Source organism: Streptomyces sp. UG1 (genome assembly GCF_049974585.1).
GTDB lineage: Bacteria > Actinomycetota > Actinomycetes > Streptomycetales > Streptomycetaceae > Streptomyces.
Window position 1 is genome coordinate 55,752 of sequence record NZ_JBNGGG010000039.1, and the last position, 57,671, is coordinate 113,422.

41 protein-coding genes and 6 pseudogenes (2 of these 47 cut by a window edge) are annotated in these 57,671 nt (G+C 70.0%); 19 read left to right on the forward strand and 28 right to left on the reverse strand.

Going from position 1 to position 57,671, the window contains the following annotated elements:
* Nucleotides 1-1,267, forward strand: the 3' portion of a protein-coding gene (locus tag ACP4J3_RS36530; protein WP_426540619.1) for a GNAT family N-acetyltransferase. It extends 146 nt beyond the left edge of the window; 1,267 of the gene's 1,413 nt are visible here — the last part of the coding sequence; its start codon lies beyond the left edge, outside the window; it ends in the stop codon at nucleotides 1,265-1,267.
* 12 nt (nucleotides 1,268-1,279) lie between these two features.
* Here the strand turns inward: ACP4J3_RS36530 and ACP4J3_RS36535 are convergent, their stop codons facing one another.
* On the reverse strand, nucleotides 1,280-2,533 hold the full coding sequence (locus ACP4J3_RS36535; RefSeq protein ID WP_426540620.1) for a trans-sulfuration enzyme family protein: 1,254 nt from the start codon (nucleotides 2,531-2,533) through the stop codon (nucleotides 1,280-1,282).
* Between the two features lie 59 nt (nucleotides 2,534-2,592).
* On the opposite strand from ACP4J3_RS36535, the gene ACP4J3_RS36540 reads away from it, so the two are divergent.
* Together ACP4J3_RS36540 and ACP4J3_RS36545 are read left to right on the forward strand one after the other, a co-directional pair.
* Nucleotides 2,593-3,084 (forward strand): Lrp/AsnC family transcriptional regulator, encoded by a 492-nt coding sequence (locus ACP4J3_RS36540; protein ID WP_426540621.1) that lies wholly within the window; start codon nucleotides 2,593-2,595, stop codon nucleotides 3,082-3,084.
* Nucleotides 3,085-3,117: 33 nt separating this feature from the next.
* A complete protein-coding gene (locus tag ACP4J3_RS36545; protein ID WP_426540622.1) occupies nucleotides 3,118-4,806 on the forward strand; it encodes a DUF885 domain-containing protein in 1,689 nt (562 codons plus the stop codon).
* Here the strand turns inward: ACP4J3_RS36545 and ACP4J3_RS36550 are convergent.
* From ACP4J3_RS36550 to ACP4J3_RS36560, 3 genes and pseudogenes are all read right to left on the reverse strand, one after another.
* Nucleotides 4,807-5,641: pseudogene (locus ACP4J3_RS36550) on the reverse strand (SDR family oxidoreductase).
* Nucleotides 5,642-5,722: 81 nt separating this feature from the next.
* Entirely contained in the window at nucleotides 5,723-6,238 is a 516-nt protein-coding gene (locus ACP4J3_RS36555; RefSeq protein ID WP_426540623.1) for an immunity 21 family protein, read from the reverse strand.
* Nucleotides 6,239-6,279: 41 nt separating this feature from the next.
* Nucleotides 6,280-6,345, reverse strand: a pseudogene (locus ACP4J3_RS36560) (rhodanese-like domain-containing protein); the annotation flags it as partial.
* 265 nt (nucleotides 6,346-6,610) lie between these two features.
* On the opposite strand from ACP4J3_RS36560, the gene ACP4J3_RS36565 reads away from it, so the two are divergent.
* On the forward strand, nucleotides 6,611-7,066 hold the full coding sequence (locus tag ACP4J3_RS36565; RefSeq protein WP_426540624.1) for a hypothetical protein: 456 nt from the start codon (nucleotides 6,611-6,613) through the stop codon (nucleotides 7,064-7,066).
* Here ACP4J3_RS36565 and ACP4J3_RS36570 read toward each other — a convergent pair.
* The 8 genes from ACP4J3_RS36570 to ACP4J3_RS36605 all read right to left on the reverse strand — a co-directional run bounded on the left by ACP4J3_RS36570 (nucleotide 7,006) and on the right by ACP4J3_RS36605 (nucleotide 14,382).
* Entirely contained in the window at nucleotides 7,006-7,230 is a 225-nt protein-coding gene (locus tag ACP4J3_RS36570; protein ID WP_426540625.1) for an SDR family oxidoreductase, read from the reverse strand. The genes ACP4J3_RS36565 and ACP4J3_RS36570 overlap by 61 nt on opposite strands.
* Nucleotides 7,231-7,388: 158 nt before the next feature.
* Nucleotides 7,389-8,156, reverse strand: coding sequence for an SDR family NAD(P)-dependent oxidoreductase (locus tag ACP4J3_RS36575; protein WP_426540626.1), 768 nt, complete (start codon nucleotides 8,154-8,156; stop codon nucleotides 7,389-7,391).
* The gene (locus ACP4J3_RS36580) at nucleotides 8,153-9,124 is read right to left on the reverse strand and encodes a fumarylacetoacetate hydrolase family protein (protein ID WP_426540627.1); all 972 of its coding nucleotides are present in this window, start codon (nucleotides 9,122-9,124) and stop codon (nucleotides 8,153-8,155) included. Before ACP4J3_RS36580 ends, ACP4J3_RS36575 begins: the two co-directional genes overlap by 4 nt.
* A gap of 108 nt (nucleotides 9,125-9,232) precedes the next feature.
* Nucleotides 9,233-10,171, reverse strand: coding sequence for a VOC family protein (locus tag ACP4J3_RS36585; protein WP_426540628.1), 939 nt, complete (start codon nucleotides 10,169-10,171; stop codon nucleotides 9,233-9,235).
* A gap of 24 nt (nucleotides 10,172-10,195) precedes the next feature.
* A complete protein-coding gene (locus ACP4J3_RS36590; protein ID WP_426540629.1) occupies nucleotides 10,196-11,272 on the reverse strand; it encodes an amidohydrolase family protein in 1,077 nt (358 codons plus the stop codon).
* Complete coding sequence (locus ACP4J3_RS36595) at nucleotides 11,269-12,390, reverse strand: FAD-dependent oxidoreductase (protein WP_426540630.1); 1,122 nt, start codon at nucleotides 12,388-12,390, stop codon at nucleotides 11,269-11,271. Before ACP4J3_RS36595 ends, ACP4J3_RS36590 begins: the two co-directional genes overlap by 4 nt.
* Before the next feature lie 25 nt (nucleotides 12,391-12,415).
* Nucleotides 12,416-13,387: a cyclase family protein gene (locus ACP4J3_RS36600; RefSeq protein ID WP_426540631.1), complete on the reverse strand. Its 972-nt coding sequence runs from the start codon at nucleotides 13,385-13,387 to the stop codon at nucleotides 12,416-12,418.
* On the reverse strand, nucleotides 13,384-14,382 hold the full coding sequence (locus tag ACP4J3_RS36605; protein ID WP_426540632.1) for a fumarylacetoacetate hydrolase family protein: 999 nt from the start codon (nucleotides 14,380-14,382) through the stop codon (nucleotides 13,384-13,386). Before ACP4J3_RS36605 ends, ACP4J3_RS36600 begins: the two co-directional genes overlap by 4 nt.
* 130 nt (nucleotides 14,383-14,512) lie before the next feature.
* Between ACP4J3_RS36605 and ACP4J3_RS36610 the strand changes: the two genes are divergently transcribed.
* Both ACP4J3_RS36610 and ACP4J3_RS36615 read left to right on the forward strand, forming a co-directional pair.
* Nucleotides 14,513-15,454 carry a LysR family transcriptional regulator gene (locus ACP4J3_RS36610; protein WP_426540633.1) on the forward strand — a complete coding sequence of 314 codons (942 nt, stop codon included), beginning with the start codon at nucleotides 14,513-14,515 and terminating at the stop codon, nucleotides 15,452-15,454.
* Between the two features lie 288 nt (nucleotides 15,455-15,742).
* Complete coding sequence (locus ACP4J3_RS36615; RefSeq protein WP_426540634.1) at nucleotides 15,743-17,038, forward strand: MFS transporter; 1,296 nt, start codon at nucleotides 15,743-15,745, stop codon at nucleotides 17,036-17,038.
* A 685-nt stretch (nucleotides 17,039-17,723) separates the two neighbouring features.
* On the opposite strand, the pseudogene ACP4J3_RS36620 reads toward ACP4J3_RS36615, so the two are convergent.
* The 5 genes and pseudogenes from ACP4J3_RS36620 to ACP4J3_RS36640 form a co-directional block, all read right to left on the reverse strand.
* A pseudogene (locus tag ACP4J3_RS36620) lies at nucleotides 17,724-17,894 on the reverse strand (transposase); the annotation flags it as partial.
* A gap of 292 nt (nucleotides 17,895-18,186) precedes the next feature.
* A complete protein-coding gene (locus tag ACP4J3_RS36625) occupies nucleotides 18,187-19,635 on the reverse strand; it encodes a family 43 glycosylhydrolase (RefSeq protein ID WP_426540635.1) in 1,449 nt (482 codons plus the stop codon).
* 772 nt (nucleotides 19,636-20,407) lie between these two features.
* Entirely contained in the window at nucleotides 20,408-22,255 is a 1,848-nt protein-coding gene (locus ACP4J3_RS36630; RefSeq protein ID WP_426540665.1) for a glycosyl hydrolase family 95 catalytic domain-containing protein, read from the reverse strand.
* Nucleotides 22,201-23,250: a glycoside hydrolase N-terminal domain-containing protein gene (locus tag ACP4J3_RS36635; RefSeq protein WP_426540636.1), complete on the reverse strand. Its 1,050-nt coding sequence runs from the start codon at nucleotides 23,248-23,250 to the stop codon at nucleotides 22,201-22,203. The genes ACP4J3_RS36630 and ACP4J3_RS36635 overlap by 55 nt, the downstream gene beginning before the upstream one ends.
* Nucleotides 23,251-23,425: 175 nt before the next feature.
* Entirely contained in the window at nucleotides 23,426-26,233 is a 2,808-nt protein-coding gene (locus tag ACP4J3_RS36640) for a DNRLRE domain-containing protein (RefSeq protein ID WP_426540637.1), read from the reverse strand.
* Between the two features lie 451 nt (nucleotides 26,234-26,684).
* On the opposite strand from ACP4J3_RS36640, the gene ACP4J3_RS36645 reads away from it, so the two are divergent.
* The 6 genes from ACP4J3_RS36645 to ACP4J3_RS36670 all read left to right on the forward strand — a co-directional run bounded on the left by ACP4J3_RS36645 (nucleotide 26,685) and on the right by ACP4J3_RS36670 (nucleotide 35,634).
* The gene (locus ACP4J3_RS36645; RefSeq protein ID WP_426540666.1) at nucleotides 26,685-27,683 is read left to right on the forward strand and encodes a LacI family DNA-binding transcriptional regulator; all 999 of its coding nucleotides are present in this window, start codon (nucleotides 26,685-26,687) and stop codon (nucleotides 27,681-27,683) included.
* Between the two features lie 108 nt (nucleotides 27,684-27,791).
* On the forward strand, nucleotides 27,792-30,758 hold the full coding sequence (locus tag ACP4J3_RS36650; RefSeq protein ID WP_426540638.1) for a glycoside hydrolase family 2 TIM barrel-domain containing protein: 2,967 nt from the start codon (nucleotides 27,792-27,794) through the stop codon (nucleotides 30,756-30,758).
* Nucleotides 30,759-30,824: 66 nt separating this feature from the next.
* Nucleotides 30,825-32,132 carry an ABC transporter substrate-binding protein gene (locus ACP4J3_RS36655; protein WP_426540639.1) on the forward strand — a complete coding sequence of 436 codons (1,308 nt, stop codon included), beginning with the start codon at nucleotides 30,825-30,827 and terminating at the stop codon, nucleotides 32,130-32,132.
* Between the two features lie 99 nt (nucleotides 32,133-32,231).
* Nucleotides 32,232-33,212 carry a carbohydrate ABC transporter permease gene (locus ACP4J3_RS36660; RefSeq protein WP_426540640.1) on the forward strand — a complete coding sequence of 327 codons (981 nt, stop codon included), beginning with the start codon at nucleotides 32,232-32,234 and terminating at the stop codon, nucleotides 33,210-33,212.
* Complete coding sequence (locus ACP4J3_RS36665; RefSeq protein ID WP_426540641.1) at nucleotides 33,209-34,087, forward strand: carbohydrate ABC transporter permease; 879 nt, start codon at nucleotides 33,209-33,211, stop codon at nucleotides 34,085-34,087. Before ACP4J3_RS36660 ends, ACP4J3_RS36665 begins: the two co-directional genes overlap by 4 nt.
* 47 nt (nucleotides 34,088-34,134) lie before the next feature.
* On the forward strand, nucleotides 34,135-35,634 hold the full coding sequence (locus tag ACP4J3_RS36670) for an alpha-N-arabinofuranosidase (protein ID WP_426540642.1): 1,500 nt from the start codon (nucleotides 34,135-34,137) through the stop codon (nucleotides 35,632-35,634).
* A 52-nt stretch (nucleotides 35,635-35,686) separates the two neighbouring features.
* Here ACP4J3_RS36670 and ACP4J3_RS36675 read toward each other — a convergent pair whose 3' ends face one another.
* The 4 genes from ACP4J3_RS36675 to ACP4J3_RS36690 all read right to left on the reverse strand — a co-directional run bounded on the left by ACP4J3_RS36675 (nucleotide 35,687) and on the right by ACP4J3_RS36690 (nucleotide 39,734).
* Nucleotides 35,687-35,938, reverse strand: coding sequence for a hypothetical protein (locus tag ACP4J3_RS36675; RefSeq protein WP_426540643.1), 252 nt, complete (start codon nucleotides 35,936-35,938; stop codon nucleotides 35,687-35,689).
* A 226-nt stretch (nucleotides 35,939-36,164) separates the two neighbouring features.
* Nucleotides 36,165-36,392: a hypothetical protein gene (locus tag ACP4J3_RS36680; RefSeq protein WP_426540644.1), complete on the reverse strand. Its 228-nt coding sequence runs from the start codon at nucleotides 36,390-36,392 to the stop codon at nucleotides 36,165-36,167.
* Nucleotides 36,393-36,501: 109 nt separating this feature from the next.
* Entirely contained in the window at nucleotides 36,502-38,553 is a 2,052-nt protein-coding gene (locus ACP4J3_RS36685) for a family 43 glycosylhydrolase (protein WP_426540645.1), read from the reverse strand.
* A gap of 383 nt (nucleotides 38,554-38,936) precedes the next feature.
* Nucleotides 38,937-39,734, reverse strand: coding sequence for a FadR/GntR family transcriptional regulator (locus ACP4J3_RS36690; protein ID WP_426540646.1), 798 nt, complete (start codon nucleotides 39,732-39,734; stop codon nucleotides 38,937-38,939).
* 361 nt (nucleotides 39,735-40,095) lie between these two features.
* On the opposite strand from ACP4J3_RS36690, the pseudogene ACP4J3_RS36695 reads away from it, so the two are divergent.
* The 3 genes and pseudogenes from ACP4J3_RS36695 to ACP4J3_RS36705 all read left to right on the forward strand — a co-directional run bounded on the left by ACP4J3_RS36695 (nucleotide 40,096) and on the right by ACP4J3_RS36705 (nucleotide 43,204).
* Nucleotides 40,096-41,422, forward strand: a pseudogene (locus tag ACP4J3_RS36695) (ABC transporter substrate-binding protein).
* Complete coding sequence (locus tag ACP4J3_RS36700) at nucleotides 41,419-42,336, forward strand: carbohydrate ABC transporter permease (RefSeq protein WP_426540647.1); 918 nt, start codon at nucleotides 41,419-41,421, stop codon at nucleotides 42,334-42,336. The pseudogene ACP4J3_RS36695 and the gene ACP4J3_RS36700 overlap by 4 nt, the downstream one beginning before the upstream one ends.
* Entirely contained in the window at nucleotides 42,326-43,204 is an 879-nt protein-coding gene (locus ACP4J3_RS36705; protein WP_426540648.1) for a carbohydrate ABC transporter permease, read from the forward strand. The genes ACP4J3_RS36700 and ACP4J3_RS36705 overlap by 11 nt, the downstream gene beginning before the upstream one ends.
* 528 nt (nucleotides 43,205-43,732) lie before the next feature.
* On the opposite strand, the gene ACP4J3_RS36710 is transcribed toward ACP4J3_RS36705, so the two are convergent.
* Nucleotides 43,733-45,085: a hypothetical protein gene (locus ACP4J3_RS36710; protein ID WP_426540649.1), complete on the reverse strand. Its 1,353-nt coding sequence runs from the start codon at nucleotides 45,083-45,085 to the stop codon at nucleotides 43,733-43,735.
* 184 nt (nucleotides 45,086-45,269) lie between these two features.
* Between ACP4J3_RS36710 and ACP4J3_RS36715 the strand changes: the two genes are divergently transcribed.
* Both ACP4J3_RS36715 and ACP4J3_RS36720 read left to right on the forward strand, forming a co-directional pair.
* Complete coding sequence (locus tag ACP4J3_RS36715; protein ID WP_426540650.1) at nucleotides 45,270-48,287, forward strand: RICIN domain-containing protein; 3,018 nt, start codon at nucleotides 45,270-45,272, stop codon at nucleotides 48,285-48,287.
* A gap of 93 nt (nucleotides 48,288-48,380) precedes the next feature.
* Nucleotides 48,381-48,605 (forward strand): annotated as a pseudogene (locus ACP4J3_RS36720) (Lrp/AsnC ligand binding domain-containing protein); the annotation flags it as partial.
* Here the strand turns inward: ACP4J3_RS36720 and ACP4J3_RS36725 are convergent.
* Both ACP4J3_RS36725 and ACP4J3_RS36730 read right to left on the reverse strand, forming a co-directional pair.
* Nucleotides 48,573-49,709, reverse strand: coding sequence for a sensor histidine kinase (locus ACP4J3_RS36725; RefSeq protein WP_426540651.1), 1,137 nt, complete (start codon nucleotides 49,707-49,709; stop codon nucleotides 48,573-48,575). The pseudogene ACP4J3_RS36720 and the gene ACP4J3_RS36725 overlap by 33 nt on opposite strands.
* Nucleotides 49,702-50,397, reverse strand: coding sequence for a response regulator transcription factor (locus ACP4J3_RS36730; RefSeq protein ID WP_426540652.1), 696 nt, complete (start codon nucleotides 50,395-50,397; stop codon nucleotides 49,702-49,704). The genes ACP4J3_RS36725 and ACP4J3_RS36730 overlap by 8 nt, the downstream gene beginning before the upstream one ends.
* Nucleotides 50,398-50,484: 87 nt before the next feature.
* Between ACP4J3_RS36730 and ACP4J3_RS36735 the strand changes: the two genes are divergently transcribed.
* On the forward strand, nucleotides 50,485-51,105 hold the full coding sequence (locus tag ACP4J3_RS36735; RefSeq protein ID WP_426540653.1) for a M15 family metallopeptidase: 621 nt from the start codon (nucleotides 50,485-50,487) through the stop codon (nucleotides 51,103-51,105).
* A 23-nt stretch (nucleotides 51,106-51,128) separates the two neighbouring features.
* Nucleotides 51,129-52,208, forward strand: coding sequence for an endonuclease/exonuclease/phosphatase family protein (locus tag ACP4J3_RS36740; protein ID WP_426540667.1), 1,080 nt, complete (start codon nucleotides 51,129-51,131; stop codon nucleotides 52,206-52,208).
* Nucleotides 52,209-52,231: 23 nt separating this feature from the next.
* Here ACP4J3_RS36740 and ACP4J3_RS36745 read toward each other — a convergent pair whose 3' ends face one another.
* From ACP4J3_RS36745 to ACP4J3_RS36760, 4 genes and pseudogenes are all read right to left on the reverse strand, one after another.
* A complete protein-coding gene (locus tag ACP4J3_RS36745) occupies nucleotides 52,232-55,303 on the reverse strand; it encodes an AAA family ATPase (protein WP_426540654.1) in 3,072 nt (1,023 codons plus the stop codon).
* The gene (locus ACP4J3_RS36750) at nucleotides 55,300-56,463 is read right to left on the reverse strand and encodes an exonuclease SbcCD subunit D (protein WP_426540655.1); all 1,164 of its coding nucleotides are present in this window, start codon (nucleotides 56,461-56,463) and stop codon (nucleotides 55,300-55,302) included. The genes ACP4J3_RS36745 and ACP4J3_RS36750 overlap by 4 nt, the downstream gene beginning before the upstream one ends.
* Nucleotides 56,464-56,516: 53 nt before the next feature.
* Nucleotides 56,517-57,257, reverse strand: a pseudogene (locus ACP4J3_RS36755) (VOC family protein).
* Nucleotides 57,258-57,281: 24 nt separating this feature from the next.
* Nucleotides 57,282-57,671 carry the 3' portion of an FUSC family protein gene (locus tag ACP4J3_RS36760; RefSeq protein ID WP_426540656.1) on the reverse strand. Its footprint extends 759 nt past the window's final position, so only the last 390 of its 1,149 coding nucleotides appear in the window; the start codon falls outside the window, past its right edge; it ends in the stop codon at nucleotides 57,282-57,284.

A 57,671-nucleotide genomic window follows, 5' to 3' on the forward strand; every position in this document is an offset into this window, starting at 1 on the left:
GGGACCGGCACTGCTGCTGACCGCGGCGGCCGTGCTGGTGGCCCTGGCCGGGTTCCACACCTGGAGGTCACGCCGCCACGATCACGCGCCTCCGGCGGGCGATACCGGTGCCCGGCCGCGCCCCGAGGAGCAGGCCGGGCCCTCGGACCGGACGCGGGAGACGGAACCGCCCGCGACGGTGCCCGGGGAAGGCGCGCTGTGGCGGATGCGGACGACCGTGCAGGACGAACCGGGGTCGCTGGCCGCGCTGTGCACGGCGCTCGCCGGACTGCGGGTCGACATCCTGAGCCTGCAGACGCATCCGCTGGCCGAGGGCACGGTGGACGAGTTCCTGCTGCGGGCGCCCGGCGGGCTGGCCGCGGCCGAGATCACCCACGCCGTCTCGGCGGCCGGCGGTGACGGCACCTGGATCGAGCGGGCCGACGCCCACGACCTGGTGGACGCGCCGACCCGGGTGCTGGGCCTGGCCACCCGCACCGCCCTGGACGCGGCGGAACTGCCGCTGGCGCTGCGGCAGTTGCTGGGCCGGTGCACCATCCGCTCGCTGCCCGCGATGGGCGGGCGCGGGCCGGTGCCGGTGGAAGGGGCCCTCGAGGAGACCGTGCTGCGGCTGCGGGCGCCGGAAGGCGGAGTGATCACCGTGGAGCGGCCGTATCTGCCGTTCACCCCGACCGAGTTCGCGCGGGCCAGGGCGCTGGTGGAGCTGGACGCCCGGCTCGGCCCGCGGGTGCCGCGCAGCCAGGACGTGCTGACGCTGCCCCAGGGCAACGACATCACCGTGCGCCGGGCCGACACCGGTGATCTTCAGGCCGCGAAGGAGATGCACGAGCGGTGCTCGGCGCGGACGCTCGCCATGCGGTACCACGGGCCGATCGGTGACGCGGACCGCTATCTGAACCACCTGCTCAGCCCGCGCTTCGGCCGCACCCTCGCGGTGCGGACCGCGTCGGGGCGCATCGTCGGGCTCGGTCATCTGCTGTGGGACGGAGACGAGACGGAGGTCGCGCTGCTGGTCGAGGACGCGTGGCAGCGGCGGGGCGTCGGCGCGGAGTTGCTCCACAGGTTGGTGGGGATGGCGGTGGACGCCGGCTGCGAGAGTGTGTACGCGGTGACGCAGGCGTCGAACACCGGGATGGTGGCCGCGATGCGTGGGCTGGGGCTCCCCCTCGATTATCAGATCGAGGAGGGGACCCTGGTCATCACGGCTCGTCTGGATGCGCCGGTTGCGGAACGGCTTTCGGGTGCGGGTGAGTTGGGGATGGCCTAAGCGCCGTAGGGGCTATCGACGACTGGCGGCTGCGGGTTCGCCGTGGCTGGTCGCGCCCCGCGGCGGAGCCGCTGATTGACACAGCCCCGCGCCCCTTTGGGGGCGCTGCAGCGCGGCGTCCAGATCCGACCACAGGTCCTCTACGTCCTCCAAGCCCACCGACAAGCGCAGCAACCGGTCGCTCACCCCCGCACCCCGCCTGTCGTCCGCGTCCACGATGCGGTGGCTGATGGACGCCGGGTGCTGGATGAGGGTGTCGACGCTGCCGAGGCTCACGGCGGGGGTGATCAGGCGGACGCCGGCGATGACCTCGTGCGGGTCGCCGTCGACCTCGAAGGCGATCATGGCGCCGCCGATGCGCGGATAGTGGACGCGGGTCACACGCGGGTCGGCGGCGAGGCGGCCGGCGAGTTCGGCGGCGTTCGCCGAGGCGGCCCGCACCCGTACGGGGAGGGTCGAAAGGCCCCGCAGCAGCAGATAGCCGGCCAGCGGATGCAGCACCCCGCCCGTGGCGAACCGCACCTGCCGCAGTCGGCCGGCGAACTCCTCGTCGCAGGCCACCACGCCCGCCATCACGTCCCCGTGCCCGCCGAGGTACTTCGTGGCGCTGTGCAGCACCAGCCGCGCCCCCTGCTCGGCGGGGCGCTGGAGGACGGGCGTGGCGAAGGTGTTGTCCGCGAGCAGCGGCACCGAGCCGCAGGCGTGGGCCACGGCGCGCAGATCGAGTTCGGCGAGGGTCGGGTTCGCCGGGGACTCCACCATCACCAGGCCGGTGTCCGGGCGCAGCGCCTCCGCGACCCCGGCCGGGTCGGTCCAGGTCACCTCCGAGCCCAGCAGGCCGGCGGTGAGCAGATGGTCGCTGCAGCCGTACAGCGGACGTACGGCGACGACGTGGCGCAGGCCCATCGAGGCCCGTACGAGAAGGACCGCGCTCAGCGCGGCCATGCCGCTGGCGAAGGCGACCGCGGCCTCGGTGCCCTCCAGGCGTGCCAGGGCGGTCTCGAAGCGGGCGACGGTCGGGTTGCCCAGACGGCCGTAGACGGGCGGGCCGTCCGGCTCGGCGCCGGTGGTGGCGAAGGCGTCGATGCGGGCGGCCTCGCCTCGGCTGTCGTAGGACGGGTAGGTCGTCGACAGGTCGATCGGCGGGGCGTGCAGGCCCTGCCGGGCGAGGTCGTCGCGGCCGGCGTGCACGGCCTCGGTGGCGAGTGCTCGGGGTGCTGTGCGGCGTACGGCGTCGTGCGCGTCCGTCTCCAGGGGCGTGTCCATGGGCAAAGGGTGAACATCGACCGGACGCCGGCGGTGATGCTCCGTGCTACGTTCGCCGCATGGCCGATTCTGTCGTACTGGACCCGGTGGATCTCGAGCTGTTGAGGCTTCTGCAGAACGACGCCCGGACCACCTACCGGGACCTCGCCGCGCAGGTCGGGGTCGCGCCCTCGACCTGCCTCGACCGGGTCACCCGGCTGCGCCGCTCGGGCGTGATCCTCGGGCACCGGCTCCAGCTCGATCCGGCGAAGCTCGGGCGGGGGTTGCAGGCGCTGCTGTTGGTGCAGGTCAGGCCGCACCGAAGGGAGCTGGTGGGGCCCTTCGTGGAACGGATCCGGGCCCTGCCGGAGGCGCTGACCGTCTTCCATCTGACCGGTCCCGACGACTACCTCGTGCACGTGGCGGTGGCCGACATGGCGGATCTGCAGCGCCTGGTCCTGGACGAGTTCACCGCCCGCCGCGAGGTCGCCCGGGTGGAGACGCGGTTGATCTTCCAGCAGTGGGACTGCGGGCCGCTGCTGCCGCCTTCGCCCTCAGCTCAATCCGAGTGACGGACGGTGTCCCCTCGTATGAGGATGGACCGCATGTCTGAGACCAAGAGCCCGCTTCCCCGCGAGGTCGCCGACGCCTATGTCGACGAGCTCATCGCCCTCGACCCGATCACCGGTACGTACCTCGGCGTGCCGGAGAGCGCGAGCAAGCTCCCCGATCTCTCACCCGCGGGCCAGGACGCGCTCGCACGGCTCCAGCGGGCCACGCTCGCGCGGCTCGACGAGGCCGAGCGCCGGCCGGGCGCGGACAGCGACATCGAGCGCCGGTGCGGGCGCCTGCTGCGCGAGCGGCTGACCGCGGAACTCGCCGTGCACGACGCCGACGAGGGCCTGCGCGCGGTCGGCAACATGGCGACGCCCGCCCACTCGGTGCGCGAGGTCTTCGCGGTCACCCCGAACCAGACCGACGAGGACTGGGCGGCGATCGCCGAGCGGCTGCGCGGGGTGCCGGCCGCGTACGCGGGCTACCGCGAGGCCCTTGCGCTGGGCCTGGAGCGCAAGCTGTACGCGGCGCCGCGCCCGACCGCCACCTTCGTCGAGCAGCTCACCGAGTGGGCCGACACGGGCGAGGGGCGCGGCTGGTTCGAGGACTTCGCCGCGGCCGGTCCCGAGTCGCTGCGCGCGGAGCTGGACGAGGCCGCCCGTGCGGCGACGGCCGCCGTGGTGGAGCTGCGGGACTGGATGCGCGACGTGTACGCGCCGGCGGTCGAGGGCGCGCCGAACACGGTGGGCCGCGAGCGCTACGCCCGCTGGGCCCGTTACTTCAACGGCATCGACCTCGACCTGGACGAGGCGTACGCGTACGGCTGGGCCGAGTACCACCGCCTCCTCGGGGAGATGAAGAAGGAGGCCGAGAAGATCCTGCCGGGCGCCGCGACCCCGTGGGTGGCGCTGGCGCACCTGGACGAGAACGGCCGTCACATCGAGGGCGTCGACGAGGTCCGCGACTGGCTCCAGGGTCTGATGGACGAGGCGATCGAGAAGCTGGACGGCACGCACTTCGAACTCGCCGAGCCGGTGCGGAAGGTGGAGTCGTGCATCGCCCCGCCCGGCGGTGCGGCGGCGCCGTACTACACCGCCCCGTCCGAGGACTTCTCACGCCCGGGCCGCACCTGGCTGCCGACGATGGGGCAGACCCGGTTCCCGGTCTACGACCTGGTCTCGACCTGGTACCACGAGGGCGTGCCCGGCCATCACCTCCAGCTCGCGCAGTGGACGTACGTCGCCGGGAACCTCTCCCGCTACCAGGCCACCATCGGCGGGGTCAGCGCCAACGCCGAGGGCTGGGCGCTGTACGCGGAGCGGCTCATGGACGAGCTGGGCTTCCTGACCGACCCGGAGCACCGGCTCGGCTATCTCGACGCGCAGATGATGCGGGCGGCCCGGGTCATCGTCGACATCGGCATGCACCTGGAGATGGAGATCCCGGCCGACTCCCCGTTCCACCCGGGCGAGCGCTGGACTCCGGAGCTGGCCCAGGAGTTCTTCGGCTCGCACAGCAGCCGTCCGGCGGACTTCGTGGAGAGCGAGCTGACCCGGTATCTGACGATTCCGGGCCAGGCCATCGGCTACAAGCTCGGCGAGCGGGCGTGGCTGCTGGGCCGGGAGAAGGCGCGCGAGCGGCACGGCGACGCCTTCGACCTCAAGGCGTGGCACATGGCGGCCCTGTCCCAGGGTTCCCTGGGCCTGGACGACCTGGTGGACGAGTTGTCCGCGCTGTGATCAACGCCAGAAGCCGCCCTCGGAGTTGATGACCTCACCGGTGATCCAGCCCGCCTCGTCCGTCGCCAGCCAGGCGATGAGGCGGGCGGGGTCGTCGGGCATGCCCCACCGGCCGGCGGGGAAATGGGACGCCACGGCCGCGTGCGCCTCGCCGGTCAGGTAACCCGTGTCCACGGGGCCGGGGTTGACGGTGTTCACCGTGATGCCCTGCCCGATGAGCGTCGTCGACAGGGAGCGGGTGATCGAGGCGAGGGCGCCCTTCTGGAGGGCGTAGGCGATCTCGCCGGGCATACCGCCCGCGATGTCCTGGCCGGAGGTCATCATCACAACGCGTCCGCCGGGCCCGGCCGGCCGCAACCGGGCGTGGGCCTGGACGAGCAGCAGCACCGCACGCGTGTCGACGGCCCAGTGCGTGTCGAGCATCGCGGCGTCGATTGGCGTCGAGGGTGCCGTCGGAGCCGCTGACCGCGTGGTTGGCAATGAGGATGTCGAGGCGTCCGCCGAGCGCCGACGCGGCCGTGGCGATCAACTCGGCGGGCGCGGCCGGGTCGGAGAGGTCGCCGGGGCCCGCGAGGACCCGCGCATCGGGGTCGCCGAGCGCCTCCCGTACGGAGGCGGCGACCTCCTCGGGCCGGTCGGCGCCCCAGGGCATGGCGGCGTCGTGCGGCACATGGTGGTGCAGATAGACGCTCGCCCCGTACGCCGCGAGCCGCCGGGCCACGGCATGTCCGATGCCGGCGCGTCTGCTGGCCCCGGTGACCAGGGCGGTCCGGCCGCGCAGGGGCAGGGGGTCGCGGCGCAGGTCTTCTGGAGCGGGGTGCTGGATTCGAGGCATGACAGATCATCATGGGGAAGATCCGGGTCCGACGCACCTGGTTATCCGAGAGGGCGGGCCGCGACGGGGCGGGCCGTCGGATCAGTGCGGCAGCCGACGGAGCTGGACGAGCCCCAGCCAGGTCTCGGGGCCGGGCTGCACCTGCGCGGCACGGACCGCGTACGCCCCCGGTTCCAGGGCCACCCGCAGATGCTCGGTCCGCTCCGTCTCCCGCCCGGGCCAGGCCGAGTCGAACAGTACGACCGTGCCGGGCACCCTCCAGCGCACCTCGTGTCCCCATTCCGCGGTGGCGAGCGCGGCCGGGACCCGGGCCAGCAGTTCGTCCTCGGAATCGGCCGCGCACCACCGTACGAAGGTGCCGTGGTCGGGCAGATAGGAGGTCGAGGCGGGCTCGTCGCCGAAGACCAGCGCCGCGCTGTCGCCCACGGGCAGCAGTCCGACGAATCCGTCGACCTCGCAGGCGCGGTCGTAGTCCGAGACCGTCTCGTCGCCGTCGGCGCCCGCCCAGAACGGCAGCACCGTCTCCGGCACGGCTATCAGGGGGCCGCCGCCCGACTCGACCCACTCCACCGCGCCCGGATCCGCGTATCTCACCATGGCAGCAGAACCTACACGCACAGCGGCCACACCGGCTTCCCGTCGAAGCCGCCGAGCATCTCCTTGACCTGGTAGCCGAGTTCGGCGAGGGCGAGGGCCGCGCGGTCGAGGCTATGAACAGCCGGCATGTCTCAGCGCCTCTCCTGTCTCACCAACGTCCTGGTGAGGCACCAGCTTGATCGGCTACGGACCGAGCGGGCAAGTGTCTCAGTGATAGCCGGGGACCGTTGCTCGTTCGTGACCTGTGTGCCCGGTCCGCTGACGCATCTCTCGGGGGCGGGATCGGTCGGATAAGGCAGAGCCCCGGACCACGGTCCTCGTCGACCGCCGCAAACGGCAGGTCCTTGGGACGCCTTCGTGATCGTCGTCGGCATGCTCAGGGGCAGCACCGGCAAGACCGCCTCGGCCTGGTTCATCGCCCTCTACTACGCCGTCGTCCTCGACCTGCCGACGCTACTGCTGGACGCCGACGCCACCAGCCAGTGCGCCTACGACTGGTTCAAGGTCGCCCGGGCCGAGGGCTTCGAGATCCCGGCCAACCTGGTGGTCGAGCGGTACCCGTTCGACGACATCACCGAGTACAAGCCGACGACCGCACCAGCCTGCCCCGCACCGCGAAGGACAAGCTGCTTCAGCCCGCCCAGGGCGAGGGCATCGGCCCGGACCGCGACGAGCCGTTCCCGCTCGCCGAGACGACCATCCGTCGGGAATGTCGGCGACCGCCTCGTCGGCGTTCGTGCTCACCTTGTTCACGGAAGTGGTCCCTTTCAGCCGGGGAGTACGGACAACCAGCCGCCGTCGACGACGAGGCTGGCGCCGGTGATGTAGGACGCCTCGTCCGAGGCGAGGAAGACGGCCGCGTTGACGGCCTCCTCGGGGAGCCCGATGCGGCCGAGGGGGATGTGGCGGGCGTTGATCCGCTCGGGATTGTCGTCGGCCAGCAGGTCGCCGCGCGTGGCCTCGGTGTCGATCGCCGCGCCCTTGGACGCCATTGAGGCACCTCCCAGCTCGAGCGAAGCCGAGAGCTGGGGAAGGCGGTCCGCCGGTCGGTGAGCGAACCGGTCAGGCCAGCTGTGGACCCCACGGTGACGATGCAGCCGGGGGCGACGGCCGTGCCGCCCGACATCGGGCCACCTTCCCTTCCAGCGTTTCAATTCCCCTCCGAACTCGAAGCAGCCGAACCCAGAGCATCCGAGATGGACTTGACGCCGCCGTGCGCGGTGAGTCCGCCGTCGACCGGGATCTCGGCGCCGGTGATGAAGGAGGACTCGTCGGACAGGAGGAAGACCACGAGTGGGGTGATCTCGTCCACGGATCCAGTGCGGCCGAGAGGGGTCTCGCGGATGTTCGCCTCGCGGAAGGCGGGCGCGGCGGAGGTGGTCATCTCTGTCTCGATGAAGCCGGGGTGGATCGTGTTGACGCGGATGCCGCGCGGGCCCAGCTCCATGGCGGCGGTCTTCGACAGGCCGCGCAGTGCCCATTTGCTGGTTGTGTAGGCGACCGGGTAATGGCCGCTGAGCGCGGCGGTGGAGCCGACGTTGACGATGGACGAGCCGGGCGGCATCAGCGGCGTGAGGTGCTGGATGCCCAGGAGCGGGCCGGTGACGTTGACGGCGTGGACACGGGCGAAGTCGTCGGGGGTCACATCGCCGAGGCGGGCGCGCCAGGTGATGCCCGCGTTGTTGACCAGGCCGTGCACCTGGCCGTACGACTCGCGCAGTTCGGCGGCCAGCTCCGCCCAGTGCTCCTCGTCGGTGACGTCGAGGTGGCGGCAGACGGGGGCCCGAGTCACGTCGGTGGCGATGACGCGGGCGCCTTCGCGGGTCAGGGCCTCGGCCTCGGCGGCGCCCTGGCCGCGCGCCGCGCCGGTGACGACGACGACCTTGCCGAGGAGTCTCCTGGGGCGCAGGTCGTTCACGGCCGCTCCCGGCTGCGGCGGCGGGCGGTCGGCAGCGGCTGCGGATCCCTGCCCGCGACCACGGTGTTGGAGACGGTGCCGATGCCCTCCACGGTGAGGGTGACCGTGTCCCCCGGCTTCAGCGGAGGCGGGGACTGCTCGCCCCGGACGCCCCACAGCTCGGCGAGGCAGCCGCCGTTGCCGCAGGTGCCGGAGCCGAGCACGTCGCCGGGGCGGACGACGGTGCCGCGCGAGGCGTAGGCGACCATCTCCTCGAAGGTCCAGCTCATGTTGGACAACAGGTCCTTGCCGACGACCTCGCCGTTCACCGAGGCGGTCAGCGCCAGGCGCAGAAAGCCGTCGGTGTCGCGGTACGGCTCCAGTTCGTCGGCGGTGACCAGGTACGGGCCGAGGGTGGCGGCCGTGTCCTTGCCCTTGCACGGGCCGAGGCGGACCTGCATCTCGCGGGACTGCAGGTCGCGGGCCGACCAGTCGTTGAGGACCGTGTAGCCGATGATGTGGTCCCGTGCCTGCTCTGGCGTCAGGTCCCGCCCTTCCCGGCCGATGACGGCGGCGACCTCCAGCTCGAAGTCGAGGACTTCGCTGCCCGGCGGCACCGGGACGTCGTCGTGGGCGCCGATGACGGCGTACGGGTTGGTGAAGTAGAACGTCGGGGCGTCGTACCAGGCTTCGGGCACCCCGCCGACGCCGTCCACGGACCGCCGTACCCCTTCGACGTGCTCCTCGAAGGTGACGAAGTCCCGCACGGTGGGCGGCTGAAGCGGTGGCAGCAGTCGCACCTCGGACACGTGCGGGCCCGGCGGGACGTCGAGCGTGGCGGCGCCGGCGCGCAGGAGTGCGTCGAGTCCGTCGCCGCAGCGGATCAGCTCCGTGAGCGAGCGTGCCCCGGGAACCGGGTGGAGGATGCCGTCCTCCTCCACGACGGCGACCCGGCGCTGGTGTCGATGTTCATAGGTGGCGAAACGCATACACGGCTCCAGGTTCCGGCGGTCTTCGAACAGCGGTGGGAACCGGGGACGCGGCAAGGGCGTCAGGGCGGTTGACAGGGCCACCGCGTCCCCGGGGTTCGAGGGGGGTCAGACCGGCGGGGCGACGAAGCAGCCGCGGTCGACGTCGTTGAAGGACTCCTTGGCGACCAGTTCGTTCATGGGGTTGGCGGTGCCCCACTGGTCGGTGACCTGGGGCTGGGAGAAGTCGTAGACGTGGGGGTGCCAGGTGTCCTCGTCCAGCAGCTCCAGTTCCGTCGTGTACTCGACGGTGTTGCCGTGCGGGTCGAGGAAGTACGTGAAGGTGTTGTCGCCCGCCATGTGCCGGCCCGGACCCCAGACCTTCTTGAACCCGGCCCGCATCACCCGCCCCGAGCCACGCATGTACTCGTCCAGGCCGCGCATCTCGAAGGAGACGTGGTGCAGGGAAGTGTGCGGGCCCTTGGCGATGGCCATCGAGTGGTGCTGGTTGGAGATCCGCATGAAGTGCATGACCTCGCCCATGTGCGGCGAGCTGAGCGTGTCGGAGAGCCGGAAACCCAGGTGGCGCTCGTACCACTCACGGGCCCTGTCGAGGTCCGGCGAGTTCAGCACGACGTGCGACAGCTTGACCGGGATCGATTCCTTCTCCTCGATCTTGCGGTGCTGCCGTATGTCCACATCGGCGGACACTTCGATGGTGCGGCCGTCGACGTCGAAGAAGCGGAAGCCGTAGCCGCCTCCGGGTGTGTCGATCTTGCCCGGCTGGGAGATCAACTGCACGCCTCCCGCGAGGAGTTGCTCGGCGAGGGTGTCCACGTCCGCCGCGCTCGCGGCGCCGTACGAGACGAGATCGAGGCGCTTCTCCTCGGCCTTGCGCAGCCGCACCACGTACTGCTCGGGGCTGCCCTCGGCGGCGAGGAAGGAGATCCCGGAGTCCTCGGCGACCTTGGTCAGGCCCCAGACGCCGGAGTAGAAGTCGAGCTGCTTGTCGTAGTCGGGCACGGCGAGGTCGACGTGTCGCAGATGTGTGAGCAGGCGTGCGCTCATGGTGGGTTTCCTCCGGTGTGGGGGTCAGGTCAGGCGCAGCAGCGTTGTCGCGTTGCCACCGCGCACGGCGTGGAAGTCGTCGTCGGGCAGGCATGCGGCGCGCAGTGCGCCGACCGGGTCCTCGGTGCCCATGTCGAAGGGGAAATCGGAGCCGAGCAGCACACGGTCCGCGCCGACCGCGCCGATCAGCGCCCGCAGGACGTGCGGGTCGTGGACGAGGGAGTCGAAGTACAGGCGCTTGAGGTAGCTGCTGGGCAGGTGGGCGCAGCCCGCGCCCGCGTCGGAGCGGGCCGACCAGGCGTGGTCGGAGCGGCCGATGTGGGTGGGCAGATAGCCGCCGCCGTGCGCGGCGATCAGCTTCAGCTCCGGGTGCCGGTCCAGCACACCGGAGAAGATCAGGTGCGAGAGCGCGACGGTGTTCTCGGTGGGCTGGCCGACGGTGTTGGACAGGTACCACTGGTCGAGGCGCTCGTCGAGCGTGCAGCCGAAGGGATGCAGGAAGAGGATCGCGCCCGTCTCCTCGGCCCGGGTCCAGAAGGGTTCGTACGCCGGATCCGACAGCTCCCGGCCCGGCGCGTGCGAGGAGATTTCGACACCCAACAGGCCCATAGCCATGGCGAGTTCGAGCGCGCGCACCGCAGATTCCGGATGCTGCAGGGGGACGAGGCCCAGACCGTGCAGCCGGCCGGGCGCCTGGGCGCAGTGGGCGGCCGTCGCCTCGCCCGCGAGCCGGTACACCTTCTCCGCCGTCTCCTCGTCCGCCCAGTAGTGGTAGTGCGAGGGCGACGGGCTGACCAGTTGGACGTCCACACCCTGCGCGTCCATCGCGGCCAGTCGTACGGCGACGTCCGTCAGCCTCGGGATGCGCTCGGCGACCATGGGGCCGCTGACGGCCTGGGCCGCGGGCCCGTTGCGGCGGGCGCCTAGGGCCCTGGCCTCCGCCAGGCCCGGCAGGTCGGCCACCAGGGCCTCGACCTCGGGGATCAGGACATGCGCGTGTACGTCGACAGTCGGGGAAGGGCGCGTGTCAGCGCTCGGCGAGGGGCAGGGATCGGGCTGGGGGCGTCTCCCAGCGGCAGCCGGGGCAGGGTGGGCCGTCACGGCAGCTCCTTGAGCACCGGCATGGTGGCGTCCAGCAGCCCGGGCACGTCACCGGGCACGCCGTCGAGCTGCCACTGCCCGATCTGCACGGACGCTTCGACGACCATCCGGACCCGGTCGATCCGCCGCTCGTAGTAGCGCGTGAGCAGTTCCTCGTCCCACGCGGATCCGCTGGTCAGCAGCTGGGACAGCACCCAGGCGTCCTCCATGGCCATCGCCGCGCCCTGGGCCATCGTGGGCGGGCAGCAGTGCGCGGCGTCGCCGACGAGGACGACCCGGCCCCGGTGCCAGGCCCCCTCGACCAGCATCCGGTCGAACCAGGTGTAGTTCACCTGCGCCGGGTCGTTGATCGAGTCACGGATCTCGTCCCAGGCCCCGCCGTAGCCCTCGGCGAGGCGGCGCATCTCCTGCGCGTAGGACTCGGGCGGGATCGTGGCGCGGTCGCGGCCGGCCTCCACAAGATAGGCGTAGATCGTGTCCTTGCTGGTGGGCGTGTAGCCGGCGATGTAGCAGGGCCCGCCGTGGGAGAGGACGCTGCACTCCACTCCGGCCGGGCGGGGCGCCGGGACACGCCAGATGGCCATGCCGGTCGGCTCGGGTTTGACGTCGATGCCGATGGCGGCACGGGTCGCGGAGTGCAGGCCGTCGGCGGCCACGACGAGGTCGTAGCGGCCCTCGGTGCCGTCACTGAACCGGACGGTCACTGACGTGTCGTCCTCGGTGAGGATCTCGGCGGTGGTGCCGAGCCGGACGGTCGCGCCGGATGCCCGGACGGCGTCGACGAGGATGCGCTGGAGCACCGGGCGCTGCATGCCGAGGGTGGCGGGGAGGTCGTCTCCGCCGGTGCGGAGGACGTCGCCGACGTGCAGCACGGTGCCGTCGGGCGTCGTCAGCCCCAGGGAGTCGTAGCCGAAGCCGTGCTCGTGGACCTCGTCCCACACGCCGATCTCGCGCAGCACGCGCAGGGCGTTGCCCTGAAGGGTGATGCCGGAGCCGCGTACGTTCCAGTCCGGTCTGACCTCGACGAGGTCGACGTCGATGCCGGCCCGCCGCAGCAGCACGGTCATGACGTTGCCGGAGGTGCCCCCTCCGATGACCAGGACTCTCTTTCCTTCCATTTGGCCAACTCCTTTGTTGGACAGGTCACTTGACGGCGACCGGATTGACGGGGGAGCCGACGGCTCCGGTGATGGGCAGGGGCGCGGCGGTGAGCCAGAACTCGTACACGCCGTCGGAGGCGCAGTCGGCCGCGAGGGCGTCGGGGTCCCACATCTCGCCGATCAGCAGGCCCATGTTGGGGATGGCGACCTGGTGCAGCGGCTGGAAGGCGCCGTCGAACTCGTTCGGCCGCACCTCGAAGCCCCACGTGTCGGTGGCGATCGCGGCGATCTCGCTCGCGTGCAGCCAGCCGGCGGTGGTGAAGGACAGGCCGGGCGAGTCTCCGCCCGCGTAGTCGCCCCAGCCCTCGCGGCGGGCGCGCGCCAGCCGCCCGGTCCGGACGACGACGATGTCCCCGCGGCCGACGGCCACGCCGTGCGCCTCGGCCGTCGCCGTCAGGTGTTCCTCGGTGATCGCGAAACCGTCCGGCAGTTCCCCGCGTTCGTCGCCGATCACCCGGCCGACGTCGAGGAGGACTCCGCGCCCGGCGACGTACGGGGCCATGTGCTCGATGCCGGTGACCAGATCGCCGTCGGAGGTGACGACCTTCTCGGCCGCCCGCCCGTTCCACGCCTTGCCGTGGTCGAAGATGTGCCCGAGCCCGTCCCACTGGGTGGAGCACTGCAGCGGCATCGCGATCACGTCGTCCGCGCCGCCGATGCCGTGCGGGAAGCCCTGGTTGCCGAGGGCCGCGTCCGTTCCCGTGTCCAGCATGGTGTGGACGGGGTTGGTGCGGCGGCGCCAACCCTTCTGCGGCCCGTTCATGTCGAACCGCTGCGACAGCGAGAAACTCACGCCCCGGCGGACCAGTGCCGCACCCTCGCGGCGCTTGGCCTCGTCGAGGAAGTTCAGCGTGCCGAGAACGTCGTCCTCGCCCCAACGCCCCCAGTTGGAATACCGCTTGGCGGCCTCGGTGATCGCGCCCTCGGCGCCCGTGGGGTCGAGCGGGGCCGTCACGACGCGGTCCTCTCGGCGACGCAGCGGGTGCGCTGCGCGCCCAGACCCGTGATGGAACCCTCCATGACGTCGCCGTCGCGCAGCAGCCGTCCATAGTGCATGCCGTTGCCGGCCGGGCTGCCGGTGAGCACCAGGTCGCCGGGCAGGAGCCGGGAGGTCTGGGAGATGTACGACACCAGCCGCGCGACGCCGAAGAGCATGTCCTTGGTGGACTCGTCCTGCATGGTCTCGCCGTTGAGCTTCAGCGTGACCCGCAGGTCACCCGGGTCGGCGATCGACTCGGCGGGCACGATCCAGGGGCCGAGCGGGGTGAAGCCGGGGGCGTTCTTGCAGCGCAGCCAGTCGGTGCCGATGGCGGGCATGTCCCGGCGGAAGACGGTGGCGCGGTCGGTGAGGTCGTTGGCGATGGTGTAGCCCGCGACGTACTCCAGGGCCTCCTCGACCGTCACCCGGTGGGCGGGCTTGGCGATGACGGCCGCCAGCTCCAGCTCCCAGTCGGGCTGCTCGGCCCAGTCCGGGAGTACGACATCGTCGTACGGACCCGTGATCGTGCTCGGCAGGCCGATGAAGACGTACGGCAGATCCTCGGCCGCCCGCCGGTCCATGACCGCGGCGATCTCGGCGCGCGCCTCGTCCACCGTGCGCGGGTCGTCGGAGGCGCGGTGGGCGACCTCCAGGTCGATCACGTGCTGCCGGTAGTTGGCGCCGGACTGGAAGACCTGGCGGGGCTCGACCGGCGCGTGCGCCCGCAGGTGCTCCAACGGTCGCCAGTCGGCCGTCTCGTCGGCCGCGAGCTCGTGCAGGCGAGGGAGCATCTCGTCCCAGCGCTCGAGGATCCCCCGGGTCGTCAGGGCTGGCTCTCCGAGGGCCGTACGAAGATCCAGCACGCGCCCCCCGGGAATCACAAGACCGGGGAAAGATGCCTGGTCAGGGGCGGAGAGAACGCCGAGGGCGAAGGGTCCGGAGAAGGACGCGGAAGCGGCTGCGGGTTTCACGGGAATGTCCTCCAGATTGCGGTGAGACCAATGTGACCGCCACCGAGTAATCTGGGAAATAGATTCTTTAGATGTTGATCATCTGTGGTGCAAATGTTGCCGCCGCAAGCGGCCTCGCTCTGGAGGCGTCGTGTCCCTCTCCGGCCTCGATCTCAATCTCGTCCTGTCCCTGCGGGCCCTGCTGGAGGAACGCAACGTCACCCGCGCCGGGCAGCGCGTCGGGCTCAGTCAGCCGGCGATGAGCGCGGCCCTGGCCCGCCTGCGCCGCCACTTCGACGACGACCTGCTCGCGCGCGTCGGCAAACAGTACGAACTGACCGCCCTCGGGCGCGCTCTGCTGGACCGCACCTCGACCGCCTGCGACCTGCTGGAACGGGTCTTCAGCAGCAGGGCCGACTTCGCCCCGGGCAGCGAGGAGCACGAGTTCACCCTGCTCACCTCCGACTACGCCCTCGCCGTGTTCGGCGCCGAGCTCGCCCGGACCGTGCACGCCGAGGCCCCGGGGGTACGGCTGCGCTTCCAGCGGACGCCCATCGACGTCACGGAGGACACGGCACCGCTGCTCAGCACGGCCGACGGGCTGCTGATGCCGCGCGGCATCATCGGCGGTTTCCCCGCCGTCGACCTGTTCACCGACCGCTGGGCCTTCCTGGTGGCCGAGACGAACGACGAGGTCGGCGACCGGCTGACCATGGACGACCTGGCACGGCTGCCCTGGGTGGTCTACCAGCGCGCCTACGACGCCCCGGCCGCCCGGCAGCTGAGCATGCTCGGTGTCGATCCCCGCGTGGAGGTCTCCGTCGACAGCTTCCAGGCGCTGCCCTTCCTGATCGCAGGCACCCGCCGGATCGCCCTGGTACAGCAGCGCCTGGCCGAGCTGCTGCGCGGCGTGGCCGCCGTACGCCTCATGGAACCGCCCTACGGGGCAGTCCCTCTCCAGGAGGCACTGTGGTGGCACCCGGTGCACACCCACGACGCGGCCCACATCTGGCTGCGCGAGACCGCGGCCCGCGTGGGAGCGGAGCTGGCCGCTTCCGAGCCCGGCCGTATCGCCACGGTCGCACCGAGATAGCGGGCTCCTACAGGTGCCCAGCATCCAAGGCCCGGATGATCCACATCTTCGATATCGATCGGATGAGGGCTAGGCAGGACCTGTCCGTTGGCTCATAGTCGTCTCAACCCGGCGCCGGAGCCGCACCATCACCCGCCGGCCGGGACCGCGCAGGCACCCGGCGCGCCTGCCCGCCGCGACACCCGGCAGTCATCGGCACTCCGCTCCGAACCTGCCACGGCTACCGGGCGGCCCGACCACGACGGCCGCCCCCCGTTCCCCTCCCGACCCGCCACGTGGAGTTCCCGCATGCCTGCACCCGTGCCCCCGCTCCCGTCCCCGACGCCCACAGCCGTCGAGGACACCCCGACCGAGCAGGCCGTGTCCGGCCCCGGCCACCGGCTTCGCCTCACGCTGCTGATGGCCGGCAGCTGCCTGCCCATCCTGGGCGCCGTACTCATCGCCCCCGTCCTGCCGCAGATGCAGGCCCACTTCGCCGACGTGCCGGGCGTCGACGCGCTCGTCCCCATGGCCCTGACCATCCCCGCGCTCTCCCTGGCGCTGCTGGCCCCCTTCGCCGGCGTCATCGTCGACCGGCTCGGACGCAAACGCCTGCTCGTCGTCTCGACCGTGCTGTACGCGATCCTCGGCACCGCCCCCCTGTGGCTGGACTCCCTCGGCGCCATCGTCGCCAGCCGCGCCCTCGTCGGTGTCGCCGAAGCCGCCATCATGACCTGCTGCACCACGCTGATCGGCGACTACTACTCCGGCCGGCAACGCGACCGCTATCTCGCGATGCAGACGATGTGCGCCTCGATCTCCGCGACGGCCTTCTTCGTGCTGGGCGGCGCGGCCGGATCGGCCGGCTGGCGTGCACCGTTCTGGGCCTACGCCGTGACCCTGCTGCTCGCCCCCGCCATGGCCGCCTTCCTGCCCCGGCCCCGACCGGCCGACCGCGCGAACGAGCCCTCCCCCACCGCCTCGGAACCGACGGAGCAGACGGTCAAGCGGCCCTTCCCCTGGCGTCCGCTGGCCGGCACGTGCGCGCTGACCCTCTTCGGCGCCATCCTCTTCTACACCGTCCAGGTGGAGATGGCCTTCCTCCTGCACGACATGGGCGTGAGCAGCCCCGGCGTGATCGGACTGGCCACCGCCATCGCCAGTGCCGCGGTCGTGATCGGCGCCGTCGTCTTCGCCAAGGCCGGCCGCAGCCCGCAAGCCTGGCTGCCCACCGCCTTCGGCCTGTGCGCCCTGGGCTTCGCGGTGATCTGGCTCGCCCCCAACCCCGTCGTCCTGACCATCGGTGCCGTGATCAACTGCCTCGGCAGCGGCATCATGCTGCCGAGCCTGCTCACCCTCGCCATGTCCAAGCTCGACTACGCCGACCGCGGCCGTGGCACCGGCCTGTGGACAGGCTCCTTCTTCCTCGGCCAGTTCATCTGCCCGCTCGTGGTCCTCGCACTCACCTCCGCCGTCGGCACCCTGGCGAACGCCCTGGGCGTCCTCGCCCTCGCCGGGACCGTCGCCACCGCCGCACTCGGCCTCACCGTCCGGCGCCGCCGGACGGGAGCCATCCCGGAACCGATCCGGCAGATGGCGGGCTGACCTGACGCGGCGCCGATCCACCGCGAACACCCGTCGAGATCGGCATCGCGGGCATCCCCGCGATGCCGATCTCCACCCGTTCCACCGGAGAAACGAAAGATGCCGACCCTGATCGCCGCCATCCGTCGCAATCCGGGCATGACGCACCAGACGTTCCTGCACTACATCCAACACGTGCACGGATCTCTGGCCGCCGCGAACCCTCTTCGGATTCGGCGCTGACTCTGCTGCCCAATTCCGGAAGCGCGCGGGTTCGCAGATTCTGGAGGGGAACGAGCGAGAACTCGCGCGCCGCTCTGCCGTTTTGGAAGCCCTGACGCGCAGGTTCTGCACGTCAGTGGTTGGATGTGGATGCCTTGTAGTGAGCCGGTGAAGCTGTGCGCCGTTGCTGTTTGTGGCGGCGCGGGCGTGCGGCTCGGCGGATTGCCGCGAGGGCTGGTGGCCCTCCAAGAGCCGGAATCGCGTCCGCGGTTGGGGTTCTTGTTCCGGCGGCGTGTCAGTCCTGGACAAGGGCCAGTTGCTTGAGGATTTCGCGGGGGTTGGTGTCACCACCTTCTGCAGCAGCGGGGTGTGGTCGAGGATGAAGTCCCGGATCGGTTCGAGGGTGACTGTGAAGCCGAGGGCCTCGAGCCGGCGTAGGTGGTTGCGTTTCCGTCGCTCGGGGTCCATGCGGGCGTCGTAGAAGTCGGAGCCGGCGTTCTTCCAGGAAGACGTAGGGGAAGACCGTGTGGTCCATGGGCCGTTCCTTGAACGCCGCGAGTTCTTCGTCCAGTTCGCCGCAGATCCGCGACACCTCGGACTTCGAGATCCCGGAGTCCGCGCCGAGTGCTTTGACCAGGTCGCCGGCCTGCGTGGTCAGCAGACGTTCGCGGTGGCCGTTGCGCCAGGCCGTGCGCGTCAGCAGCCGCATCAGCTCAGACCGGGACAAGGCCATCGTGTGCTCCTCCGGTTGAACTGCCCGACGCGTTCCGGGACCCTGCCCGGCTGGGTCTGTTGCGAAAGAGGCACCGCTTCATGACAGTGAGCCACCCGCGCGCCGCCCTGAGGCGACGCGCCGATGGCTCACTGATCACTCCGCTCCTCGCGTAGCCCGGTCGCCCGGCCCGGTTCCTGTCACGCGGAAACCCGATCGGTGCGTCCGGCCGGTCCTACTGCTTGTAGAAGGTGGCATCCTGCCGGCCGACGGTCGTGGTCACCGGCTGGGTGTAGAGCAGGTGGTTGTAGTGCCGGATGTACCGGCCGGGGAAGTTGTACGACTCGTACGACACACCGGCCGCGGAGTCGGCGAGGCCGGCCCGCTCGTGGAACGAGGCGTCGTTGTCGAACAGGGTGGTGCCGTCGTCCTTCTCCACCCACACCTCGTTGTTCTTGTGGCGCAGGTAGTAGCCGGGGAAGTTGGCCGATTCGAGGGAGACGGTGCCGTTGCCGGCCAGGCCGGGGACGACGCGGAACTGCGAGTCGGCGAGGTTGGTGACGTTGGCCTCGGTCCTGGCCCGGAACTCCCAGTGCCGGATGAACCTGTCCGGGTAGTTGTACGAGGAGAAGCGGACGGGGGTGACTCCGTCGGCGACGGGGATGCCGAAGTTGGGTGTGCCGTCGGCGTTCCAGTAGATCTTCTGGTAGCGGGTGCGGCGGTTGGGGTCCTTGAGCGGGTCGCCGACGATGTCCCTGTAGTTGCGGGCGTGGTAGACGAGGATGTCCGACTTGCCGTCCTCGGAGACCGTGAAGGAGTTGTGGCCGGGGCCGTACTGGCTGGTCCTGTCGTTGCTCTTGAGGACCGGCGTGGGAGTCTTGCTCCAGGAGGCCGGGTTCATCAGGTCGGCGGTGGCGTCGGCGGTCAGCAGGCCGAGGCAGTAGTTGGCGTTGGTGGCGCTGGCCGAGTAGGTCATGAAGAGCTTGCCGTTCTTCTGGATGACGGCCGGGCCCTCGTTGACGCGGGCGCCGGCGGTCTCCCAGGCGTACTCGGGCTTGGAGATCATGACCGGGCTGCCGGTGATGGTCCAGGGGTTGGCCATCTTCGCCAGGTACAGTTGCGTGCCCTTGCCGAGTGCCGGGTCCTCCTGGGCCCAGCTCAGGTAGCGGGTGCCGTTGTGCGTGAAGGTGGTGGCGTCCAGCGAGAAGGTGTCCATGGGCAGGCTGATCCTGCCCTTCTCGGTCCAGGTGCCGGTGATCGGGTTGGCGGCGCTGGTCTCCAGGACGTACGGGCGGATCCGCCAGATGTCGTTGGACCAGCCGGCCGTGAAGTAGATGTACCACTTGCCGTCGATGAAGTGGATCTCCGGGGCCCAGATGTGGGCGCCCATCTCACCGGTGGCGTGCTTGGTCCAGATCGTGGTCTCCGGGGCCGTGGCGAGGCCCTGGAGGGTGGTGGCCCGGCGCATGACGATCCTGTCGTACGCGGGGACCGTGGCGGTGAAGTAGTAGAAGCCGTCGGTGTGCTTGAAGATGTGCGGGTCGGCGCGCTGCTCGGCTATCGGGTTGGTGAAGGTGACGGCGGGGGACGCGGGCGCGGCGGCCTGGGCGGGGGTGGTCACGGTGGTGAGCACGGCGAGCGCGGCCGCCGCGGCCACCAGAACCCGGCTGGCGAGATGTCTCATGTTTCTGTTGCGGCCCTTCGGGATCAGGCGGTCGTGGGGACGAGCCGCCACTGCTGGCAGTTGTTGCTGAGCCAGCTCCACCGGCGTACGTCGGTACCGATGGCGTGCCGTGGTTGGCAATGCCCATGACGTTGCCAGTGGAGGCGTTGACGATGCGGGCGCCGCCGAGGTGGACCACGCCGAATCGCGTTCGAAACTACGAACAACGTGCGGAACTGCGGACGAAACGTAAAGGCGGCTCAAGGGCGCCGTCAATGGGTCGAACGAAACCGATATCCCGAACGCCGCCGACCACCCGAGCAGCCTCGGACACACGGGAAGCCCAGGCCACGGGCGTCGCGGCGAACCGTACGCCTTGTCGGCCCGGACCCGGTCCGGGCGCTTGCGCGGCCTGCCCGGCCCCAGCCTCGGGACCGGACGGACCGGGACCGCTTCAAACTGCCGCCGACGCCGGAACAGGGCAAAGGCCCGGTCCCACGGCAGAGACGTGATCAGCAAAGAGCAGGATCCATTTTGCGAACAGGCCTAGGGTCTGTTGTGAAAATGGATCTTGGTCGTGGATGATCAGGCCTTGTAAGGCACGGTGATCTGTCGAACGGCCAGTGGGCCCGGCTGAAACCGTTGTTGCCGCAGGGCGTCAAGCCGGGCCGTCCGCTGGTGTGGGCATCTGCCGGGCCTGCGACGAGATTCGTAGCGTCGACCAGGAGGCTGCGGCCGGCGTCGCCCGGTGGAAGCGGCAGCTGGCCCGCCGCCGGTCACCTGCCCAGGGCCGTCACAGCCCCACTGGCTGCCATTCCTGGTTGGAGCCGCCGTTGGCGGGCCACTGGATGACCTTGGCGCCGTCGGCGGTGGATCCACTCTGCACGTCTGCGCACAGGCCGCTCCTGACGTTGACGAGGCGGTAGTAGCCGCTGGTGGCCGCTGGAACGAGCTTCCACCACTGGTTGGTGCCGTTGGTGTCCGACCACTGGTCCAGGGCTGTGCCGGCGCTGGTGGAGCCGCTCGGGACGTCGAGCACCTTGCCGCTGTTGACGTTGGACAGGCGGTAGGACCCGTCGTAGTCGGGGAGCAGCTTCCACTGCTGGTTGGCGCTGCCGGACCACGTGTACTGGATGACGGGCCCGCCGTTGGAGGTGGAGGCGCCGGAGACGTCCATGACCTTGCCGCTCTTGCGGTTGACCAGCTTGAACGTGCCGGTCAGCAGGCCGATCGCGATCGTGGTGCTCGTTCCGGCGGTCAGCGACACGATGCGGGCGTGGTTGCCCAGCGACGACGCGGTGACCGCCGCGCCGGTGCTGATGGATGTGATGCCGCGCCGGCAGATGAAGGTGATGTTCTGGTCGATGTCGGAGGTGAGCTTGACGGTGGCCGTGCGGGCCGCCGTGTCCCAGGACAGCGACTGGACGGTGATGCGGTTGCGGCCGCGAACACCGTTGATGGTGCCCTTGGTGAGCTGGTCGGGGAGGGCGGGGAGGATCTCAAGGACACCGGGGCGGGTGTGGACGAGTGCTTCGCCGAGGACGGCGAGGATGGTGTTGGCGGCGTCGCAGTTGTAGATGTCCAGGTTGGGGTTGTGGGAGGTCATCAGGGACCGCCACACCATGTTCCTGCCGTAGATCTTCAGCAGGCTGCCGTGGGCGGAATAATTCTGGTCGCCTCGCTTGTCCAGGGCTGTGCGGGCGTACTTGACCAGGTCGGGCTTGTCCTCGGGGTTGATCTCGTGCAGCGGCCAGGCGCCGTACAGGTGCTGGACGTGCCGGTGGTTGTAGCGGTCGGTCAGGCCCGGCCAGGACCACTCGGCGAGCGCCCCGTCGCTGTTGACGGTGTAGTCGGGCAGCTTGGCGAGCAGGGCGGTCCAGCGTTGCACGCCCTGGCCGCTGCCCTGCTCCAGGCCGAGGGTGTTGGCCGCGTCGATCGCGGCCTGGAGGGCGTGCCGGCCGGCCATGATGTCGCCGGTGGCGTTGATGGAGAAGCACTGGCCGGTGCTGGCCGGGGAGTTCTCCATGGAGAAGGAGGGGACGAAGACCGCCTTGCCGCTGGAGTCGGTGCGGGTGAGGAAGTCCTCGTAGAACAGGGCCAGTTCCATCAGGGCCGGGCCGAGCTTGTTCTTCAGGAAGGCGCTGTCGCCGGTGACCTGGTAGTACTCCAGAAGCGGGTAGAGCAGCCAGTCGGCGCCGCCGGTCCAGGCCTCGCCGGGGAAGCTGCCGCTGTTGAAGTGCAGCATGTGCCGGTACTCGCCGTCGGTCCGGGACGGGGCGAGGAAGTCGCGGGCGCCGTAGAGGTTGGTGGCGTTGTCGCGCCAGTCGGCGAGCTGGCCAAGGATGAGGTCGAAGTAGCCCTGCATGGCGTCGGTGAGGTCGAGGATGTTGCCGCCGGCGACCTGCAGGTTGATGTTGGCGTCGGTGGTGAAGTCGTCGGCCCAGGAGCCGTTCCAGGTGCCCGTCCAGATGCCGGTCAGGCGGGGTGGCAGGACGCCACTGGAACTGATGAAGAGATAGCGGCCGGAGTCGTACATCCTCTCCAGCAGCGCGAGGTCGATGGCGGACGCGTTGCTGTTCTGGCGGGCTATGAGCTCGCTGGTGGCCAGCCGGCGGTCGGCGGCGGAGACGTTGAGGTCGATGCTGGAGCGGTCCGTACATGGCCTGGTGCCTGGGGGCGTGGCGGCCCAGGAGGGTGGCGTAGTCGGCCGTCAGCGCGGCGAGGGCGGTCTGCAGGGGCCGGCTGTTCCAGCCGGTGGAGGTCTCGTACCGGCCGAGCTTGGTCAGCAGCAGCACCTTGGTGGCCTTGGCGACCACCAGGGTCTGCCCACTGGCGGTTGACGGAGGAGCCGCTGCCGGAGACCACGACGCGGGTGACGCCCTCGTAGCCGTAGGCACCGCCGGAGGGGTAGGTGCCGCGCAGGTTCAGGTAACCGTCGCCGCTGGTGACGGTGGCGGTGGCGGAGAAGGACACGCTGGTCGGCACGCCCGCAAGAGCGGTGTTGACGCTGATGGTGGTGTCCACGGTGCGGCCGGTGGCGGGCAGCAGCTCGTGGACGATGACCTGGTCGGCGCGGGAGACGAAGACGTGGCGCTTCCAGGTGCCGTACCGGTCGGTCCAGGTGTGGGTGATCTCGCCGGTGCGGAAGTCGGTGATGCGGGCGAAGTCGTTGACGGTGGTCATGCCCGAGGTGGTGAGCTGGAGTTCGTAGCCGGGGTGGAAGGTCTGGGTCCAGCGCAGGCTCCAGCCGTGGGCGAAGGTGGAGGAGGCACCGGAGTAGTCGCCGGCCAGCGCCTGGTCCCGGGCGGTCTCGAGATACGGCGAGATCACCGGGGGCATGACGCTCCGGCTGCCGTTGGGCAGCACGAACCGGTGATGATTGAAGATCATCTTCTCGAGCGTCGGCGCCCCGTAGTAGACGGCCCCGTACTCGCCGTTTCCGCTCAGGAACCCGTCGGTCCAGGCGGAGGCGGTGGCGTTGTCCCAGATGCCGCGGTCGGGCAGGGTGACCTGGGGCGGTACGGCCGCGGCGGCCCGGGCGGCGAAGACGAAGCCGGGCAGGGCCGCGGCGCCGGCGGCGAGGGCGGCCGTGGTGAGGAAACGCCGACGGTTGAGGGGAAGGTCGGGCAGTGGCATGGGTCGACTCCGTTGTCGGACGGTGAGTACGACTGGGCACAGGGGTGCCACCGGTGCGGGTGCGGTGGTGAACAACGGCGCTTTGTCAGACATGCGGTGGCTGCCTCAGCCGTCGACGGCAGAACCGGACGGCTGAGGCCGGCCCGCCCCGCGGGGACGGACCGGCCTCGGGTGTCTACGGGGTCACGGTCAGCGCGGGCGCCATTTCGGCGGTCGCGTTGGTGAGCTTCCCGGAGCCGGTGGCGCCTTCGGAGCTGACGAAGCGCAGCTCGTGGTTGGTGCCCCCCGCGTTGCCGACGGCGAGCAGGAGCGTGGACTGATTGGCCGCGTAGGCCTGCTGGACGAAGGAGGTGATGTCGACGGTGATGTCGCGGCCGTCGATGGCGTTGCCCTGGTGGGTCCCGCCGCCCTCGGGGATGATGGTCGAACCGAGGGTGAAGGTGGCCGACTTCGCGACGGAGGAGTTCGTGGCGGTGAAGCTCGGCCGGTTCTGCCAGGTCATCGTGTTGATCGGGCAGGACGTGCCGCCGCCGGTGCAGGTGCTGTCGCTGACGGGTTGCACGAGCAACTGGTCGGTGTCGGTCGACGGGACCGACGAATAGCGGTGGCCGACGTAGGTGAGATGGAGTGTCGCCTGGCTCGGTGCCTTGGTGAGGCCGTTGAGAGGGAACTGGAGGTAGGAGAGCTTTCCGTCTCCGGATCCTGTGGTGTACTGCTCGCCCATCAGGCCGACCCCGGTGTTGCGGGTGATGAGGGTCAGGTCCGAGGAGGAGTTCTTGGTCTGGTCGCCCCACCACGCACCCACCCAGGTGTCGCCGTTGGTGAGGGCGCCGGCCTTGACGTTCTGGGTCTGGCCGTTCGCGTCCGTGTAGGTGGTGGTCAGCGTGCCGATCCCGCTCGTCGTCAGCGGGAACTGGCTGGTGTATCTGACGAGCCGGCCGGCGACGCGGAGGTTGTTCAGCGTCACGTTCGTGGCGCCGTTCAACGGGCTGCTGTTCGTCTTCTGCTGCGAGAACCACACGTTGTCGAGTTTGAAGGTGCTGATCGGGGTCTTGGTGTACGTGTACGTGGTGCCCGACCCGTCGGGGTTGGGGGCGAGCCCGTACTTCGCCTGATCCTCGGCGGTGATGGTCTGGGTGGATCCGTTGCCGCCGTTGAGCCTGATCGGTCCCGACGTGTACCGGGAGGTGTCGATCGAGCTGTTCCTCATCACGATGCTCGAGATGCGCGGGTACGGTTTGGGGCTGTTCTGCGTGAAGATGCCACCGGCCGGCGCCGACACGGAGTTGAAGTTGTCGAACGTGTAGTTGTTGAGCCGGTATCCGAACGAATTCCATCCGATTCGGACCGCGTTGCCGGCGCCGACGGACCACTGCAGCGTGTTGCTGACCGAGATGTTCTTCGAGTCCTGGCTGTCCCAGTGGTAGTTGTCGAACCCGAGCTCGTCGGCGACGGTGTCGTGGGCGCCTACCGCGTTGACATAGCCCTGGACGTCGGGGGTGGAGGTGCCGAGCTGGAAGTTGTTCCACACCCCGGGTGCCAGTGGGGTGAAACCGTCGCTGGGGTTGTAGTGGCCGGAGGCGAACGCGTCGTCGTTGCCGAGGGTGAAGACGCCGTTGGCGGTGATGTCCTGGCCGCTCGCGAAGTTCGTCCCGTCTATCCACGGCTGGCGGTACGGGGTGAGGGCCTTGATGTTGTTGAACGTCACCCTGGTGGCGGTGTGGGTCTCATAGTTCCACTGCTTCGCGTCGCGGACGTAGGTGTCGTTGAACGTGATGTCCGACGAGTGCATGACCATGACGCCGCCCTGGTGCTGGCTGCGGTAGGCGTCGTGCGAGTCACCGATGCTGCGGGCGTTGTAGTTCGCCACGCCGTTGCCGTCGAAGACGCCGCGGCCGTCGAATTCGATGTTGCTCGAGTTGATGATCCCGACCGCCGGCTCGAACGCCTCCATGTACGCCTGGATGCGGTTCTTCAGCAGGGCCCCTTCGTCGGTGTAGATCTTCAGCTTGCCGCCCTTGAGCTTGCTGCCGTCCAGACCGTTGATCAGGAGACCGGACCACACGTAGGTGCCGTTCGGGAAGTAGAGCGTGTTGAGCGCCGTGGGGTTGGCTTTGATGGTGTCGATGGCGGCCTGCAGGGCGTACGTGACGTCGTCGGCGGCCAGCACCCGCACATTCGGGTACCGCACATTGACGCTGCTCGCGCTCACCAGCGTCCCGGCCGAGGTTTTCTGACCGGCGGGGATGGCGGTGCCGTTGACGGTCTTGCCGGCCATGGAGCTCGTCGTCGCGGCGGGAGCCTTCTGAGCCGCGCTGTTCGGGTTCTGCGCGAGGTACTTCGCGGCGAACTGCTGGAAGTTGAGGACACCGGTCTGCAGGTTGACACCGGAACCGTCCGGTGCGCTCGTGGTGTTCGGGCGCCGCGCCGGGTCTTCCAGCGGGTCGTTGATGACCGCCAGGTAGGGCTGTCCCGTGGCGGTGGTCGAGTCGCCGTTGACCATCACGATCGCTTGGTTCAACCCGGCGTCGGCTGACATCTGGAACGTCAGGGTGTGCCTGTCCGCGCTCACCGAGACGCTGCTGGACGGGTAGTAGCGGGCCGGATAGATGTTCACCGTGTCGATCGTGGTGCTGGGCAGCGTGATCGTGATCGTCGGTGTCCGGGAGTCCGACGCGAAGCGCGCGACGTCGAAGTTGTGGCCGTTCCGGGTGTACTTGACAGCCTGGACGGGCGTGCCGGCGACTTGCACCTGGTACTTGGTGGACGCCACGTCCGGGGACGTCGTCGTACCGCCACCCACTCCCGTCGGTGCGTACGTGTGGACGGTGGTGGCGGCGTGTGCGGGGACGGTGCCGGTGAGCATGAGGCTCGCCACCGCGATGGTGGCGCCGGCAGCGGCCGCGATGAAGCGCTTCACGCGCGAGCTGCGTCGCGCCGGGGCGGGGTTCGGGTCGGCGGCGTCGCCGGCCGGTCTGATCATGCCTTTCTCTCCTCAGGACGAGACCTTTGCAGGTCTGTTCAGGCGCTCGCCGTCTGCTGCAGACGGCGCGGAGCATTCGCGATGCCGCGGCCGGACCGCGGCCGTCGGGGCCGTCGCGGTCGAGGGGACCACCACGACGCACCGAGCGGGGTGACGCGGGTGAGGTCGAGTGTTGTTTCGCGCGGTGAGCCAGGGTGGCTCCCCCCCCCGCATTGACCGATCCACGGAATCGGGCGTGGCGGGGACGTTACTGCCGTATTTCCGGGACCGTCAATGCTCTGCGCACTTCAAGTCGCGGAAACAGCCGTGACCTGCCTGCGACGCCCTCACCGTGCTCCATAACGGCTGAATCACGGCCGCCGCGCGGAGCCTTGCCCTGTTGCGACAGTCGCCCTACTCTGACGCCACTTTCGTGGATCGATAAAAGTCTCAGGGAGCGTACGTGGTGACAATGGCGGAGGTGGCAGCTCGGGCGGGAGTCACCAAGCAGACCGTCTCCAACGTGGTGTCCGGCAAGAAGGTGCGGCCGGAGACCCTGGCGAAGGTGAACAAGGCGATCGCCGAACTCGGTTACAAGCCGAACCTGGTGGCGCGCTCGCTGCGCACCGGCAGCACGTCGACGGTGGGGCTGTTCGTGCCGTCGGTGGCCAACCCGTTCTATTCGGAGGTGGTCGAGGAGGTGGAGAACCTCCTGGTCGGCCGCGGATACAACCTGCTGCTCGCCACGACGCGCGACGATCCCGACTACACCCGGGCCCACCTGGAGAACCTCGCCGCGCGCTCGGTGGACGCACTGCTGGTCGCCTGCGACAACGGCGTCGCACAGCAGCTGCCGATGCTCGTCGAGGCCGCCTTCCCGGTCGCGCTGTTCGCCTGGGAGGGGGACCCGCCGACCATGCTGCCGGTGGTGTCCATCGACTACGAGCACGCCGGGTTCCTGGCCGGGCGCTACCTGAGGGATCTCGGCCACCGGAACGTCGCGGTGATCGCCGATCTCCCCGCGCACGAGCCGCGCGTGGCCGGGTTGCGCCGGGCGTTCGCCGACCACGGGCTGGCCATCGACGACCGCAAGGTGTTCGCCTGCACCAGGGACGACGCCGTCGGCGGGTTCGACGCGGGCCGTGCGGCCCTGGAGGCGGATCCGGAACTGACGGCGATCTTCGCCACCCACGACGTCCTGGCCCTCGGTGCCGTCGAGGCGGTGGTCCGGTCCGGGCGGCGGGTCCCCAGCGACGTCAGCGTCGTCGGCTTCGACGACATCGCCCAGGTCGGACAGATCCAACCAGCGCTGACCACGATCACCGTCCCGAAGCGGGAGATGGCCCAGCAGGCAGTCGAGCTGCTGCTGCGCGCCGTCGACTCCGGCCGGCCGCCGACCAACGTTCTCACGCTGCTGCGCCCGACCCTGACCATCCGGGACAGCAGCGCCCCGCCCCGGGCGACCGGATAGCGACTTGCACCGCTCGACCTGCACGTCACCCCCATGAGTCGCCGGCACGCTCCTGCCGGGCCGGCTGCCCGCCACCGCTACGAGTTGCGACAGAAGGCACGTCCACTGATGAAAGACCTCGACCCCAACGCCTACGTCGAAGACCGGTCGCCGGGCACCGGACGGCTGCGCCCGCACGCCGCGTTCGCCTCCGACCTGCCCACGATCGCGCTCGACGGCGACTGGAGATTCCGACTGGCGTCAGGGCTGGACGACCTCACCGGGGACTTCGCCGCGCCGGACTTCGACGACAGCGCCTGGGACCTGCTCGCCGTGCCGTCCTGCTGGCAGATGACCGGCCTGCCCGGCGGGCTCCGTTACGGCGCTCCGGCCTACACCAACATCCTGTACCCGTTCCCGGTCGACCCGCCACGAGTGCCCCGTGAGAACCCGACCGGTGAGTACCGTCGCGTGTTCGAGGTTCCGGACGGGTTCCCGGCATCGGCTGCGGTGCTCCGGTTCGAGGGCGTCGACTCGGCGTTCGCGGTGTGGCTCAACGGGATCCGGCTCGGCGACGGCAAGGGCAGCCGGCTGACGACCGAGTTCGACGTCTCCGCCGTTCTGCGGCCCGGCCGGAACGTGCTCGCGGTCCGCGTGCACCAGTGGTCGTCCGGCAGCTACCTGGAAGACCAGGACATGTGGTGGCTGTCCGGCATCTTCCGGTCGGTGTCCGTGGCAGCCCGCGGTGTCGAGGACTTCTTCGTCCACGCCGCCTACGACCACACGACAGGCCGGGGCACCCTGTCCGTAGACGTCGACGCCCCGACCCGCGTGGTCCTGTCGGTGCCCGAGCTCGGCATATCCGCCGCCGATCCGGCCGGCCCGCACGTGATCGACCGCATCGAGCCCTGGTCGGACGAGCGGCCGCGCCTGTACTCGGGGGAACTGGTTTCCGAGGCCGGGGAGCGGATTGCGCTGCGCATCGGCTTCCGCACGGTGGCCGTCGTGGACGGCGTGCTGACCGCCAACGGCCGGCCGATCTCGCTACGGGGCGTCAACCGCCACGAATGGCATCCGCTGACGGGGCGGACCCTGACCGAGGACGTCATGGTGACCGACGTGCTGCTCATGAAGCAGCACAACATCAACGCGGTGCGCACCAGCCACTACCCGCCCGACCACCGTTTCCTGGACCTGTGCGACGAGCACGGCCTGTGGGTGTTCTGCGAGGGCGACCTCGAGACGCACGGCTTCGAGCCGGGCGGCTGGCAGCGCAATCCCAGCGACGACCCCGCGTGGCGCGAGGCGTACCTGGACCGGGCCGCCCGGCTGGTGGAACGCGACAAGAACCACCCTTCGGTCATCGTCTGGTCTCTCGGGAACGAGTCCGGCACCGGATCGAACCTGGCCGCCGCGGCCGCGTGGATCCGGCACCGCGACGGCAGCCGCCTGATCCACTACGAAGGCGACCACGAGAGCTGCGCCTACGTCGACCTGTACTCCCGCATGTACATCGGCGTGGACGAGCTGGCCGCGGCGGGGCGCGGCCAGGAGCCTCCGACAGCTGATCCGATCGACGACGCCCACCGCCGGGCCCTTCCGGCCGTGCTGTGCGAGTACGGGCACGCCATGGGCACCGGCCCCGGCGGCTTGTCCGAGTACCAGCAGGTCATCGACGCGCACCCGCGCCTGGCCGGCGGATTCATCTGGGAGTGGATCGACCACGGGATCCTCCGGCGCACCGAACAGGACGCCCCCCGCTCGTTCTACGCCTACGGCGGCGATTTCGCAGAGGAGGTCCACGACGGCAATTTCGTCGCCGACGGGCTGCTCTTCCCGGACCGCACGCCGTCGCCGGGCCTGGTCGAGTACAAGAAGGTCATCGAACCGGTCCGGATCCACGTCGACCCGGCGGCGCGGCGGGTCGCCGTGCACAACCTGCACCACGTCCGCGACACCGGCTACCTGGACTTCCAGTGGACCGTCGAGGACGGCGGCGAGCCGGCCGGCTCCGGCGGCCTGACCGTGCCCGCGACCGCACCGGGCGCGACGACAGCCGTCGAATGGCCCGCCGACCTCGCCGCCGCGTTCGATTCGGTGCGCAAGAACGGCTCCGGCGACGAGGTGTGGCTGACCGTGACCGCGGTGCTCGCCGCCGACGAGACCTGGGCCCGGGCCGGCCACGAGATCGCCTGGGCGCAGGGGCTGGTCGTGGCTCCCGCCGCTTCGCAGGCCCCTTCCATGCAGGCGCCGGCGATCGCCCACGACGGGGACATCACACTGGGTCCCGCGCGGTTCGACGCCCGCAGCGGGGTGCTGATCCGGCTCGGCGACCTGGGGCTCGACGGGCCCAGGCTGGACATCTGGCGTGCCCCGATCGACAACGACCTGCTCAACGCCTTCGGCGAGCCGCAGATCACCGCTTGGCTCGCCGCCGGACTGAACCGGATGCGCCATGAGGTCCTGAGCGTCGAGCCCGACGCACAAGGACTCACGGTCACCGCCCGGCTCGCCGCCGTCGGGTCCTCCTCCGGGCTCGGCGTGGTCTACCGCTGGACGGCCTGCGACGGACCGGACACGGGCCAGGCCCGGCTCCGGCTGGAATGCGCCGTCACCCCTGACGGCGCATGGTCGGTGCCGCTGCCCCGGCTGGGGATCGCGATGTCGCTGCCCGGCACCGACGCCGAGGTCGAGTGGTTCGGCCTCGGTCCCGGCGAGGCGTACCGCGACTCCCGTACCGCGGCGCGCGTCGGCCGCTACCGGTCGACTGTCTCGGCGATGCAGACGCCCTGTGTCCGCCCGCAGGAGAACGGCAACCGCCACCAAGTCCGCCGCACCCGGATCACGACCCCGGACGGCACCCTGCTCATCACGGGCGACCCGGTCCTCGACCTGACCATGCGTCCTTGGAGCACCGCAGCCCTGGCCGCCGCGGCCCACCAGCACGACCTGGTCGGCGACGGCAGACTCCATCTCCACCTCGACCACGCGCACCACGGCCTCGGCAGCGCGGCCTGCGGCCCGGGCCCGTCGGCATCGGACGCCCTGGCCGCGGTCCCGACGGTGTTCCGCGTGGAGTTCAGCACCAGCCGGTAGGCGGGCCTGGCCGCCCGCCCACCGACAGTCCAGCAAGTCAGTCCCCGTCTCGAAGGGTTCCCTCACATGGACAGCACCACCATACGCACCCGCAGACTCCTGGCGCTCGCCACCGCGGCGGTCATGGCGTTCGGCGTCGGCGCGTGCAGCAGTGACAAGAACAACTCCGCCGCGGAACCGGGCCAGAGCGGGCCGGTGAACATGGAGTTCTGGGGCTGGGCCGGCTACGAGAAGATCGTCGACCAGTGGAACGCCGCCCACCCGGACATCAAGGTCACCTTCAAGAAGATCCCGTCGGGCGGCAAGGGCGGCTACACCCAGATCAGCAACGCGATCACCGCCGGCGAGGGCCCGTGCCTGGCCCAGATCGAGTACCAGGCCATCCCGTCGATGCTCGTGAAGAACGCGGTCATGGACATCACGAAGTACGTGAGCGACGGCATGGGCAAGTACGTCCCGTCGGCCGTCTCCGCCTCCAGCATCGGCGGCAAGGTCTACGGCGTCCCGGTGGACGTCGGCCCGATGGTCCTCTACTACCGCAAGGACCTGTTCGCCAAGTACGGCATCACCAAGCCGCCGGCCACCTGGGCCGAGTACAAGGCCGCCGCCGAGAAGGTCGCCGACGCCGATCCGAGCGTGAAGTTCGGCACCCAGCTCAACGAGGGCAACGATCTGGCGGCCTACAGCCTGCAGACCGGCCAGTCCTGGTACTCGACCCAGGGCGACAGCTGGACCGTCAGCATCGACAACCCCGGCACCCGGAAGGTCGCCGAATTCTGGCAGGACCTGAAGGACAAGGGTCTGGTGGCGAAGACCGGGAACGCCTGGGACCCGAAGTTCAACAAGGCCGCCACAGCCGGCAAGGTGCTGACGTTCGTCAACGCGTCCTGGGCCGCCGGCGGTCTGAAGTCGGATCTGAAGGCCCTGTCCGGCAAGTGGGCGGTCGCCCCGATGCCGACCTGGGAGGCCGGCGACGGCAAGAGCTCCAGCAACGGCGGCTCGGCCACCTCGGTGATGACCGGGTGCAAGACGCCCAGCGAAGCCGCGCAGTTCGCCGCGTTCCTGTCCGGCGACCCGCAGGCCGTGAAGACGGGCATCGCCGCTGGGCTGTACCCGGCGTCGAAGGCCGGACAGGACGACCCGTCGCTGGAGGAGGGTGACCCGTACTTCGGCGGCCAGAAGGTCGGCGAGGTGTACAAGGCCTCCGCCGCTCAGGTGCCCGACACCTGGACCAACGGCCCGACCTATCAGCAGGTCGAGACGGACTTGGCCGGTGCCATGGGCAAGGGCACCTATCCGGACGCGGTCACCAAGGTCCAGGCCTCGACAGTCGCGGCGATCAAGAAGCTCGGACTGTCGGTGACCGACGGCTGAGGCAGCGGACTCCAGCCGCCCCGCAGGATTCCCGCGGCCGCCCCTATCCGGCGCCGCGGGGATCCGCTCCCTGACGACGAACCGTCCAGCGAGGTTTCCATGAGCAGTCCCAGCAGCACCCGGACCGCGTCTCCGCCGCGGCCGGTACCCGCGGTCACCCGCCGCGTCTCCCCCGCCGGTCGGCCGCGGCGCGCCGGCCGCCGCAGCGCGTGGACCGCGTCGGGTTTTCTGGCGCCGTTCGCGGTGCTCTTCCTGACCATGATGGTCGCGCCGATCGGCTACGCGATCTACCAGAGCTTCTTCACCGTCCGCCGCGCCGGGCTGTTCGGCGGTGCGCAGGCCACCGAGTTCGCGGGACTGTCCAACTACGCCGCCGCCTTCGGCGACCACGACTTCACCGCGTCGATCATCCGAGTCGTGCTCCTTGGCTGCGTCCAGGTCCCGGTCATGCTCGGCCTGGCCCTCCTGCTCGCGCTCCTGCTCGACTCCCGCTCGGCCCGGCTGCGGAAGACCTACCGGCTCACGTTCTTCCTGCCCTACGCGCTGCCGGGTGCGATCGCCGCGTTGATGTGGTCCTTCCTCCTGGTGAAAGACCTCTCGCCGTTCACCGGACCGCTGTCCCACCTCGGGATCGACGTCGACTTCCTGTCGCCGTCGTGGGTTCCGGTCTCGATCGGGAACATGATCACGTGGGGCTGGACCGGCTACAACATGCTGATCATCTACTCCGCGCTGCAGACGATCCCGGCCGAGGTGACGGAGGCCGCCGCGCTCGACGGCTGCACCGGATGGCGCCTGGCGTGGGCGGTGAAGATCCCGCTGGTACGTCCCGCGCTGGTGCTGACCACGATCTTCTCCATCATCGGCACGGCGCAGCTGTACACCGAGCCGGCGGTCCTTGTCGGCGCGCGCATCCCGGGCGTCGACCCGAAGTTCTCCCCGATCATGAACTCGACCCTGGCCATGGACCTGGGCGACCAGAACCTGGCCGCCGCCCAGTCCGTCGTGCTCGCGTTGATCACCCTCGTGCTCTCGTTCGGATTCCTCAAGTACAACCAGCGCAAGGGAGCGATGGCATGAGCGTGATTCAGGCCGGCCGACCGACCCGACCGGCCCGCCGCGCCACCGACATCGCGAGCAGGGCCGTCGTCAACGGAGTGCTGGGCCTGATGGCCCTGTACACGCTGATCCCGCTGTGGTGGCTGTTCGTCTCCGCGACCAAGGCCTCGGGCTACCTCTACACCGGTACGCCGCTGTGGTTCTCCCACTTCGACCTGGTCACCAACATCAGGAACGTGTTCAGCTTCGAGGACGGCATCTTCTCCACCTGGCTCGCCAACAGCGCGCTGTACAGCCTCGTCGGCGCCACCGTCGGCACCCTGCTGTCCGCGATGGCCGGCTACGCGCTGTCCAAGTTCAGCTTCCGCGGCCGCGAAAGCGTGTTCAACGTCATCCTCGCCTCGGTTCTCATCCCGGCGCCGATGTTCGCCCTGCCGCTGTTCCTGCTCATGGCCAAGCTCGACATCACCAACTCCTACTGGTCGGTGCTGCTGCCCAGCTGTGTCAGCCCGTTCGGCGTCTACCTGTGCCGGATCTTCGCCGCGGCGTCCGTCCCGGACGAACTGCTGGAGGCCGCACGGCTCGACGGAGCAGGCGAACAGCGCACCTTCTTCCGGATCGCCCTGCCGCTGATGTCCCCGGCACTGGTGACCGTCTTCCTGTTCCAGTTCGTCGGCATCTGGAACAACTACCTGCTGCCCTCGCTCATGCTCAACACCCCCTCACTGCAGCCCGTCACGGTGGGCCTGGTGCAGTGGCGTTCGGAGTTCGCCAGCGGAGTGCCGCCGCTGCTGCCGATCACCGGTGCGTTCCTGTCGCTGATCCCTCTGCTCGTCGCCTTCGTCAGTCTCCAGCGGTTCTGGCGCAAGGGCCTGACCGCAGGCTCCGTCAAGTAACACGTTCGCTGCCCCACGCCCATCCCGAACTGCAAAGGACCACTGCATTGCCCCGCGCCCACGTCATTCTCGACAAGCAGGCCGTCATCGCTCCTGTCCGGCGCCGCACCTTCGGCTCGTTCGTCGAACACCTCGGCCGCTGCGTGTACACCGGGCTCTACGAGCCGGAACACCCGAGCGCGAACGACGACGGGTTCCGTATGGACGTCGTCGAACTGGTCAGAGAGCTGGGCACCAGGACCGTCCGCTACCCCGGCGGCAACTTCGTCTCCGGCTTCCGCTGGGAGGACTCGGTCGGCCCCCGCGACAAGCGCCCGGTGCGCCGCGACCTCGCCTGGCATTCGCTGGAGTCGAACCAGGTCGGCCTGGACGAGTTCGCCCGCTGGCTCAAGCTCACCGACTCCGAGCTGATGCTCGCGGTGAACCTCGGCACACGGGGCATCCAGCCCGCCCTGGACCTGCTCGAGTACGCCAACCACCCCTCCGGTACGGCGCTGTCGGACCTGCGTGTCGCCAACGGCACGCCGGACCCGCACAACGTGCGCATGTGGTGCCTCGGCAACGAGATGGACGGCCCCTGGCAGACCGGCTTCATGACGGCCGACGACTACGGCAAGCTCGCCGCCCGTACCGCCGGCGCGATGAAGATGGCCGACAAGGACCTCGAACTCGTGGTCTGCGGCTCCTCCGGCTCCTGGATGCCGACCTTCGGCGACTGGGAGCGCACGGTGCTCGAGCACACCTACGACCACGTCGACTACGTCTCCTGCCACGCCTACTACCAGGAGCTCGACGGCGACCTCGGCTCCTTCCTCGCCTCGGCGACCGACATGGACTACTTCATCGACACCGTCGTCGCGACCGCCGACCACGTGGGCTACAAGAAGCGCTCCAACAAGAAGATCAACATCTCGTTCGACGAGTGGAACGTCTGGTACCAAAAGGAGTTCCACGAGTCCGACGAGGTCAACGACGAGTGGCGGCACGCCCCCCGGCAGCTGGAGGACGTCTACTCGGTGGCGGACGCCGTCGTCGTCGGCAACCTGCTGATGACGCTGCTCAAGCACAGCGACCGCGTCACCTCGGCCTCGCTCGCGCAACTGGTCAACGTGATCGCGCCGATCATGACCGAGCCCGGCGGCCCTGCCTGGCGGCAGACGACCTTCTACCCGTTCTCGATCACCAGCCGGCTTGCCGCCGGTGAGGTGATCCGGCCCGTTGTCGAGGCGCCGACCTACACGACGGCACGCCATGGCGAGGCGTCCGTCGTCGACGCCGTCGCGACCGTCGACGAGGACCGGGCCGCGGTCTTCCTCGTCAACCGCGGGCTTACGCAGGCCACTCAGGTCACGGTCGATGTGCGCAGCCTCGGCTCCTCGCGGATTCTGGAGGCGGTCACACTCGCCGACCCGGACGCGTATGCGAAGAACACACTCACCGAGCAGAACCGCGTGACCCCGCACGCGAACCCGAGCGCGATCCTGTCCGACGGGCTGCTCCGCATCGAGCTGCCGCCGGTGTCGTGGACCGCAGTTGCGCTGGGCTGAGTGACTGTCACCGCCGCCGGCATGCAAGACCGCGACGGCGCTCACCTGGCGGCTACGCCGGACGTCTGGTGGCCTGAGCCAAGACCGTTCTGCGACTGACCGTGACAATCGTCAAACGTACCGACAGAACCGCCGGTTTCGTTGTCCTGCCCCGCAGGTGGGACGTCGGACGAGTCCGCCGTTCGCGTAGTTCGGCGAGTTCGGGCTGGTCAACGTGGGCGATGAGCCGGTGCGGCCAGCAGCTCTCGCGGCGTGTGGCGATCCAGCCGCGGTTGATCCAGGCGTAGAGGGTGGCGGTGGTCATGTCCAGCTCCACGGCCAGGTGTTTGAGCCACCACTCATCCTGACCTGGCTCTTCTCCGTCAGGTGCGGAGCGGTGGCGGTGGACTCGGCCAGCGGGGCAGCCGAGTCGGCGCATGAGGTTGCGGATGGTGTTCGAGGCGATCCGCCTGCCGCCCTTGGCTTCGAGGCGTCGGCGATCCGCTGGCGCCGACGCCCTGGCCTGCGAGTTCACGGATGCGGTCGACCAGTTACGGGTAGTACGACAGCTGGTTGAGCCGCTGGACCGGGCGGACGAGCTCCTTGCGGTCCGTGACCATGGTGCTCTTCGCATGCCACAGCCCGGTGATGTCACTGGCCAGAGCGGTGATGGTCTGCCGCTCGGCCGAGGTGAGGACGCGGGGGCCGGCGCGGGTGAAGCGGTCATGCTCCTCGCGGAGTTTCTGCTGGTTGGCCAGTGAGGTCTCCCACTGGGCCACCGGACACCGTGTCCCATGCGTGACGGCCCGGCCCCACGGCGAAGGAGCCATCGGGCCGGGCCGTGGCAGCGCCGGCTCGTATCAGCCGGCGGGCGGGATCGATGTGCGTCTAGCCGGTGACCCGGCGGAACGTCCACTGCTGGTTGGTGCTGCCCCTGTCGGCGTACTGGATCAGCGCGGCTCCGTCGGCCGTGCTGCCGGAGCTGACGTCGAGCACCTTGCCGCTGTTGCGGTTGACCACCTGGAACACACCGCCGGACAGCGGGCGCAGCTGCCACTGCTGGCTGGCCCTGCCGTCGAGGGTCGCCTGTACGACCCGCGCGCCGTCCGCCGTGGAGGATCCGGCCACGTCGAGCACCTTGCCGCTGCGGACGCAGGTGATGGTGTGGTAGCCGTCGGCCGTGGACTGGAAGGCCCACTGCTGGTTCGTCGCGCCGTTGTCGGTCCACTGGATCACGGCGGCGCCGTCCGCGCCGGACCCACCGGAGACATCGGCCACCTTGCCGCTGCGCACGCTGACGCATGTGTACGTCCGCGCGGGGGCGATGGTGTACTGCACCGAGTCCACGTCGATGTGACCGGTGCCGCCCGGGTTGTAGGTGTACAGGCCGATCCGGTCGCCGCGGTAGCCGCCCCAGGTGAGCTGGTAGGTGCCGCCGACCTGGGTGAACGTGCTCCCGTCGAGGCTGTAGGAGAAGCGGCTGACCCCGTTCACGTCCCACGTGGTGCGCAGCCACACGGCGTTCTGCGTGATGGCCGCGCCGCTGGTCAGAGTGGAGCCTGCGTTGTGCTCGATCGTGGTGGTGGCCCCACTGCGTCGGACACCCAGTCCGGCGTAGGTGGCGGCGTAGTGGCACAGCCCGGCGTGCTGGCCGTCGGCGAGGCCGGCCAGTTCGAGGCGGACGGTCACCGTGGCGCCGCCCGCGGTGCGCAGCACTCGTTGGGTGAGGGTGTTGCCCACCTTCATCAGGTTGTCCCCGGCCAGCGGTGCGAACGCCTTCAGCCGCAGATAGCCGGGGCGTTCGGTCAACGACCAGTAGCCCGCGCGGGGTTGGTAGTACCACTCCCACTGCGGCTTGAGGCGGGTGTCGGTGAACGAGTCGCTGGTCACGACGGCGGGCAGCGCGTCGACGGGGAGGCCGGGGGTGCCGGCGGCGGGCAACCGGCCCGTCCACGCCATGGTGCCGATGCCGTCCGAGCCCACCGTGCCGATGATCGGCCAGCCGTCCACCCAGGTCACCGGCAGCAGGGACAGCACGCGCCCCTCCCAGCCGCCGTGGCCGTGGTGGGTCACGAAGTACCAGTCGCCGCCCGGGGTCTGCACCAGCCCGCCCTGGTTGGGCTCGCGGTCCACCGAGGTGTTGACATGCAGCAACTGCCTGGTCTCGAACGGGCCGTAGAGGCTGGAGCCGCGGTTCATCATGAGCACCCGGCCCTCGGACTTCACCTCGCTGAACAGGTGGTAGTAGACACCGTCGATCTTGTACAGCTTGCTGGCCTCGCTGCGGTTCGACTGGTGGATCACCGGGGCCGGGCCGACCAGCGACTTGCCGTCCGCGGACAGCTTGTACAGGTGGATCTTGTAGTTGTCCGAGTAGTGCGTGGTGACCAGGTAGCCCTGGCCGTCGTCGTCCCAGAACGGGCACACGTCGTTCCAGCCGGAGGTCCGCCACATCGAGTGCAACGGCTCCCAGGGCCCGGTCGGCGACGGGGCCGACGTCATGAAGAAGCCCTCGTCGGGCGTGTTGAAGTACACCCAGTACCGCCCCGCGTGGTAGCGGATGGCCCCGGCCCACACACCGCGGCCGTAGCGGTTCATCCGGTCCCAGTTCAACTCCGGTCCGATGCGGGTGACGTCGTCGACCGAGCCGCCGAGCGTGCGCCAGTTGACCAGGTCCTTCGAGTGCAGGACGGCCATGCCGGGTGAGTACCCGAACGTGCTGGTGATGCCGTAGTAGTCGGAGCCGACCCGGATGCAGTCCCAGTCGCTGAAGTCCCCCGGGAGGATCGGGTTGGCGTAGGTGCCGTCGCCCTGGTCACCCCAGGTGCCGGCCGGAAACGAGTCTGCCGCCGCCACGCTCGACGGGAGCAGGCCCGGGAGGAGGAGGGCGCCGGTACCGACCGCGGCGAGCCGGCCGAATTGTCTTCTGGTGAGGTCCACGATGCAGTCCTTGGCTGGAGGTCATGCGGGAGCGGTGGGTGGACACCGCGGGGAGAACGCGGGAGGGAGAACGTGGAGGGGACACGGCCTTCACGTCGTGCGCGCCGCGCCCCAGCGGGCTGACGCCCCTCACCCGCGCTGTGCGGGGGGGGTGGCGGCATGACGAAGGCAGACCCCCGGACGCCTGGGCAACGGTCCTTTGGGACACGCGACGACCGAGGACGGAACGACGGCTGGTCGATATATCGAACGACTATCGACTTGTCGAACTGATCGACGCCGAAGTTAGAGCCCCGGCCGCACAGAAGTCAACGGATCGTCCGCGTTTTTCCGAGACGTGCGGCGGCCGGGACAGGGCGCGCACCGCGCGCCGGCGGGCGGCGTCAGCCGAACAGACGGCGCTGGATCTCGCGCCGGTAGTCCTCCAGGGTTCGGTCGAGGTGTGCCGCGGTGGCCTGCGCCGCTTCCTCGGGGCGGCCGTCACGGATGGCCCGGTAGATCGCCTCGTGCTCCTCGACCGCCAACTCGGTGTTCGCACCGAGCGCTTCATGGATGCCGATGGCGCTGGACTGGCGCTGCAGCCGTCGCGCATCGCGCACGGCGCTCACGAGGAAGGTGTTGTGCGAGGCCACGGATACGGCCGCATGAAAGTCGTCGTCCGCCTGATTGAACACATCGACCAGACCGTGCACGAAGCCGTGCCGGCACTGCAGCACCGCCACCTCGATGGTGCGCAGTTCCGCGGGAGTGGCGCGGGTGGCCGCCAGGCTACTGGCGGCCATCTCCTGGACCCTGCGGAACTCGAACAGCATCAGTACGTGATCGATGTCGACGGGGCGGAAGAAACCTCCCCACCGGCTGGTGATGAGCATGCCTTCGTCCTCCGCGACGAACAGACCCCGCCCCTTGTGCGCCCGTACCCGACCCAGCGCCGAAAGGATCTTGACGGCTTCCCGCACCACCGCCCTGCTGGTGTCCAGCGTCTGGGCGAGGTCGATCTCCGTGGGCAGCCGGTCACCCGGCGCCAGTCGCTCCTCGGCGATGTACGCGAGGATCCGCTCCGCCACGATCTCGTACCCGGGACGGTAGTCACGCCGCTCGTCCGAGCCGTCCACCCCCGCGGGCACGGCAGGAGATGCCTGGACCGGCAGGGCTGCTTCGATCGCTGGCGGGTCGTCCATCTGCGCTGCCTCCCGGGTGACTTCTGCTCACGCGACTGATCGCGGTGGAGCCGATATCATCGTAGCGCAGAGGAGATATAAGTCGTACTCATTCTGAGCGAGATCCATGGCGAGGGTCATGGCCATCCGAGTGCGCAAAATAGCCTTTATCGGGCATGGCTGGCGCAACTGCTCGCTCGCCGCAGGAAAATCAGCGAGGGAACGTTGCACGCACCCTTGACGTACCACTCGATAGGGCGGCTAATTTCTTCCACGCCGATCGCAGCGCAGCCGCCTCTTCCGTCTCCGTCGCCCTTCCGGGCCGGCCCAGCGTCGTCCCGGCTCGCGCCACTCGCCCACCCGCTCGCGCCGCCTGCCCCATCTGCTCGGCAGGAAGCGAGCGGCATCGCTGGGCGGGTGCGCGGTCACGGTGCTGCTGACCGTGACGGCCTGTGGCGACGGCACCGCCGGTACGACCACGAAGGACGGCTTCGCCCAAGTGCCGCAGAAGGAGGGCATCGTTGACCGTCTGGGTGGATGCGACCCGCTTGGAGGCCGCGAAGCTGTACAAGGAGCAGCATCCGGACGTGGAGATGGTCATCGTCAGCTACGACGGCAACGCCAATGGTTCGAACTACCTGCAGACCAAGGTGCAGTTGTTCAACCGGACCAAGAAGGGCTGGCCGGACGTCGTCTTCAGTTCGCAGAACAACGAGGTGACCTGGGCGGTGGACGCGGGCTTCGCCGCGCCGCTCAACACTGGTCTGCTCCCCTCGGACTTGCTGGGGAAGTTCGCGAGCGGGGCCAACGATGTCTGCACGGTCGACGGCACCGTCTACTGTCTGCGCAACGATCTCTCCCAGGTGGTGCTGTGGTACAACGCGCCGCTGTTGAAGAAGTTCGGCTACGCGGTGCCGAAGACGTGGGAGGAGTACCAGAAAGCTCGGCGAGAAGGTGGCAGAGGAGCATCCGGGCTATCTCGTGGGCGACGCGGGTGACTCCTTCACCCCCGAGATCTATCTGTGGGCGAGCAAGTGTGGCGCCAATGACATCACCGGCCCGACGGCCGTGTCGGTGAACACCACCGGCGAGGCCTGCACGAAGATGGCCGAGCTCATGGACGTACTGATCAAGAACAAGTCCATGTCCATCAGCGGGGTCTTCAGCACCGACTTCGCCAAGAACAACGCGGACAAGATCCTGCTCATGCCGGGCCCGGCCTGGTTCGGCGGAGCGGTGTTCAAGGACACCCTCAAGACCCGGCCGGGCAGATCGCGGTGGCGCCCATCCCTCAGTGGGAGGGCGAGACCGCACCCGCCACCGGCAACGTCGGCGGCGGTACCTGGCTGGTGTCCCAGCACTCCGCCCACCTCGAGGCCGCGACCGACTTCCTGAAGTGGGTCACCACCGACAACGCCTATCAGGGCGAGAAGGCACCGGGCTTCCCGGCCTACGCGCCGGCCGCCGAGGCGTGGCTCAAGGGACAGGACGCTTCGGGCTACTTCGCCAGTGGCCTGACCGTGCTCAAGGACGCCTCCTCCCAGGTCTGGCCCGGCTGGGGCTCGGGCAAGTTCAGCCAGGAGGCGATCTGGGCCGCCACCGTCAAGCCCGGCCTGACCGAGGGCAAGTCCATCGTCTCGATGCTGCCGGCCTGGCAGGACGCGATCGTCAAGCACGCCCAGGCCAATGGATACAAGGTCTCCCAGTGACCGCCCTCGGCCACTTCTCCTCCGGATCCGCCGGCCGGCCCTCTCGCGGCACCGGCCGGCAGAGCCGGGCCGGCATCGCCTTCGTCTCCGGCTATGTGCTCCTGCTTGTCGCCTTCGGCATCCTGCCGACCGGATACGCGATCTACTTCGCGTTCACCGACGCGGGAGGGTCGTTCACCGGCTTCTCCAACTTCGTCACCACGGCACAGGACTTCCGCTTCATGGACGCCGTGGGCCATGTCGCGCTGTACCTGCTGTTCTGGCTGGTCTCCCTCGTGGTGTTCGTGGTGGTCCTGGCGCTGCTGCTGCACCGCCTCGCCTTGGGCGCCCTCAGCAAGTCCCTGCGCTTCCTCTTCTACATCCCCGGAGCGCTCGCCGGCGCCGCGAGCGTCCTGGTGTGGCTGTTCATGCTCGACCCGACCGTGAGCCCGGTCAGTTCACTGCTCGGCATGCTGGGGTTCGACACGTTCGGTGAGGTGATCGCGCCGGGCCATCTGCCGGTCCTGTTCACGATCATCGCGTTCTGGACCGGCGCCGGCGGCTGGATCGTCGTCATGTACGGGGCACTCAACAACATCCCCACGGACGTGATGGAGGCCGCTCGTATCGACGGCGCGGGCGCCTGGCAGACCGCCTGGCACATCCAGATCCCGATGCTGCGCAAGTGGATCGTGTACATGGTGATCCTGGCCTTCGCGGGCGGCGCCCAGCTCTTCGTCGAACCGCAGCTGCTCTCCCTCGCGAGCGTGGGCACAGCAGGCCGCGACTACTCGCTGAACCAGCTGACGTACGACTTCGCCTTCCAGCTGAACAACATCAACGGCGCCGCCGCGGTCTCGGTGGAGCTCCTGGTCGTCAGCGTGTCGGCAGCCGCCCTCTTCGTCGCACGGTCGGGGTTCTTCGATGCCGACTAGTTCCCCGCGCCGCCTCGTGCCCCGTCTGCTGACCGGCTCCGTCCTGCTCGTCTTCCTGGTGTTCTTCGTGCTGCCGGTGCTGTGGCTCGTCCTCGCGGCGACCAAGACCGATCAGCAACTCGTCCACGGCAGCCCGCTCTCCTTCGGCTCCTGGCACACCCTCAGGGCCAACTGGGACGCCCTCACCGCGTTCCAGGACAACGCCGTCCTGCAGTGGCTCGGCAACTCGACGTCGTACGCGCTGATCTCACTGGTCATCACGCTCTGCGTGGCCATCCCGGCGGGCTACGCGCTGGCCATGACCGAGTTCCGCGGACGGCACACTCTGCTCGTCTCGACCCTGGTCGTGATGCTCATGCCGACCGCCACGCTGGTGGTGCCGCTGTTCCTGGAGATCAACGCGGTGCGGCTGATCGGCACGATGTGGTCGATCATCCTGCCGTACTCGTTCTACCCGTTCGGCGTGTATCTCACGTACATCTACTTCACCACCGCGGTACCGAAGGATCTGCCGGCGGCGGCACGTATGGACGGCTGCTCGGAGTTCGGTGTCTTCCGGCACATCGCGCTGCCGCTGGCGACACCGGTCGTCGCGCTCGTCGGGTTCTTCAGCTTCGTCGCCAACTGGACCAACTACTTCCTGCCCTACGTGATGCTGCCCGAGAGCGATCAGATGCCCATCCAGGTGGGGGTCGGGACCCTGCTCAGCAATGTGCCGTCCTTCAATCCGGCCGTCGGCACCCTCGCGATCGAGCGGCCGCAGCTGGCCCTGGCGACGCTCGTGGCCATCACACCCGTACTGATCGTCTTCCTCTTCGCCCAGCGTTTCCTGGTCAGCGGGATGCTCGCCGGCGCCACCAAGGAGTAGGCCCCGGCCTGCCCTCCCGACCCTGATGCCCGATCCGGCGTCGTCCACCGACCGTCGTCCCCGGCGAGCGCACCCCGCCCCACCCCGAACGGAGCTCCGTCCCATGCCCTTCACTTCTTCCGGCCCCACCTCGGGTGGGGACACCCCGGTCTCCGGGCAGCCCGCCCCGCCACCCGAGATCGAGGCGGGAGTGCCGGTGCTCGAACCGCCCGGCTGGGCCGTGTCGCAGCGTGCGCTGTTCGACCTGCTCGACCACGCCTGGCGGCGCTTCGCCCGCGACTTCACCGGCCCGGACGGACGGCTGAACTACACCGGGTCGCTGACCACCCGCGACGGTGCGGACGACTTCTACGAGGTGTTCTTCAACTGGCCCCAGCTGTACCTCCTCGGCGGCGCGGACGATCTGCTGCCCGCCGGCGAGAAGCACTGGGAGGGCGTGACCCGGCAGCTCACCGAACTCGGCATGCTGCACGACGAGTTCGAGCGCGGCTACGACTGGTTCCACCAGGGCGAGAGCCTGCTGCTGCTCTACTTCCCGAGCTGTACGTCGACCCGGCCAAGGGCAACTACGACCCCGAGCACCGTGTCATCACCCGCCCGCACAACGGCAGCGACCCCGACCGCACGGGCCTGTTCGACGGCGACGTGTACCCCTGGCTGCCGAAGGAAGCGGAGACGTACGGCTTCCCGCTGGAGTGGATCCCCGAGGCGGAGGGCGGCCCGTACCCGCTCTCCGCGGACCCGCGGCTCGGCGCGCAGATGCGGGACCGGATGGGTGTCGGCGACACCGCGGTCAACCTGGCCGCGGCCGGGCTGGTCCTCAACGCGTGGATCCTGTCGGGCGAAGACCGCTACCGCGACTGGATCGTCGAGTACGTGGGCACGTGGCGCGAGCGCACCCGTGCCAACGGTGGCCTCGTCCCGGACAACGCGGGCCCGGACGGTGTCGTGGGCAGCCTGCTGGAGGGCCGCTGGTACAGCGGCCACTACGGCTGGTCCTGGCCGCACGGCTGGCACAGCGTGGGTCACGCGGCCTGTGTGGCGGCGCTCGCGGCGGCGACGGTCACCGGGGACGACGACTACCTCTCCATGGTCGCGACCTCGCTCGACACCCTCATCGGTCACGCCAAGGTGATGCCCCACACCGACGCGGACTCCAGCCTCCCCTCGAAGTGGGTGGTCGAACTCGGCCCCGACATCCACACCCCGACACCGCACCTTCCCTTCCGGCACAACGACTCGGGCTGGTTCGACCACAACCCGCTCACCCCGCCCGTGCCGGTGGCCCTGTGGCACCACACGGCCTCCGACGCAGACCGCGCCCGGCTGGAGCGGCTGCGCGAGGCCGACGGCATCGACTGGCGTACCGTACGTCCGTTCCGGGCCAAGGAGGAGTCGGGGCACGAGAAGGCCTGGTTCGCGTTCCTCGCCGGCGACGACCCCGGCTACCCCGAGCGCATACTCGCCGCCGCGCAGGCCCAGATCCGCCACCGGCTGCGGCGGATGGACCGCTACCGCGACCTGGACGTGGCCGAGGCCGACATCCACGTGTGGCAGCTGTGCAACCCGGTGGTCACCGAAGCCCTCGTCCAGCTGACCTGGGGCGGCCCCCAGGTGCTCTACAACGGCGGCCTGCAGCAGGCCCGGCTGCGCTACCACGACGCCGAGGCCCGCCGCGCCGGTCTGCCGCCGGAGGTCGCCGCGCTGGTCACCTCCATCGACCCGGAGGCGACCACCGTCGAACTGGTGAACCTCTCCCCCGAGACCGAGCGCACGGTGATCGTCCAGGCCGGCGCCTTCGCCGAGCACACCGTCACGGCCGTCCGGTACACCACCTGCCGGGACGACGGCTGGATCGGCGACATGTACGACTACGGCCACACCGAGCCCGTCGTCACCGAGGCGGAGCAGGACTGCGCCGGCGCCTTCCTGACCGTACGGCTGCCCGCGTCCACCCGTATCCGGCTCACCCTGCGCCTCCAGCTGCGCTCCCGCACCCCCAGCTACCGCACCCGTTCGACACCCCGGCGGGCCCGCCCTCCCAGCGCACGGAAGGAGAACGCGCATGAAGCGCATCGCGCAGACCATGTCGACCCTGCTGGCGATGGCCCTCTCCGCGACGCCGCTGAGCTCCCTCACGCTGTCGACCCCGGCCTCGGCCGCGACCCAGGCGACGTACTACGTCGCCCCCGACGGCAACGACGCCAACCCCGGGACGATCTCCGCGCCGTTCAAGACCCTGCGGCACGCGCGGGACGTCGTACGCACCGTCAACGACGACATGACCGGCGACATCAACGTCTATCTGCGCGGCGGCAACTACTCCGTGAGCAGCACCATCGACTTCACGTCGGCCGATTCCGGGACGAACGGCCACCGTGTCGTCTACGCCGCCTACCAGGACGAGAAGCCGGTGCTGAACGGTGGCGTCCCGGTGACCGGCTGGACGCAACACAGCGGGAACATCTGGAAGGCCTCGCTGAACCGGGACGACAAGCTCCGCGCGCTCTACGTCAACGGCAGGCGTGCCCAGATGGCCTCGAAGACGATCAACTCGGCCGGATGCTACGGGACCTACACCGTCACGGCCGGCCAGGCTCCCTGGGCCTGGGAGTCGGGGTCGCAGTGCGACGGATCCAAGTACAGCCTCTCCGACCTGCCCGCCGTCGCCGCCAACCAGGACGACGTCGAGATCAAGTCGGCCACGACCTGGACCACGGCCATCGTGGGCGTCCGGCAGATCACCACGAGCTCGGACGGTGCCAACCGCGTGGCCCTGTTCCAGCAGCCGGGTGCGGCCATCGCCCAGGCACCGCCGTACGGCCCGTTCAAAGCCGGCGGCAGTCATACGTTCATGAACGCGTTCGAGTTCCTTGACCAGCCGGGCGAGTTCTACTTCAACAAGACCACCCACACGCTGTACTACTACAAGGCCGGCTCCGAGGACATGACCACGGCGAAGGTCTTCGCGCCGAACAACGTGTCCACCCTCCTCAAGATCGCCGGCACGTCGACCACCGACCACGCGCGGAACATCACGTTCTCCGGACTCACGGTCGAGCACTCCGACTGGAACCTGGTCAATGTCGCGGGCTCCGTCTTCCGGCAGGGAACGCAGGGCAACGCCGGCTCGACCGTGTACGCGAGGAAGAACTTCCACGCCTACACCTACCGCAACGTCGACCTGCCGCCGGGCATCATCCAGATCGAGAACGCCGACGGCATCACCCTGCGGCGCAACACGGTGCAGCACACGGGCGCCGACGGAATCAACATGGTCAACGACGTGACCGACTCGCAGCTGATCGGCAACGTCACGAATGACATAGCCGGCTCCGCGATCACCGTGGGGCACCCCCAGCACGTGTACATCGGGGACTACACCTCGACCAACAACGAGAAGTACCCGGTGAACGTCGAGGGGGTCTGCAAGAACATCTCGATCACGAACAACTACCTCTACGACAGCGCGGTGTTGTTCAAGGGCTCCAGCCCCGTGTCGGCGTACTTCGTGGACTCCCTGTCCGTGGAGCACAACCGGATCGAGAAGTCCCCGTGGGCGGGCATCACCCTCGGTTGGGGTTGGTGGAACTTCGACGGTTCGACGAACTCGATCCGCCCGGGAGTGCCGACCACCACGGCGAAGAACAACACCATCCGCCACAACCAGATCGTCGACCCGATGCAGACGCTCGGCGACTCCGGCGCCATCTACACCCTGGGAGCGCAGCCGGGAACCGAGATCAGCGACAACTACATCCAGGGCGTTCCGGCCAGCCACAAGTACGGACTCCACCCCGACGAGGGCTCCGCCTTCATCAACTACCACGACAACGTGCTCGACGTGGACAAGGACCTCAGGTCCACCATTCACTCCGGCCCTTGGGGCCGGCAGCACGACCTGAGCATCACCAACACCTACGGCACCGTCAACAAGATCTGGGACAAGAGCGTCCCGAACAGCACCATCCAGGACGTGCGCGCGTACGCGGACAACGTGTGGCCGTCGCAGGCGTACGGCATCGCCGTGAACGCGGGCCTGGAGGACGCCTACAAGGACCTCGTCCCCCTCAGCAGAGTGGCCCTGCAGGACTATGCGCTGCCCGCGAGCACGTTCACCGGCAAGGGCGTGTCGTCCGTTCCCGTCCGCAGCATCGGTGACGGGACCAGGACTCTGTGGCTCGCTCCCTCCGGTACGACGACGTTCGCCGTCGGCCCCACCATGACGAAGGCAGCTGGAACCGCGACGACCATCACTGTCCCGCCGACGGCCGGCGACTACCGCCTCTACGTCGTGGACGCCCAGGGGAACGCCTCGCCCGCGTCGAAGTCGGTCGTACGGCAGCGCTGGGCCTACGTCGACGACAAGGACTCCCCCGTCACCTACTCCTCAGGCTGGTCGAACTGGAACGACTCGCAGGACTTCAAGGGGTCCGAGAGGTTCACCAGCAGGGCGGGCGACTACGTCCAGTACTCGTTCACCGGGTCGGCCATTCGGTATCTCGGCATGAAGCAGCCGAACATGGGCAAGGTCGACGTCTACATCGACGGCACCCTGGCACAGGCGGGCATCGACGCGTACGCCCCGACCGTGACGAAGCAGGTGGTGCTGTTCGAGAAGACGGACCTCGCCGCGGGACCCCACACGATCAAGGTCGTGTGCACCGGCACGAAGAACGCGTCGGCCTCCAACACCGTGTGCGCGCTGGACGCGTTCGCCTCCATCGTCTTCCCCGCGAAGAACGCGTTCTACTGGAACGACACCGGAGCACAGAACCAGCGCTGGCGGTGGGTCGCGGTGGGTGACGGCAGCTACGAGATCGTCAGCCAGAACAGCGGTCTGCTGCTGGACGTCACCGGCGGGTCCACCGCGGACGGCGCGACCATCGTCCAGCGGGCCGACGACAACGGTACGAGCCAGCACTGGACGCTGGTCGCCGACGGAAACGGCTACTACAAGATCAAGAATGTGAACAGCGGCAAGCTGCTCGCGGTGTCCAACTCGACGGCGGGCACTCAGCTCGTACAGACGACGGACACGAACGCCGACAGCCAGCTGTGGCGGGCGGTGAACGTGGACTGATCCCCCAGCCACCGCGACCCGCGGCGTGCGGTGCGCCGGCGGGTCCGGGGCCGTTGGTGGACGCCGTAGTCACGGCACCTGCGAGCCCGGCGTCGCACCAGGGAGCCGGGCAACTACAAGCCCTTCCACGACCTGGTCGCCGCCACACCGGAGATTCTGGAGGCCCACCACGTCACGGGCGGCGACTGCTTCGTCATCAAGGTCACGGCCCGCTCGATGCGGCACCTGGAGGTCTCCGGCAAGATCGGCACCCTGGGCTCGGTGACGACGAGCGTGGTCTACTCGTCACCCCTGCCGAGGCGCCCGCTGGGTCAGTGACGTCGCCACGGCAGCGGCAGGCCCGGGCCTGCCCTTGGGCAGTTCCACGGTGATGTGGATGCCGCCGGCGGGGCGCGGGGTGAGGGTGAGTGTTCCGTCGTGTGCCTGGGTGATGGTCTTGACGATCGCCAGGCCGAGGCCGACGCCCGCGTGGTCGCTGTGGATGCGTTCGGTGCCGCGCTGGAACGGTTCGGTGAGCGTCGAGGCCAGTTGTGGGGTGAGCTTCTCGCCGGTGTTCTCGACGGTGAGCACCACGGTCCGGGGGCGGACGCCGGCGTGGACCCACACGGTGCCCCGTCCGGGCAGGTTGTGGACGATCGCGTTGTGTACGAGGTTCGTGGTGAGCTGCAGCAGGAGCGTCGGCGATCCGATCGTGGGGGCGATGTCGCCGCTGGTCTCGATGGTGACGCCGTGCTTTTCCGCGAGGGGGAGGAGTGTTTCGGTGGCTTCTTCCGCCATGAGGGACAGGTCGACGTGTTCCCGGGGGAAGGATCGCTGGTCGGCGCGGCTGATCAGGAGCAGCGCCTCGGTGAGGTCGATCGCTCGGGTGTTGACGGCGTCCAGGCGCTGGATGAGTTCGCCGGTGTCGTGGTTCGGATCGGTGCGGGCCACGTCGAGAAGTGTCTTCGAGACCGCCAGCGGGGTCCGCAGCTCGTGCGAGGCGTTGGCCGCGAATCTGCGCTGCTCGGCGACGTGTGCTTCAAGCCGCGTGAGCATCGTGTCGAAGGCGTCGGCGAGTTCCCGGAACTCGTCCTTGCGGCCCGGTAGCCGGATGCGGTGGGAGAGCGATCCGTTCGTGGCTTTGCGGGTGGCGTCGGTGATCCGGGTCAGGGGGGCGAGCATGCGGCCGGCGAGGATCCATCCTCCCAGAAGGCCGAACACCAGCAGGAACACCAGTACTGCGGCTGCCGTAGGGGCGAAACCGCGCACGAAGAGCGTGCCCGGAGTTGCCTTCACCGCCCCCGATGAGTTGGTTTCCAGCCACCCCTGTCGCACGAGGAACACCCCCACGGCGGCGAGCAGCAGGGCGCCCGCGAGCATGAGGAATCCGGCGTAGCTGAGGGTGAGCTTGAGGCGAACGCTCAGCCCGGGCGCTCTATCCACGGTCCCCTCCCCCGCGTCCGCCCGCCGGCTGCGGGTCGATGCGGTAGCCGACGCCCAGCACGGTGGCGATGATCCAGGGTTCGCCGAGCCGCTTGCGCAGGGCCGAGACGGTGATGCGCACGGCGTTGGTGAACGGGTCGGCGTTCTCGTCCCAGGCCCGCTCCAGCAGCTCTTCGGCGCTGACGACACCGCCTTCGGCGGCGACGAGGACTTCGAGTACGGCGAACTGCTTCCGGGTCAGCGCGACGTAGCGGCCGTCCCGGTAGACCTCTCTGCGGAACGGGTCCACCCGCAGACCCGCGATCTCTCGCACGGGAGGCCTGCTGTGGGCGCGCCGGCGGTCGAGTGCTCTGAGCCGGAGTGCGAGTTCTTGGAGTTCGAAGGGTTTCGTGAGGTAGTCGTCGGCACCGAGTCCGAACCCTGAGGCCTTGTCGTCGAGGCGGTCGGCCGCGGTGAGCATGAGGATCGGCAGGCCGCTGCCGGAGGCGACGATGCGTTCGGCGATCTCGTCGCCGGACGGTCCGGGGATGTCGCGGTCGAGGACGGCGATGTCGTAGGTGTTGATGCCGAGCAGTTCCAGAGCGGTGTGGCCGTCACCTGCGATATCGGCGGCGATCGCCTCCAGGCGGAGGCCGTCACGGATGGCCTCGGCCATATAAGGCTCGTCCTCGACAATCAACACACGCATGCCTTTGATGCTACGAGTCGGCGCATATCGTCGGCGTATCGAAAATCGCATACGCGCCGGCAACACCACGCTGCCTTGACTGGCGGCATGTCTCGAATTCACCGGCTCCTTGGCGTCGGCCTGGTCGTCGTCACGGCAGCGATCGTCTCAGTCCTCGCCCATCAGCTACTGAAAGCCTCGTCCGCCCCGCCCTTATCGGCCGCGCCGACCTTGAATTCTCTTCATCGAGAGCCCCGAGAGCCCCGTGTCGCGCCCGGAGAGGCCGACGGAGTCGTCCCCGACGGCGTGACGGTCTTCGATGACGAGATGCCCGCCGTGGCCAACCTCGATCCAGATCTGCTCAAGGCTCTCCGCCGGGCCGCGGAGGATGCCGCGGACGACGAAGTCGAGTTCTACGTCAACAGCGGCTGGCGTTCCCCGGAGTACCAGAACCAGCTTCTGCGCGAGGCGGTCGCTGAGTACGGGTCCGAGGAAGAGGCAGCCCGATGGGTGGCCACCGCGCAGACGTCCCCTCACGTCTCGGGCGACGCGGTCGACCTCGGGCGCTCCGACGCGACCGCATGGCTGTCCGAGCACGGCGCCGAGTACGGGCTGTGCCGGATCTACCGCAACGAACCCTGGCACTACGAGCTGCGCCCCGAAGCGATCGGGCACGGCTGCCCGCGTATGTATGCCGACCCCACCCAGGACCCGAGGATGCAGCAGTGAGCGACAGTGATCGAGGACGGACGATGGTGCAGGTCGGCCCGGCGGAGCAGACCGGCCGGGAGGGCGTCGGCCCCCGGGACACGGGCGCCGTGTCCCGGCGCGCGGGCATCCGCCGGGCGATCCGCGTCGGCTCGCGGCCGGGGCCGTGGAAGCGCGGCCTGGCGCTCGCGGCGCCGGCACTGCTGCTCGGCCTGCTCCTGCTGTTGCACGGGCGGATCACGAACCGCGGGGGCCTCGGCAGTCTGGTGGAGACCTTCCTGCCGTGGTTCGGCGTGTTCATCCCGGTGCTGCTGGCCGCGGCCCTGTGGCGCCGCTCCGCCTCCGCGGTGGTCGCGCTGCTGCTGCCGGCCGTGGTGTGGCTGAGCCTCTTCGGCGGGCTGCTCGGCGACAAGTCCCGCCCCGGCGGCGACCTCACCGTCGCCACCCACAACGTCGGCGCCGAGAACCCCGACCCGGTCGGCACCGCCCGCGACCTGGCCGCCTCCGGTGCGGACGTGCTGGCCCTGGTGGAGCTGGCCTCGCAGGCCCGGGGCACGTACGAGAGGGAGCTGGCGAAGGCGTACCCGTACCACACGGTGCAGGGCACGGTCGGGCTGTGGAGCAAGCTGCCGCTGTCGGACACCCGGCCGGTGGACATCAACACGGACTACGGGCCGCTGGCGCACACCAGGCCGGCCGACGTCAAGCTGGCCTACGCCCGGGCGCTGCGCACCACGGTGGCCACGGACCAGGGTCCGCTGGCGGTGTACGTGGCCCACCTGGGGTCCGTACGCCTGTTTCCCAGGGGCGGCTTCTGGACGGACAGCCGGGACCGCGGTGCGGAACCGCTCGCCGAGGCCGTCGCCGCCGAGAAGAACAAGCGGGTCGTGCTGCTCGGCGACCTGAACGGCACCATGGACGACCGCGCGTTCGCCGGCATCACCGCACAGATGCGCTCGGCCCAGGAGGTGGCCGGGGACGGCTTCGGCTTCACCTGGCCGGCGAAGTTCCCGGTGGCGCGGATCGACCAGATCCTGGTCCGCGGCGTGGAGCCGAAGAGCTCATGGGTGCTGCCGGCCACCGGCAGCGATCACCTGCCGGTGGCGGCCGGGATCAGCTGGTGATCGCACCCGGCAGGTCGGAACGTCTACGCCCCTCCCCCGTCCCGCTGCCGCAGCACCGACCCCGACCGGCCCTTCACGACCTCCAACTGGGCGTGGATCCGCCGCCGCAGGTCGGCGACATGGCTGACGATCCCGACACTGCGGTCCCGCTCCCGCAGTGAGTCGAGGACGTCGAGGACCTCATCCAGTGTCTGGTCGTCGAGGCTGCCGAAGCCCTCGTCGATGAAGAGGGTGTCGAGGCGGACGCCGCCGGCCTCGTCGGTGACGACGTCGGCGAGGCCGAGGGCCAGGGCGAGGGAGGCGAAGAAGGTCTCACCGCCCGAGAGGGTCGCCGTGTCCCGCTCCCGGCCGGTCCAGGCGTCGACCACGTGCAGTCCGAGGCCGCTGCGGCCGCGGCCGGTGCGGTCGTCGGAGTGGACGAGGGTGTAGCGGCCGGAGGACATGCGCTGCAGCCGTACGGTCGCGGCGGCGGCGACCTGTTCCAGGCGGGCCGCCAGGACGTACGACTCCAGGCGCATCTTGCGTTCGTTGTCCGCCGAGGTGCCCGCGGCGAGGCCGGCGAGGCGGGCCACGCGGTCGTACTCCGTGCGCAGCGGGGCGAGTTGGCGCACCGCGGTGGCCACGCGCGCGGACAGGCGGTCGAGTTCGGTGCAGCGGCGGGCGGCGGCATCGCGCGCGGAGGCGGCGTCGCGGGCCCGCTGGGCCGCCGTGGACGCGGTCCGCTCCGCGGCCGTGAGGTCGGCCGGCGGCTGCTCGGCGGCCGCCGCGGTGTCGGCCTCGGCGAGGACGGCGCGTACGGCGGCCTCCTCGGACTGCCAGGCGTCCAGGCGCCGTTGCAGATCGCGGTGGGCGGCGTCGTCGAGGAGCGCGGCCGCCGCGGCCTGCGGGGTGTCGAAGCCGGCGCGGAAGGCGGCGTCGGCGAGGCGGGCGTCGGCGTCCTTGAGCCGCTGGGCGGTGTCCTCGGCGGCGCGCGCGGTGTCGGCGGCGTCGGTGAGCAGCGCGACCCGGCGCTCCAACTGCGCGGCCCGCGCGGCCACGCTGTCGGCGGTGCCCCGGGCCTGCGCCAACTCGGTTTCCAGGGCGGCCATCTCGCGGTCCAACCGCTCCCGGTGCCCCACCCGGGCGGCGGCCCGGACCTCCGCCTGCTGGTGGGCGGTGGTGCGCTGCTCGTGTTCGGCCTCGGCACGTCGCAGCTCTTCGTGGGCGGAGTGCAGCGCGGTGGCGTCCCCGCGGGCCTGCGCGTACCGCCGCTCCAGTTCCCCGGCCGCCTCGGCGAGTCGACTTGTCGGCATGTCGCCGGCCTCGGCGGTGGCCGCGGCGAGGGCTTCCCTGGCGACACCCAGGCGCCGTTCGGCCTCGGTGTGCCGTTCCTCCGCCTGCTGGTAGGCGGCCAGTGCCCGCTCCTCCGCCGCCCGGTCGACGTGGCCGGCGTCCTTGCGGGCGGGTGCGGGGTGGTCGACGGCGCCGCAGACGGCGCAGGGTTCGTCGTCCTTGAGCTGCGCGGCCAGTTCGGCGGCGATGCCGTTCAGGCGCTGTTCCCTGATGTCCAGCCAGTGTGCCTTGGCCCGCAGCGCCCGGTCCTGGGCCTCGGACGCCTGCTGGGCGGCGGAGTCGGTGTCGCCGGCGAGTTGGTCGCGCATCCGTGCGGCGGCCAGCCGCTGCCGGGCGGGCTCGCGCTGTACGGCGAGCTGGTCGGCACGGTTCGCGGCGTCCTGCGCGGACTCGATGCGGGTCTGGAGCCCCGCCCGGGTCTCCTCCCATCCGGCCAGCCAGGCCTGCGCCTCCAGCCGGACCTCGTCGTCCGCGCGCTCCTGGCGGTCCAGCTCCTCGCGCTCCGCGACGAGTTCGGCCAGCCGCCGCTCCCCGCGGCGGGCCGACTCGAGCCCGCCCAGCTCCTCGGCGACGCGACGCGCGGCGGCGGCGAGCCCGGCGGCACCGGATTCGGTGAGCGGGCCGTGCGGCTGCGGCTCGATGCCGAGGGCGCCATCGGTCCCCTGACCCTGCGCCGCTCCCCCGCCCAGGGCACCCCGCAGCACCGCACGCGCACGTGCCTCCGCCGTGGCCGCACGACGGTGCTCGGCCTCGGCGGCCTCGCGCAGCTCCAGCGCCGGTGCCACCGCCTCGGCCTTGCGCCCCCGCTCCATGCGTGCCTGCGCGTCCCGGTGGGCGTCGGCCCGCTCCTGAAGCAGCCGGGCCCGCTCCCGCGCCTCGGCGAACCTGCGTTGCAGCCGGGCCACTTCGCGTACGTCGGTCAGTGCGCGCTCGGCGCCGGCCTGCGCGGACTCGGCGGCAAGGAGGCGGCAGTGGGCGATGGTCAACTGCTCGCGGGCGGTGCTGCGGGCGATGGCCGCGGCGCCCAGGATGGCGTCGGCCAGGCCCGGCTCGCCCGGTGCGAGGTCGGGCAACGGCATGGCGTCGCCCGCCGCCTGCTGCATGCGGTGCGCGTCGGCCAGCAGGGCGGCGTCACCGCCTTGCACCTGGGACTCGGCCGCCCGGCGCCGCTCGGCGAGGCGCTTTTCGACCTCGGCGAAGCGGTGGGTGTCGAAGAGGCGGCCGAGCAGCTTGCCGCGGGCCTCGGCGTCGGCGCGCAGGAAGCGGGCGAAGTCGCCCTGGGGCAACAGCACGACCTGGCAGAACTGCTCGCGGCTCATGCCGAGGAGCTGGGTGATCTCCTCGCCGATCTCCTGGTGCGAGCGGCTGAGGTCCTTCCAGGTCCGGGCCTGCGCGTCGTATTCGCGCAGCCAGGTCTGGGCCTTGTCGAGGGTCGTGCCCGAGCCGCGCTTCTTCGGGCGCTCCCAGGGCGGCTGCCGGGTGACCTCCAACCGGCGCCCGGCGACGGTCAGTTCGAGGCGGACTGACGTGCGCGTGCCGGTCGCGGCGTGGTCGCTGCGCAGGGCCATGCCCTGGCCGCCCTGCCGGGCGCCCGGTACGGAGCCGTAGAGCGCGTAGCACACGGCGTCCAGGACGGACGTCTTGCCGGCGCCGGTCGGCCCGTGCAGCAGGAACAGGCCGGCCAGGGACAGCGCGTCGAAGTCGACGCTCTGCGTCCCGCCGAACGGCCCGAACGCCGTCACGTCGAGGCGGTGCAGCCTCACCGCGCCACCTCCCGCACGGCCTCGTCCGCCCGCACCGCGTCGAAGGCGTCCCGCAGCACGCCCCGCTCGTGCTCGTCGGGCCCGGCCCCGCGCACATGCGCCACGAAGTCCTGGGCGATCTCCTGGTCGCTGCGGCCCGCGAGCCGCTGGGCATACGACACGCCGGGATCGTCCGGCGCGCGCTCGGGGTCGAAGACGAGGCTGAGGGTGTGCGGGAAGCGCTCGGCGAGGCGGGCCATGGGGTCCGCGGGGCGCATCGGGTCCGTGAGCGTCGCCTCGATCCACGCCTCCTCGTGCCGTGCGAGCCCCGGGTCGGCGAGCAGTTCCTCCAGCGTTCCGCGGATCCGGGCCAGGGCGCGCGGCGCCGGGCAGTCGACCCGCTCGGCCGTGACCGCGCCCTCGGCGTCCAGGTCGACGAGCCACATGCTCTTGCGGTGGTCGGCCTCCGAGAAGGAGTACGCCAGGGGCGAACCCGAGTAGCGGACGCGCTCGGTGATGGTCTGGCAGCCGTGCAGATGGCCCAGCGCCGCGTAGTCGACGCCGTCGAAGACCCCGGCGGGCACCGCGGCCACCCCGCCGACGGTGATGTCCCGCTCGCTGTCGCTGGCCTCGCCGCCGGTGACGAAGGCGTGCGCGAGGACGACGGACCGGGTGCCGGGCGCCCGGGTGGCGAGGTCGGCGCGCACCCGCTCCATGGCCGCGGCCAGCACGGCCTCGTGGCCGGGCCTGTCGACCCCGAACTCGTCCTTGACCAGGGCGGGTTCGAGATAGGGCAGGCCGTAGAAGGCCACGTCGCCGAAGTCGTCCCGGAGCACGACCGGTGTGCCGCACGCCGAGGGCTCGGTCCGCAGATGGATGCCGGCACGGCCGATCAGGCCCGCGCCGACGCCGAGCCGGCGCGCGGAGTCATGGTTGCCGGAGATCATCACCGTCGGCACACCGAGGTCGGCGAGCCGGTGCAGGGCGTCGTCGAACAGCTCGACCGCGGCGAGCGGCGGCACCGCCCGGTCGTACACGTCCCCCGACACGACCACGGCGTCCACGTCGCGTTCCCGCACGGTCGTGATGAGGTGGCCGACGAACTCGGCCTGGGCTCCGAGCATGTTCACCCGGTGGAACGCCCGGCCGAGATGCCAGTCGGAAGTGTGCAGAAATTTCATGAAACCGCTCTGGGCTCGCCGTCAACACGGGCCACGCTAACGCATGTCCCGCGTCAGGACGGCGCGAGGACGCAGAACTCGTGACCCTCCGGGTCCGCCAGGCACGTCCACGGGACGTCGCCCTAGCCGATGTCGAGGTCGGTGGCGCCGAGGGCGCGCAACCGGGCCACCTCCGCCGCCTTGTCGTCACCGGGATACGGCAGCAGGTCGAGATGGACGCGGTCCGGCACGGTCTTCGCGTCGGGCGTACGGAGGAACTCGAGGTACGGGCCGACCTCCTTGGCGGAGCGCAGCACGGCGTGATCGTCGGTCACCTCGTGCAGGGTCCAGTCCAACGCCTCGTCCCAGAACCGGGCCATGGCCCGCGGATCCGCGCAGTCGACCACGACCGCGGCGATCGGCCCGGTGTCCCGGTAGACCTCGCGGGGCTCCAGCACGCAGAACTCGTTGCCCTCGGGGTCGGCCAGGACCGTCCACGGCACCGTGCCCTGGCCCACGTCGGCGGGCCTCGCGCCGAGGGTCTTCAGGCGCTCGACCAGCTCCGCCTGATGGGCCGCGGAGGTGGTGGCGAGATCGAGGTGCACACGGTTCTTCGTCGCCGTCCTGGGTTCCGGGACGGGAACGACGTCGATGCCGACGGCGACCGGGTCCGGCCAGACGAGGCCGCCGCCCGGTCCGACGTAGGTGGTCACGCCGGGGCTGTAGGCACTCCAGCCGAGCGCCGCCGCCCAGAACCGGCCGACCGCCGTGTGGTCGAGAGCCTTGATGTTCACCATCACGGGTCGCAGTGCCATGCCGGCGATCCTACGCATCCGCTCTCAGCGCGTGACCAACTGCTCGGCCAGGCGCCGTGCCTGGGTGAGCAAGGTGCCGTGGGCCGCCAGCGCGTCGGGGTCGTCGTCGGGCAGTCCGCCGGGCAGCTTGTGTCGCAGGGTGTTCAGGGTGTGGACCATGTCGTCGACCGCCTCGCGCAGTTCCCGGTCCGCGTGGCCGTCGTGGCCGCCCGGGGCGAACCGGCTGTGGGGGTAGAGCCGGATCGCGCGGGCGCTATTGCGCAGGAACCGCGCGTACGACTCGGCGACCGCCGGGGCGGGTCGTGGTTCCGGCCGGTCGCCGTCGCTGGCCTCCAGTACCGCGCGGGTGACGCCCGTGGTGTGGACGGCCACGTAGTCGAGAACGGTGACCGCCGCGTCGTAGTCCTGGCCCGG

Bases quoted from the DNA above. Each gene is read 5' to 3' on its own strand.
- ACP4J3_RS36535 (WP_426540620.1), bottom strand. From the start codon at position 2,533: ATGGACACGCCCCTGGAGACGGACGCGCACGACGCCGTACGCCGCACA.
- ACP4J3_RS36540 (WP_426540621.1), top strand. From the start codon at position 2,593: ATGGCCGATTCTGTCGTACTGGACCCGGTGGATCTCGAGCTGTTGAGG.
- ACP4J3_RS36545 (WP_426540622.1), top strand. From the start codon at position 3,118: ATGTCTGAGACCAAGAGCCCGCTTCCCCGCGAGGTCGCCGACGCCTAT.
- ACP4J3_RS36555 (WP_426540623.1), bottom strand. From the start codon at position 6,238: ATGGTGAGATACGCGGATCCGGGCGCGGTGGAGTGGGTCGAGTCGGGC.
- ACP4J3_RS36565 (WP_426540624.1), top strand. From the start codon at position 6,611: ATGCTCAGGGGCAGCACCGGCAAGACCGCCTCGGCCTGGTTCATCGCC.
- ACP4J3_RS36570 (WP_426540625.1), bottom strand. From the start codon at position 7,230: ATGGCGTCCAAGGGCGCGGCGATCGACACCGAGGCCACGCGCGGCGAC.
- ACP4J3_RS36580 (WP_426540627.1), bottom strand. From the start codon at position 9,124: ATGCGTTTCGCCACCTATGAACATCGACACCAGCGCCGGGTCGCCGTC.
- ACP4J3_RS36585 (WP_426540628.1), bottom strand. From the start codon at position 10,171: ATGAGCGCACGCCTGCTCACACATCTGCGACACGTCGACCTCGCCGTG.
- ACP4J3_RS36595 (WP_426540630.1), bottom strand. From the start codon at position 12,390: ATGGAAGGAAAGAGAGTCCTGGTCATCGGAGGGGGCACCTCCGGCAAC.
- ACP4J3_RS36615 (WP_426540634.1), top strand. From the start codon at position 15,743: ATGCCTGCACCCGTGCCCCCGCTCCCGTCCCCGACGCCCACAGCCGTC.
- ACP4J3_RS36625 (WP_426540635.1), bottom strand. From the start codon at position 19,635: ATGAGACATCTCGCCAGCCGGGTTCTGGTGGCCGCGGCGGCCGCGCTC.
- ACP4J3_RS36635 (WP_426540636.1), bottom strand. From the start codon at position 23,250: ATGCCACTGCCCGACCTTCCCCTCAACCGTCGGCGTTTCCTCACCACG.
- ACP4J3_RS36640 (WP_426540637.1), bottom strand. From the start codon at position 26,233: ATGATCAGACCGGCCGGCGACGCCGCCGACCCGAACCCCGCCCCGGCG.
- ACP4J3_RS36645 (WP_426540666.1), top strand. From the start codon at position 26,685: ATGGCGGAGGTGGCAGCTCGGGCGGGAGTCACCAAGCAGACCGTCTCC.
- ACP4J3_RS36650 (WP_426540638.1), top strand. From the start codon at position 27,792: ATGAAAGACCTCGACCCCAACGCCTACGTCGAAGACCGGTCGCCGGGC.
- ACP4J3_RS36655 (WP_426540639.1), top strand. From the start codon at position 30,825: ATGGACAGCACCACCATACGCACCCGCAGACTCCTGGCGCTCGCCACC.
- ACP4J3_RS36660 (WP_426540640.1), top strand. From the start codon at position 32,232: ATGAGCAGTCCCAGCAGCACCCGGACCGCGTCTCCGCCGCGGCCGGTA.
- ACP4J3_RS36665 (WP_426540641.1), top strand. From the start codon at position 33,209: ATGAGCGTGATTCAGGCCGGCCGACCGACCCGACCGGCCCGCCGCGCC.
- ACP4J3_RS36675 (WP_426540643.1), bottom strand. From the start codon at position 35,938: ATGACCACCGCCACCCTCTACGCCTGGATCAACCGCGGCTGGATCGCC.
- ACP4J3_RS36690 (WP_426540646.1), bottom strand. From the start codon at position 39,734: ATGGACGACCCGCCAGCGATCGAAGCAGCCCTGCCGGTCCAGGCATCT.
- ACP4J3_RS36705 (WP_426540648.1), top strand. From the start codon at position 42,326: ATGCCGACTAGTTCCCCGCGCCGCCTCGTGCCCCGTCTGCTGACCGGC.
- ACP4J3_RS36715 (WP_426540650.1), top strand. From the start codon at position 45,270: ATGAAGCGCATCGCGCAGACCATGTCGACCCTGCTGGCGATGGCCCTC.
- ACP4J3_RS36730 (WP_426540652.1), bottom strand. From the start codon at position 50,397: ATGCGTGTGTTGATTGTCGAGGACGAGCCTTATATGGCCGAGGCCATC.
- ACP4J3_RS36735 (WP_426540653.1), top strand. From the start codon at position 50,485: ATGTCTCGAATTCACCGGCTCCTTGGCGTCGGCCTGGTCGTCGTCACG.
- ACP4J3_RS36740 (WP_426540667.1), top strand. From the start codon at position 51,129: ATGGTGCAGGTCGGCCCGGCGGAGCAGACCGGCCGGGAGGGCGTCGGC.
- ACP4J3_RS36750 (WP_426540655.1), bottom strand. From the start codon at position 56,463: ATGAAATTTCTGCACACTTCCGACTGGCATCTCGGCCGGGCGTTCCAC.